The following is a 57671-nucleotide window of genomic DNA, read 5'->3' as shown; positions in this document are numbered from 1 at the left end:
TTGCGGAAGGCCCGCAGGGCCTGCTCGCGCGCGCCCTGGCCGAGGTCGCCGTGGACCGCGCCGGAGGCGAACCCGCGGCGCTGCAGTTGCTCGGCGATGTCGGCCGCTGTCCGCTTCGTACGGCAGAAGATCATCGCGAGTCCGCGGCCGTCGGCCTGCAGGATGCGGGCGGCCATCTCCGGCTTGTCCATGGAGTGTGCGCGGTAGACGAACTGCTTGATGTTCGCGACCGTCGCGCCCTCGTCGTCCGGCGCGGTGGCACGGATGTGGGTGGGCTGCGACATGTAGCGGCGCGCGAGGCCGATGACCGCGCCCGGCATGGTCGCGGAGAACAGCATGGTCTGGCGCTTGGCCGGAAGCAGGTTGATGATCTTCTCGACGTCGGGCAGGAAGCCCAGGTCGAGCATCTCGTCGGCCTCGTCGAGCACCAGGCTCTTGATGTGGCTCAGGTTCAGCTTCTTCTGCCCGGCCAGGTCCAGCAGCCGGCCCGGGGTGCCGACGACCACGTCGACGCCCTTCTTCAGGGCCTCGACCTGCGGCTCGTAGGCCCGGCCGCCGTAGATCGCGAGCACGCGCACGTTACGGACCTTGCCGGCCGTCAGCAGGTCGTTGGTGACCTGGGTGCACAGCTCGCGTGTGGGGACCACGACGAGCGCCTGCGGGGCTTCGGTGAGGGCCTCGGGCCGCGCACGGCCGGCCTCCACGTCGGCGGGGACGGTGACCCGCTCCAGGAGCGGCAGGCCGAAGCCCAGCGTCTTGCCGGTGCCGGTCTTGGCCTGGCCGATGACGTCCGTGCCGGAAAGGGCGACGGGGAGCGTCATCTCCTGGATGGGGAAGGGGTTGAGGATGCCGACGGCCTCCAGGGCCTCGGCGGTCTCGGGAAGGATTCCGAGTTCTCGAAACGTCGTAGTCAGGGTGATGCCTCTTCTGTGTACGCGGTGCGAGGCGAGCGCGGGGGTCATGACTGACCGTGCCGGGGACGTCGGCTGCCGTACGGACGAACCACTCGGGCAAGCCGTATGACACGGGACCACTGCCGACGCTCTAGCGCTCGTACCGCTGAGGGATGTCCCTCCGGTCGTCGTACGTAATGAGCCGTACGGCCGGGGAGGGCTGTCGGGTCGGAGCCGATCGGGCCACCGACCGGGCATCCTCAATACATGCGCCCTGTCGGAGCACGTCGAATACCGTCGACGCACTCAGCAGGCGCATTACCACCATACCCCGGAATCGCGCACATGTGATGGCCGATTTGGTCACGTAGTCGTGGTCACAGTGGTTGACCAGGGCTTCCGGGGCGGGGCAATCGGGCTATTGTGCGCCTCATGACTAGCTCTGACAAGCCTGAGAACGAGTCCGCCGCACCCGCCGAACACACCGGTGTCGCCGCCCAGGACTGGGCGCAGGCCTCCGCCGACCCGCACTATCGTGCCGCGGTCGTGGACCTGCTCGGAGCACTCGCGTACGGGGAACTTGCGGCGTTCGAGCGGCTCGCGGAGGACGCCAAGCTGGCGCCGACGCTCGCCGACAAGGCGGAGCTGGCGAAGATGGCCTCGGCCGAGTTCCACCACTTCGAGAGGCTGCGGGACCGGCTGACCGAGATCGGCGAGGAGCCGACCGCGGCGATGGAGCCCTTCGTGGCGGCCCTGGACGGTTTCCACAAGCAGACGGCGCCCTCGGACTGGCTGGAGGGCTTGGTCAAGGCGTACGTCGGCGACTCGATCGCGAGCGACTTCTACCGGGAGGTCGCGGCCCGCCTCGACTCGGACACGCGCGAACTGGTCCTCGCCGTTCTCGACGACACCGGGCACGCCGGTTTCGCGGTGGAGAAGGTGCGCGCGGCGATCGACGCGGATCCGCGGGTCGGCGGGCGGCTGGCGCTGTGGGCGCGGCGGCTGATGGGTGAGGCGCTGTCGCAGTCGCAGCGGGTGGTGGCCGACCGGGATGCGCTGTCGACGATGCTCGTGGGCGGGGTCGCCGACGGGTTCGACCTTGCAGAGGTCGGGCGGATGTTCTCGCGGATCACCGAGGCTCACACGAAGCGGATGGCTGCGCTGGGCCTCGCGGCCTAGGAGCCGTGGCGCTCCGTGGGGGTGGCTTCGGCGGCTCGCGGCTTCGGGTTCGCCGTGGCTGGTCGGGCAGTTCCCCCCGCCCCTGGCGTGGCGGCTGCGCCTCCGCCTTGGCAGCTAGGCCGTCGCTGATCGTCGGCGGAGGCGGCCTGCCGGGCGGAGCAGGAGGGACAGGGAGGCCGCCGAGACGATCGCTGCGCCGAGGACGCTCAGCAGCGGGCTGCCGGGGCCCAGGGCGGTGTGGGTGACGAAGTCGCCGAACAGGGCTCCGGCGATGCCGGTCGAGAAGACGAGGTGCCGGGCGGGCAGGCGGTGTGCGAACCGGTGTGTCGCCGCCCAGGCGAGAATCAGACCGAGCAAGGCGGATCCGATTGCTTCCAGGATCATGTCGGGGGTCCCTCCCACGGCCGGCCGTGCTTCACGGTCGTAGCCGGTCATACCCGTGACCTGCGGATTGCAATCCTCCTCTGTGGACGACTTGTGCTCCATCTGTGCGCATGCTCCACAGGCAGAAGGGCCCGGCGGCACAGTGCCGCCGGGCCCTTCCGACTCGGTCCTAGAGCGTGCCGAAGCCCACCTTGCGGATGGTCGGCTCGCCGATCTCCACGTACGCCAGGCGGTCCGTCGGGACCAGGACCTTGCGGCCCTTCTCGTCCTCGAGGCTCAGCAGCTGCGTCTTTCCGGCCAGCGCCTCCGACACCACGCGCTCGACCTCCTCGACGCTCAGACCGCTCTCCAGAACGATCTCGCGGGGCGCGTGCTGCACGCCGATCTTGACCTCCACGGCTATGTCCCTCCGACGGTCAGTGATGTGCGCGATCTTCCGCGCCGTACGCAGCACACCCTAGCCCGGTGAGGGGATCTGCACGCTGTCGGCCGGAACGCCAACAGCGAACAGTCCGCGGGAACAAATGTCCGTCAGTGGTGTTCGGTGCCGTGCAGGGGGAAACCGGCGATTCCCCGCCAGGCCAGCGAGGTCAGCAGCTGCACCGCCTGTTCGCGCGGCACACTGCGGTCGCTGTGCAGCCAGGAACGCGCGACCACCTGGGCGAGCCCGCCGAGACCGGAGGCGAGCAGCATCGACTCCGCGCGCGAGAGGCCCGTGTCCTCGGCGATCACCTCGCAGATCGCCTCGGCGCAGTCGTTGGTGACCTTGTCGACGCGCTCGCGCACCGCGGGCTCGTTCGTCAGGTCCGACTCGAAGACCAGGCGGAAGGCGCCGCCGTCGTCCTCGACGTACGCGAAATAGGCGTCCATGGTCGCCCGCACGCGCTGCTTGTTGTCGGTCGTCGAGGCGAGCGCGCCGCGCACGGCCTGGATCAGCGCCTCGCAGTGCTGGTCCAGGAGGGCGAGGTAGAGATCGAGCTTGCCCGGGAAGTGCTGGTAGAGCACCGGCTTGCTGACGCCGGCCCGCTCGGCGATGTCGTCCATCGCTGCCGCGTGGTAGCCCTGTGCGACGAAGACCTCCTGGGCGGCGCCCAGCAGCTGGTTCCGTCGGGCGCGGCGCGGCAGACGGGTGCCACGCGGGCGCGCCGCCTCGGTTTGCTCGATGGCTGTCACGCCGCCTCCCAAAGTCGTCCACATGCGGTGTAGACCGCGCGGCCATCGTACTTTTCGGTAACCGTGGTGTGCGCGGTGCGAGCGCAGAATTTCACGTACCGGACGGCGACGAAAGCCGTGAAGCCTGCCTTACCCGGCGGGCCGGTGCCTTGGAGGTCCTGCGAGGTCAGCGATAGTCGTCCTCGTCGAGGGTGACCACGCGCGCCTGTTCGATGAGATCGGCCTCGTTGCCGCGGGCCGGATCCACTCCCGTCAGGGGGTCGTCCTGGTTCGGCGTGATGTCTGCGTGCTGCTCGACGGCGTCGCCCTCGGGGGCCTCGACGTCGAGCTCCGGGATGTCGTCGGCTGCCAGATCCTCGATCACGTCCGGCTCGATGGGGTCATAGGCCATGGTGGGCTCCCTTCCTACGAACATCCCTGGAAGCAGCAGGGACCACACGCGGGTGCCCTCTGTACGAGCGTAGGAGAGTCCTCATCCGGACGCCATGCCGTGCGCGTCCGTTCGTCCGTGCGGTTCTCCGGCCGGGTACCCGCCACGCCGTGGTCCACCCCCGCGGGGGCGAACACGCGTCCCTCCTGTGACGGCGAACACATGAACCACAGCGTGATCGTCTCGTAACATTGCCGCATGTCTTCGACCGAATCGCCGTCCGTGTCGGCCGCTGCCGTCCTTCCGAAGGTGGCGCCCGTCCGGGTCGGAGAGGGCGAGCAGCTGAGGTCGGTGGGGCTGCCGGGGGTCACCCTGACGGTCCGTTCGCGGCGCCCCGCGCGCCAGGACGACCTTCCGCCCGCGCTGTACGTCCACGGGCTCGGCGGTTCCTCGCAGAACTGGTCCGCGCTGATGAGGGAGCTGGACGGCGTCGTCGCCGGTGAGGCGGTCGATCTGCCCGGCTTCGGCGATTCCCCGCCCCCGGACGACGGGGACTACTCCGTCACCGGGCACGCGCGCGCGGTCATCCGTTATCTCGACGCCGCCGAGCGCGGCCCGGTCCACCTCGTCGGCAACTCCCTCGGCGGAGCGGTCGCCACGCGCGTCTCCGCCGTACGCCCCGACCTCGTCCGCAGCCTCACGCTCGTCTCGCCCGCCCTGCCGGAGCTGCGCGTGCAGCGCACCGCGGTGCCGACGGCACTGCTGGGCATGCCCGGGGTGGCCGCGCTCTTCAGCCGGATCACCAAGGAGTGGACGGCCGAGCAGCGCGTCCGCGGCGTGATGGCCCTGTGCTACGGCGACCCCGGGCGGGTGTCGCCCGAGGCGTTCCAGCAGGCCGTGGAGGAGCTGGAGCGGCGGCTGCAACTGCCGTACTTCTGGGACGCGATGACGCGCTCCGCGCGCGGGGTGGTCAACGCCTACACCCTCGGCGGCCAGCACGGGCTGTGGCGCCAGGCCGAGCGCGTGCTCGCCCCGACGCTCCTGATCTACGGCGGCCGCGACCAACTCGTCGGCTTCCGCATGGCCCGCAAGGCCGCCCGCTCCTTCCGTGACGCCCGCCTGCTGTCCCTGCCGGAGGCGGGACACGTGGCGATGATGGAGTACCCGGAGGTGGTGGCGGGAGCGTTCCGTGAACTCCTCGCGGAAGTGGGCGAGTTGGGCCGTGCGAGCGCATTCGATGGCTTCGGCGGTGCGCGGGCAGGCGTAGGGGCCGGTGGTGCCCGTGGGGCCGCTGGTGCGCGGAGGTCCGGTGGGTCTGGCGGGTCCTGTGAGGCCGGTGGACCCGGGGGTGCGGGTGGGGCGCCGCCGGGTGGCGGTTCCGCCGCGGCCGCCGGGGGCGACATCGCCGCCACGGGCGCGGGGAGCTGAGGGCAGAGGTGGGACGACACAGTCGTCGCGGACCGGCCCCCAAGGGCGACACCGCGGACATAGCTGCACAGCGAGAACGTGGGGGACGGGGCCCGGCTCCGGCCGCTTCGCGCGAGCCCCGCGAGACCCGGCAGCCCAACCTGCCCGGCCAGCGGCAGGCACCCTCGGGCGAAACCCGCGGCTACGGGACACCGCGCACAGCCCAGGGCGCGCCCGGTTTCCCTCCGGCGACGCCGGCGGGGGGCGTACCTCGCTTCCCTGATGGGACGCCCGCTCAGGGCGTTCCCCGCTTTCCGGGTGCGCCAGGTGCGCCGGGAATGCCAGGTGCGCCGGGGATGCCCGGTGGGCAAGGGGCCCGGCGTGCGCCCGAGGGCACTCCCGCGTACGGGAATCCGCGGCTGCCGGACGGTACTCCGGCTCACGGTGTTCCGCGGCTGCCGGACGGTACGCCTGCGCATGGCATGCCGCGCTTTCCTGACGGGACGCCCTCCCATGGGGTGCCCCTGCTCCCCGACGGCACCCCCGCGCGGGGTGTGCCGCGATTCCGGGGCGGTGGTTCTCCGGCGCGGGGCGGGCATCCCGAGCAGCGTGAAGTCGGCGGTGGCTGGGGCGAGTTCGGCGAGGCCCCCGGCGGGGGTGCCGGTGTTGCTCCCGGGGCGCGACAGGGCGGGCCCGGTGTTGCACTTCCGCGGCAGCGGCAGGGCGGGCCGGGGCGTTCCCGTGGCGGGCCTCGCCAGGACTATCTCGACGCCTTCGGGGAGGACGTCGACGTCTTCGTGCCGCGGTCCGGCGACGGTGTGCCCGGCCGTACCGAGTCCGGCGAGGCGCAGGAGTCGTACCGCCCCGGAGTCGGCCCGACGGCCGCCGGGGCCGGTGATGACGGCGACGGCAACGATGGCGAGGGCGCGGCGCCGAGCGGTGTGCCCGCGCAGCGCGGTGGCGGCAAGGGGCGAGCCTTCACGGGGATCGCGGCCGCGGCCGTGACCACCGTCCTCGCTGTCGTCGTCGCCGGTCACGTCGCCGACGGACCCGACGGCAGCGACGTGCAGTCGCGGTCCGCCACCGACCAGGCGCGCGACACCCGGGTCCCCGGGCAGGCCACCCCGTCGGCCTCGCCGAGCGTGGCGACGCTGACGTACGAGCAGAAGATGGGCAAGAGGTACCCGCTCACCGCCACGCTCAAGGGCTCCGGGAAGTTCGACGCCGTCCCGGGCTTCGACAAGGCGCCCGGCAAGGGACAGAAGTACACCTACCGGGTCGACGTCGAGCAGGGGCTCGGCCTGGACGGCGAGCTGTTCGCCCAGGCCGTGCAGAAGACGCTCAACGACAATCGCAGCTGGGCCCACGGCGGCGCCCGTACCTTCGAGCGGATCTCCTCCGGCAAGCCCGACTTCGTGATCACGCTCGCCAGCCCTGGCACCACTGCCGCGTGGTGCGCCAAGTCCGGCCTGGACACCACGGAGGACAACGTCTCCTGTGACTCGGCGTCCACCGAACGCGTGATGATCAACGCCTACCGCTGGGCACAGGGCAGCAAGACATACGGGGACAAAATCTACGCATACCGACAGATGCTCATCAATCACGAGGTCGGTCACCGCCTCGGCCACGGCCATGTGACGTGCGACAAGGACGGCGAACTCGCCCCGGTCATGCAGCAGCAGACGAAGTTCCTCGACCACGACGGCATCCACTGTCTGCCCAACGCCTGGCCCTACCCCAGGAGTTGACAGGCGCTGCTCGTGTCACATTGACATGAGTCGCATGTTCGATCATATTTTTGCCCATGTGGTCTAGTCATGCCGTCTCCGACAGCGCCGCCATCGAGCTGGCGCTGATCGGCGTGACCGCACTCTGCGTGGCCGACATCCACTGTCGCTGACGCCGCCTCCCTGGCGTTCGCGTCGCGACTTCTTTCCTTTTCCGTCCGTGGCCCTGTCACGGATTTTTCGACGACCCGACGCCGGGGCCGACGTCTGCCCGCAGCTGTCTCACTCCTCGTCCCTCTGTCTCACTCTTCGAGAAATCCTCGATCAGCTCCCCGAGAGGTCGTCATTCCGATGCGTCAACCGTCCGTCATAGCGCGCCGCGTGGCAGCGGCATCCGTCAGCCTGGTCGTGGCAGCGGGCGCCGCCGCCTGCGGCCCGAAGGACAACGATGCCAAGGGCTCCGGTGGCGACTCCGCTCCGCACAAGGGCGGCACGCTCACGGTGCTGAACTCCGATCCGCAGCAGGACTTCGACCCCGCCCGCCTGTACACCTCCGGCGGCGGCAACGTCCCGTCCCTGGTCTTCCGTACGCTCACCACGCGCAACCGCGAGAACGGCGCGGCCGGAGCCAAGGTCGTCCCGGATCTCGCCACCGACACCGGGCGTCCCGGCAAGGACGCGACCGTGTGGACGTACACCCTGAAGAAGGACCTGAAGTACGAGGACGGCACCCAGATCACCTCGGCCGACATCAAGTACGGCATCGAGCGTTCGTTCGCGCCCGAACTCTCCGGCGGTGCGCCCTACTTGCGGGACTGGCTGGTCGGTGCCGCCGACTACCAGGGTCCCTACAAGGACAAGAAGGGTCTCTCGGCGATCGAGACGCCGGACGAGCGGACCATCGTCTTCCATCTGAACAAGCCCGAGGGCGAGTTCCCGTTCCTCGCCACGCAGACGCAGTTCACCCCGGTCCCGAAGGCCAAGGACACGGGCACCAAGTACGAGGAGCACCCGGTCTCCTCGGGCCCGTACAAGGTCGTCAAGAACGAGAACGACGGCGAGCACCTCGTCCTGGAACGCAACACGTACTGGTCGACGGCCCTCGACGCCGAACGCAAGGCCTATCCGGACACCATCGACGTACGGTCGGGGCTCGACTCGTCCGTGATCAACCAGCGGCTGTCGGCGTCTCAGGGTACGGACGCGGCCGCCGTCACGACGGACACCAACCTCGGCCCGGCCGAACTCGCCAAGGTGACCGGTGACAAGGAGCTGGCCGCGCGCGTGGGCACCGGCCACTTCGGCTACACCAACTACATCGCCTTCAACCCGAAGGTGAAGCCGTTCGACAACCCCAAGGTGCGACAGGCGATCTCGTACGCCATCGACCGCTCCTCCGTCGTCAACGCGGCCGGCGGTTCGGCGCTCGCCGAGCCCGCCACCACCTTCCTGCCCGACCAGAAGTCCTTCGGCTACACGCCCTACGACCTCTTCCCGGCGGGCAGCACCGGCAACGCCGCCAAGGCCAAGGAGTTGCTGACGCAGGCGGGCTACAAGAACGGGCTCACCGTCACGCTCACCCACTCCAACAGCAAGGACTTCGAGACCAGCCCGGAGATCGCGACCGCCGTCCAGGACGCGCTCAAGAAGGCCGGCATCACGGTCAAGCTGCAGGGCCTGGAGGAGAACGACTACAAGGACAAGATCCACGGCGTCCGGACCGAGCCCGGCTTCTTCCTCGCCCACTGGGGTGCCGACTGGCCCTCCGGCGGCCCCTTCCTCGCCCCGATCTTCGACGGCCGGCAGATCGTCAAGGATGGAGCGAACTTCAACACGGGCCTGTTGAACGACAAGTCGGTCAATGACGAGATTGACGCGATCAACAAGTTGACCGACCTCGACGCCGCCGCCAAGCGGTGGGGTGCACTGGACAAGAAGATCGGCGCGCAGGCCTTGGTCGTGCCGCTGTTCCACCCGGTCTACAAGCGTCTGTACGGCGAGGACGTCAAGAACATCGTCATCAGCGACTGGACCGGCGTACTGGACATCTCCCAGGTCGCGGTGAAGTAGAGCCGTGAGCGAGGCACTTGTCGCCCCCCAGGCCCCCGGGACGGACAGCTCCGTCCCGGGGGTTTCGGGGGCCCGTCAGTTCTGGCTGCGGCTGCGGGCGCAGCGCGCCGCCCTGGTCGCCGCGGCCGTCGTAGCACTGCTCGTCCTGGTGGCGCTCGCCGCACCGCTGCTCACCGCCCTGGAAGGCCAGGACCCGACCACGTACCACCCGTCACTGGTCGACTCCGCGCGCGGAGGCGTGCCCATCGGCCCGTTCGGCGGCATCGGCGCCGACCACTGGCTGGGCGTCGAACCGCAGACCGGCCGCGACCTGTTCGCGCGGCTCGTCTACGGAGCGCGGGTGTCGCTGGGGGTCGCGCTGGCGGCGACCCTGGTGCAGGTCGCGATCGGGGTGATGGTCGGAGTGGCCTCCGCGCTCGGCAGTCGATGGGTTGATCAACTGTTGAGCCGCGCCACGGACATCATCGTCGCCATGCCACTGATGATCATGTCGCTGGCCCTGCTGTCGATCGTGCCGCCGAGCTTTCCGCGGCCCGTGCTCGTCACGCTCGTCATCGGCCTCATCGGCTGGGGCAACATCGCGAAGATCGTGCGCGCCCAGACCCTCACCCTCAAGGGGCTCGACTACGTCGCCGCCGCCCGGCTGAGCGGCTCGGGCGGCTGGCGGATCGCCCGCCGCGAGCTGCTGCCCGGTATCGCCGCGCCCGTCATCACGTACGCGGCGCTGCTCGTCCCCATGAACATCTCGGTCGAGGCCGCCCTCTCCTTCCTCGGTGTGGGCGTGAAGCCGCCCACGCCGTCCTGGGGACAGATGCTCACCAGCGCCGATGTCTGGTACCAGGCGGCACCGCAGTACCTGCTGCTGCCGGCCGGGGCGCTGTTCGTCACCGTCCTGGCCCTGACCGTCCTCGGTGACGGCGTGCGCACCGCACTCGATCCGCGCGCGGCCTCCCGCCTGCGCGTCGGCACAAGGAAGGGCGACGGCACAAGGAAGGGCGTGGGCACCGGAAAGGGTGCCGGCACCGGGAAGCGGCTCGGCACGAGCAAGGAGGAGACCGCATGAGCGGCTTCGGTGGTTTCGTCCTGCGCCGCGCGGTCGGCATGGCGGTCACGCTGCTCGCCATCTCGCTGATCGTCTACGTCGTCTTCTACGCCACCCCCGGCAACGTCGCCCAGATCACCTGCGGTCCGCGCTGCTCGCCGGAACAGGTGCACCAGGTCGCCGCGCAGCTCAGGCTCGACGACCCGATCTACCTGCGCTACTGGCACTTCCTGGAAGGCCTCTTCGTCGGCCAGGACTACTCCACGGGCACCTCGGTGGCGCACTGCTCCGCACCCTGCCTGGGACTGTCGTACCAGAGTGACCGGCAAGTCATGGAGATCATCCTGACCAGGCTGCCGGTCAGCCTGTCGCTCGTCCTCGGCGCGATGGTGCTGTGGCTCCTCCTCGGCGTCGGCACCGGCGTGCTCTCCGCCTGGCGGCGCGGCCGGATCTCCGAGCGCGTCCTGACCGCCCTCACCCTCGCCGGCACCGCCACGCCCGTCTTCGTCATCGGCCTCGTCCTGATGATCGTCGTCTGCGGCGAACTCCAGCTGCTGCCCTTCCCGCAGTACGTGAACTTCGGCGACGACCCCGAGCAGTGGGCGTGGAACCTGCTGCTGCCCTGGCTCTCGCTCGCCCTGATCGAGGCGGCCGCGTTCGCCCGCCTGACCCGCGCCTCGATGCTGGAGACCCTCACCGAGGACCACATCCGCACCTTCCGCGCCTACGGCGTGGGCGAGCGCGCGATCGTCGCACGGCACGCCCTGCGCGGCGCCCTCGCGCCCGTCATCGCGCTGAACGCCAACAACGTCGGCTCGGCGATCGGCGGCGCCGTGCTCACCGAGACCCTGTTCGGCCTGCCCGGCATCGGCCAGGAGCTTGTGCACGCGGTGAAGGTCGTCGACCTGCCGGTCGTCGTCGGCATGGTCCTGGTGATCGGCTTCTTCGTGGTCATCGCCAACGCCGTCGCGGACGTCCTGTACGCGGTGGCCGACCGACGGGTGGTACTCGCATGAGCCTGGTGGAAGTCTCGGACCTGACCGTCGAGTTCGGCTCGCTGCGTGCCGTGGACGGGCTCTCCTTCCGGCTGGAGGAGGGCGCGGCCCTCGCGCTCGTCGGCGAGTCCGGCTCCGGCAAATCCACGGTCGCCGGCGCCCTGCTGGGCCTGCACCGGGGCACCGGCGCCCGGGTCGGCGGCGCCGTCCGCGTCGCCGGCACCGACGTGCAGCAGTCCTCGGACGAGGAACTGCGGCGGCTGCGCGGCGCGAAGGCCGCCATGGTCTTCCAGGACCCGCTGTCCTCGCTCGACCCGTACTACGCGATCGGCGACCAGATCGCCGAGGTCTACCGCGTGCACGCGCGCGTGTCGCGCCGCGCCGCACGCGCGCGTGCCGTCGAGACGCTGGAGAGGGTAGGAATTCCGGACGCACCGCGCCGGTCCCGTTCCCGCCCGCACGAGTTCAGCGGCGGCATGCGCCAGCGCGCCCTCATCGCCATGGCGCTCGCCTGCTCGCCCGAGCTGCTGATCGCCGACGAGCCCACGACGGCCCTCGACGTCACCGTCCAGGCCCAGATCCTCGACCTGCTCCACACGCTGCGCGAGGAGACCGGCATGGGCCTGCTGCTCGTCACCCACGACGTGGGCGTCGCCGCCGAGAGCGTCGACGAGGTCCTGGTCATGCGGCACGGCCGGGCCGTCGAACACGGCCCCGTCGGCACGGTTCTGGGGGCGCCCGCGCAGGCGTACACCCGCGAACTCCTCGACGCCGTCCCGCGCGTGGACGCGCAGCGCGCCGAGTCCGAGGCGTCCGACGAGGTCGTGCTGGAGGCCGGCGGACTCCGGCGCGAGTTCGGGCGCGGCAAGCGGGCGTTCACGGCCGTGGACGACGTCTCGCTGACCGTCCGCCGGGGCGAGACCCTGGGCATCGTGGGGGAGAGCGGCAGCGGCAAGACCACGCTGGGGCGCATGCTGGTCGGGCTGCTGGAGCCGACCGCCGGCGAGATCCGCTATGCGGGGCGCCCGCACACCGGCGTGAACCCTGCCGTCCAGATGGTCTTCCAGGACCCCGTCTCCTCCCTCAACCCCCGTCGCAGCGTGGGCGAGTCCATCGCCGACCCACTCCGCGCGCGCGGGACGGGGGTCTCCCCGCTCGGGGGCGGCCGAGAGCGGGGGAGCGACGAGCAGCGCATCCGGGGGCGCGTGATCGAACTCCTGGAGCGCGTGGGGCTCGAAGCGGCGCACTACGACCGCTACCCGCACGAGTTCAGCGGCGGACAGCGCCAGCGCGTGGGCATCGCGCGGGCGCTCGCCGCCGACCCGCGCGTCATCGTCTGCGACGAGCCCGTCTCCGCGCTCGACGTCACGACGCAGGCCCAGGTGGTCGAACTGCTCGGCCGGCTGCAGCGGGAACTCGGGCTCGCGCTCGTGTTCATCGCGCACGACCTCGCCGTCGTCCGCCAGGTCAGCGACCGGGTCGCGGTGATGCGCCGCGGACAGGTCGTCGAGTCCGGACCCGTCGACGAGGTGTACGACGCCCCGCGCGAGGCGTACACCCAGCAGCTCCTGGCCGCCGTACCCGCCCTCGACCCCGGGCTGGCGGCCGAGCGGCGGGCGGCCCGGCGGAAGCTGGCCATGGCGTAACGTTTCGCATCCGAGTCATCACCGTCTGATCTCTTAGCGTGGCAGAACGCGAGCCGCACGCGAAAGTTACGACCGTTCACCCCTTTTGGTGGCGCGATGGACAACCGTCCGTCGCGCCACCGCCTTGTCCGCTTACGTTCTTCCCGCTGCGAGCCGCCGGGACCAGGGCGGCTCCCACTCACGGGAGATCGGGGGTGCACACGTGCGCATCGGACTGATTACGGAGGGTGGCTATCCGCATGTGAGCGGTGACGCCGGGCTCTGGTGCGACCGGCTCGTGCGCGGGCTCGCACAGCACGAGTTCGACATCTACGCGCTCAGTCGCAGCCGGGAGCAGGAGGACGCGGGCTGGGTCCCGCTGCCCGAGCAGGTCAGCCGGGTGCGTACGGCCCCGCTGTGGACGGCCGACGACGACGGGGGCGCCTACGGACGGCGCGCGCGCCGGCGCTTCACCGAGTGTTACGGGGAACTGGTCGGGGTGCTGTGCGCCGGATCCGACGCCGCGCCCGGCGACGCTGCCCCGCATCACTTGGCGGACCGTTTCGGCAATGCGCTGTACGCGCTCGCCGAACTCGCCCGCGACGAGGGCGGACTGGTCGGCGCACTCCGCTCCGACACCGCCGTGCGCACCCTGGAGCGCGCCTGCCGCGCCCCCGGCGCGCTGCGCACGGCGCGCGAGGCGCGCGTACCCGACCTGCTCACCATCACCGCGCACCTCGAACGCGCCCTGCGCCCCCTCTCCCTCGACTGGTACGGCGACGACGGCCTCGGCGCGGCCGACGTCTGCCACGCCACCGCCGGCGGCCCGGCCGCCCTGCCCGGACTGCTCGCCCGGCACTTCGGCGACGTACCGCTGCTGGTCACGGAGTACGGCGTGCAACTGCGCTCGCACTACCTGGCGCTCGGCCCCGACGCCGCCGCCCCCGCCGTACGCGCCCTGCTCGCCGCCTTCCACGGCCGGCTGGCCGCCGAGGTCTACCGCAGCGCCGCGATTCTCACGCCCGGCAACGCCCACACCCGCCGCTGGCAGGAACGGTGCGGCGCCGAGCGCCCACGGATCCGTACCGTCCACCCGGGCATGGACGCCTCCCGCTTCGCGGAGGTCGGCGAGGCCCCGGACCGCGCCGACGCGGACACGCTCGTCTGGGTCGGGCGCGTGGAACCCGCCAAGGACCTGATCTCGCTGCTGCACGCCTTCGCCGAGGTCCGCAGAGAGGCGCCGAAGGCCCGCCTGCGGATCGTCGGCGCGCCCGCGGGCCCCGAGGGCCCGGTCTACCTGCGCCACTGCCGGGCCCTCGCCGCCCAGCTCTTCCCGGACGAGGCGGAGGGCGTGCACGCGGTCGGCGACAACCCGGTCTCCTTCGAGGAGATCGGCGGCCCCGAGGCCCCGACCCTGCCCGACGCGTACGCCGCCGGCGCCGTCGTCGTCCTCTCCAGTGTCGTCGAGGGCTTTCCGATCAGTCTGGTCGAGGCCATGTTCTGCGGCCGCGCCACGGTGTCCACGGATGTCGGCGCGGTGGTGGAGGTGATCGGCGGCACGGGCCTGGTCGTGCCCCCGCGCAATCCACGGGCGCTCGCCGAGGCGTGCGTGGCGCTGTTGCACGACCCCGAGCGCCGTGCGCGCCTGGGCGCCGCCGCGCGCGCCCGCGCGCTCGAACTGTTCACCGCCGAGCAGAACATCGCGGCCTTTCGCAGCATTTACCTGGAGATCGTCTCGCGCTGCCCGGTGCGCCGCGTCGTCCTCGACGAGGCGGGGGAGCCCCTGCCCTTCGCCGCCCCGGCCGAGGCCCACGTCCCCGTCCACTGGACCGGCCCCACGGCTCGCGTACTGACCCAGGACGTTCCGGGCTGGGCGGCAGGCGGCCCGGTCCGCGCGACACCGCTGGCGGCCCCTGAGGGGGCGCGATGAGCGGCTTCGGCGGGGTGGACGGCCTCCACGACGACAGGGACGCCATGAACGAGCCCGGCGGCTCGGACCGACCCGCGACGCCGAGCGGCGCCGACGCATGGGACGGACGGTCGGGGGAGTGGCTGACCGGGTCTGGATCGCACGACGGGCGGGTGCTCCGGCCCGGGGCAAGCGGGGAAGGGCCGACGCGTATGGGACCCGAGGCCCCGGCCGGTGCGGAGGGGGCTGTGGGTTGGGACGCTCCCGCGGGGTCCGGTGCTGAGAGGTTCGTGCGTTGGGACGCCTCCGCCGGTGTTCGTGCCGAGGAGGCTGCGCGCTGGGACGCTCCCGCCGGGGCCGGTGCGCAGCGCGGTGTGTCCGCGGCGGCCTCCGTCGCACCGGGCGCCAAGGAGCCCTCGCCGGCGAGGGCTTCGGCCCGTGCGGCTCGGCCGTCCGTGCCCTCGGTACCGGTGCGGGCCGGAGCCGGGGCCGAGCCCGGCAGGAGCCGTAGAACCACCTCTCGACGCGGGGTCGCCGATCCCGTGAAAGCCCTATTGCACCGTCACCGGGAGCTGTGCCAGCGGGCCGTGGATCCCCTGGAGATCGCCGCCGGACTGGAGGCGCACGGGGTCACCGACCGGACCGCCGCCCAGTTCCGCCACCGCGACGTCTTCTCGCTCGCCGAGGAGCTGTACGCGCGCGTGCCGCGCGACGGCGCACCACGTCCGCAGCCCGACCCCGTGCGCGCACCCCGCGTCCGTGCCGTCTGGGTGCTGCTGACCCTCCTGCCAGGAGCGCTCGGCGCGGCCGCCGTGACCGGGCTGTGCCTCACCCATGGCCAGGCCCGCCTCCTGGTGGCCCTCGGCGGACTCCTCGCCGTCGCCCTCGCCCTCCGCGCGGCCCTGCGCCGCGGTCCCCTCGCTACCCGGCCAGGCACACCCCCGTGGCACAAGGCTTCCGGAACGCGCGCGTGGACCCTCTGGCTGCTCACGTACGCCCTCCTGGGCGACGGTCTCCTGAGCGCCGTGGTGGCAGGCGGCCCCGACGCGCCGCCCACCGGCGCCCCGGACGGCCCCTGGCCGGTCTCCACCGCGCCCGCCCTGGCGCTCACCCTGGCCTGCGCCCCGGCCGCCTGGTGCGCCCACCTCCTCACCGCCGGTGCCCGCCGCAGACTCGCCGGCAGCCGCGGCCTCGAGGACTTCACGGCCGCCGCCCGGCCGCTGCTGCTCGGCACGTTCGTCCTGTTCCTCGCCGCCCTCACCGCTCTGCTCGCCGTATGCGGCGCCGTCCTGCACGAGAGCGCGGCCTACCCGCAGGCCCTCACGCTGGGCGCCCTCCTCCTGCTCGCGCGCCTCCTGGCCGTGCACCACCACCGGCACGCCCCCGCCCTCACCCTCGGCGCGGCGGTGGCCGTCGAGGTGGCGGTCCCCGCCCTGCTCCTGGCCGGCCGACTGCCCGGCTGCGCCTTCCTGGCGACCTCCGTCGAGACCCTGGTCGACGCCTGGGGCCCGGCCGCCGTCCCGGCGCTCGCCTGCGGCACCGCTGCCCTGACCCTGCTGGTCCACGCCCTGCGCACCCTCACCCGAGCCTCGGCCCACGCGGGGACGGGAGCACCCGAGTGAACCCTCCGAGACCGGCCCGCACCGAACCCGCCACCAGCCGCCCCGAGCGCGTGGCAGCACCCGACCGCGGCCGCAGGCGCCCGGCCCACTGTCGGAGGCAGCCGCACCACCCCTTCGAAGGAGAAGACGAGATGACCACCTCCCGACACGGAGCGCACGGAGCGCCCGGAGCGTCCGGAGCCTTGGGAGCAGCCGGAGTGCACACCCCGGGAGTCGCACGATGAGGGTCCTGCTGATCGGAGCCAACGGATACATCGGCCGCTTCGTCGCCGACCGCCTGCTCGCCGACCCGGCCGTCCAGCTCACCGCGCTCGGCCGCGGCGACGATGCCGACGTCCGCTTCGACCTCGCCACCGGCAGCCCCGGGGCGCTCACCCGCTTCCTGGACGCGGTCCACCCCGGAGTCGTCGTCAACTGCGCCGGCGCCACCCGCGGCGGCGCCCGCGAACTCACCCGGCACAACACCGTCGCCGTTGCCACCGTCTGCGAGGCCCTGCGCCGCAGCGGCTGCGGCGCCCGCCTGGTGCAGATCGGCTGCGGCTCCGAGTACGGACCCAGCCAGACCGGTTCCTCCACGGCCGAGGACGCCGTGCCCCGCCCCGGGGGCCCGTACGGCGTCAGCAAACTCGCCGCCACCGAACTGGTCCTCGGCTCCGGCCTCGACGCCGTCATCCTCCGCGTCTTCTCACCCGCCGGCCCCGGCACCCCGGCCGGCTCCCCGCTCGGCCGGCTCGCCGAAGCCATGCGGCGCGCCATGCAGTCCGGCGACGGGGAACTCAAGCTCGGCGGTCTCGGCGTCCAACGCGACTTCATCGACGTCCGCGACGTCGCCCGCGCCGTGCACGCCGCCTCGCTCTCCGCGGCGCAGGGCGTCATCAACATCGGCTCCGGCCGCGCCGTCCGCCTCCGCGACGCCGCCGCCGTCCTCGCCCGGGTCGCCGGATACGGCGGCGCCCTCCATGAACTCGACGCCCCTCCCGGGCCGCTGCGCAGCGCCATCGGCCACCCCCGCGCCGACTCCGACCATGCGGCCCCGGTCGCGTACCCGTACCCGGACGGCTGCGGCAGTTGGCAGCAGGCCGATGTGCGCACCGCCCGGGACCGGCTCGGCTGGCGGCCCCGGATCAACCTCGAAGAATCCCTGGCCGACATCTGGATGGAGGCGGCATGCCGCATCTGACCAGCACCACAGCGGGCACCACCGGCACCGGCATCCGTACCGCGCTCGGCATCCCCGGCTATGCCCACCCGCTCGTCGCCCCGGCCCAGTGGGCCGAACTCGCTCGCCCCGCAACCCCCCTGGACTGGGTGGTGCTCAACGTCGCCGCCGGGCCCGGCACCCGCCCCGACCCGCACTGCCTGGAAGCCGCGGGCCGGCTGCACAACGCGGGCGTTCGCGTCCTCGGCCACCTGGACCTCACCCATGGCACCCGCCCCTTCGCCGATCTGCTCGGCGACGCGCACCGCCACCTCGACTGGTACCGCGTCGACGGCTTCCTGCTGGACCGCTGCCCCGCCGGGCGCGCCGCGCTCCCCGAGGTCCGCCGCGCGCTCGCCGCGCTCCGGGCGATCAGTGACACCGCCCACATCGTCCTCGGCCACGGCAGCCATCCGCACCCTGGGTACGCGGAGAGCGCCGACCAGTTGGTGACCTTCTCCGGCCCCTGGTCCGAGTACCGCTTCTCGCAGGTCGCCGAGTGGACCGCCGACTATCCGCCGGACCGCTTCTGCCACTTCGTGCACGGCGTGCCCCTGGGGCACCTGGAGGAGGCGCTGCGCATCGCGCGCTGGCAGGGCGCGGCGACGATCTACCTCACCGACCACACCGACCGGGGTGGCCGCGCCGACCCGTGGGAGACCATGCCCGGCTACTGGGACGAAATCGTCTCGCGTGTCGGAACAGGTGTCTCGGAATGAAGAAGGCCGTGGCAGTGTTACGGGGAGAACAACCGTAGTGATTGACCGACCAACGGAGTCCCCGTGTCGCTGCCACCCCTGGTCGAGCCAGCCTCTGAGCTCACCGTAGACGAGGTCCGCAGGTACTCCCGCCACCTGATCATCCCCGATGTCGGGATGGACGGGCAGAAGCGGCTGAAGAACGCCAAGGTGCTCTGTGTGGGCGCCGGCGGCCTGGGCTCGCCCGCGCTGATGTACCTGGCCGCGGCGGGCGTCGGCACGCTCGGCATCGTGGAGTTCGACGAGGTCGACGAGTCGAACCTGCAGCGCCAGATCATCCACAGCCAGGCCGACATCGGCCGCTCCAAGGCCGAGTCCGCGCGCGACTCCGTCCTCGGCATCAACCCGTACGTGAACGTGATCCTTCACGAGGAGCGGCTCGAAGCCGACAACGTGATGGACATCTTCAGCCAGTACGACCTGATCGTCGACGGCACGGACAACTTCGCGACCCGCTACCTGGTCAACGACGCTTGTGTACTGCTGAACAAGCCGTACGTGTGGGGCTCGATCTACCGCTTCGACGGGCAGGCCTCGGTCTTCTGGTCCGAGTACGGCCCCTGCTACCGCTGCCTCTACCCGGAGCCCCCGCCGCCGGGCATGGTCCCCTCCTGCGCCGAGGGCGGCGTGCTGGGCGTGCTGTGCGCGTCCATCGGCTCCATCCAGGTCACCGAGGCGATCAAGGTCCTCACCGGCACCGGTGAGCCCCTGGTCGGCCGCCTGATGATCTACGACGCCCTGGAGATGCAGTACCGCCAGGTCAAGGTCCGCAAGGACCCCGACTGCGCGGTGTGCGGCGAGAATCCGACCGTCACCGAGCTCATCGACTACGAGGCCTTCTGCGGTGTCGTCTCCGAGGAGGCACAGGAGGCGGCCGCCGGCTCGACGATCACTCCGAAGCAGCTCAAGGAGTGGATCGACGACGGCGAGAACATCGAGATCATCGACGTCCGCGAGATCAACGAGTACGAGATCGTCTCGATCCCCGGCGCCAAGCTGATCCCGAAGAACGAGTTCCTCATGGGCACCGCCCTCGAGAGCCTTCCGCAGGACAAGAAGATCGTCCTGCACTGCAAGACGGGTGTCCGCAGTGCGGAGGTCCTCGCCGTCCTGAAGTCCGCGGGCTTCTCGGACGCCGTCCACGTCGGCGGCGGCGTCATCGGCTGGGTCAACCAGATCGAGCCGGACAAGCCGGTCTACTAGGCGTACGCCTTCCACGGTCCCGGAGGGGCTCGGCACCACGCGTGCCGGGCCCCTTTGCGTTGCCTGCTCTACGAGCAGACCTTGCCGTCCTTCGGCACGGTCCCCTGCAGCAGGTAGGCGTTCACCGTCGAGTCGACGCAGGCGCTCCCGTTGCCGTACGCCCCGTGGCCCTCGCCCTTCCAGGTCAGTTCGATGCCGACGCCCTTGCCCAGTTCGTCGGCCATCCTGCGGGCACCCTCGTACGGCGTCGCCGGGTCCCCGGTGTTGCCGACGAGCAGGATCGGTGCCGCACCAGGTGCGCTGACCTCGGGGGTGTCGTACTGGCCCGGCACCGGCCAGTCGTGGCACCAGCCGGCCATGTCCCAGCCCAGAAAGTCGCCGAAGACCGGGGAGATCTGCTCGAAGCCGGGCAGCCGCTTCTTCGTCTGCGCGAGCGTGGGCCGCTGCCTGTCGTCCAGGCACGATATGACCCGTTGGGCGTGGCTCGTCGTGCCGTAGTGCCCCGAGGCGTTGCGCTCGTTGTAGTCGTCCGCGAGCGCCAGCAGCTCCGAACCGTCGTCCTTCTCCGCCGAGTTGAGCGCACTCGTCAGCCGTGGCCATCCGGCCTCGCTGTAGAGCGGCAGCACGATGCCGGTGACCGCCAGTGTCTGGGTCAGCTTCCGCCCGGACGACGTGGGCAGCGGCTTCGCGTCGATCCGCCGGAGCAGGTCCACGATCTTCTGCGAACCCTGCTTCGGTTCCTGGCCGGTGGATTTCAGGTAGTCGTCCAGGGCTCGCTGGAAACCGCGGGCCTGGTTCTCGGCGTGGCCCACCGTGTCCGCGGTCGGGTCGACCACCGCGTCGAGGATCAGCCGGCCGACCCGCTTCGGGAACAGGTGGGCGTACACGCCGCCCAGTTCGGTGCCGTAGGAGATGCCGAAGTAGTGCATCGTCCGGTCGCCGAGCACCTGGCGGATCAGGTCCATGTCGCGTGCGGTGTCGGTCGTGGAGACGTGCGCCAGCAGCCGGCCGGCGGCCTTCTGGCATCCCTTGCCGAAGTCGGTGGCGTCCCGCAGATACGCCTTCTCCTCGGCCGGGGTGTCCGGAGTCGCGTCCACGTCCTCGGCGACCTCGATGTCCCGGTCTCCGCGGCAGCGGACGCCCTCGCTGGCGCCGACCCCGCGCGGGTCCCAGCTCACCAGGTCGTAGCGTTCGCGCAGCTTGGAGACGGTGGCCCCGTAGTACGGCATCATCGACACGCCCGAGCCGCCGGGACCGCCGAAGTTGAACAGCAGCGAGCCGATCCGGCCGCTTCCCGTCGCCCGTGCACGGATGAGGGCGAGGTCGATCGTCGGACCGCCCGGCTTCGACCAGTCCAGCGGCACCTTGAGCGTGGCGCACCGCCAGTCGTCGCTCGGCATCGCGGAGTCCCCGGTGGCCTTGCAGTGCTGCCAGTCGAGCTGCTGCGAGGTGAGCGAGGAGGGGAGGTCCGCCGCGGAGGGTGACGCCGATGCGGGAGCCGGACCGGTCTTCTCGGACGGGCCTGTCCCCTTGCCCTCGTCCTGGCCCCCGCCCGACGAGCCGCCGCCGCATCCGGCCACCAGCAGCGCTGCGGCCACGCCGGCGGTCCACCGCAGGAATCGCACCATGAGCACCCCCCTAGCAGGCCCTCCGCATCGTGCCGCGGAAGGCGTTCAGGTCATGGTAGGCGGAGCGGGCTCAGTCCGTGACAGCCTGTGGATAACGTTCTGACCTGCAATTTTCCAAGGATTCCCGGAGCTCCTGCCAAGGATTCCCGGAGTCTAGGAGCAGACTGTGCCGGCCTTCGGCACCGTCCCGTCGAGCAGGTAGCCGTTCACCGCGCTCTGCACGCACTTGTTCTTGCTGTCGTACGCCCCGTGCCCCTGGCCCTTGTACGTCAGCTCCACGGCGACGCCCTTGCCGAGGGCGTCCACCATCTTCTTCGCGCCCTCGTACGGGGTCGCGGGGTCACCGGTGTTGCCGACGACGAGGATGGGCGCCGATCCGGGCGCGCTGACATCGGGATGGTCGGCGGCACCGGGCACCGCCCAGTCGGTGCAGCTGGCCATGCCCCAGGCCAGGTAGTCCCCGAACACCGGGGAGGCGGCGCGGAAGTCGGGCAGCTTCTGCTGCACGTAGTCCGCGGTGTACCGGGGTTTCTCGTCGGAGCAGTTGATGGCGATGTTGGCCGAGGTGATGTTGCTGTACTCGCCGTTCTCGCTGCGCCCGTTCATCGAGTCGGACAGCAGCATGAGGATCCTGCCGTCCCCTTCGTACGCCTGCTGGAGCCCCTCGGTGAGGTACTCCCAGAAGTCCTTGGAGTACAGGGACTGCGCGATGCCGTTGGTCGCAGCGGTCTGCGTCAGCTGCCGCGGGAGGATGCCGGGGATCGGCTTCTTCTCCAGGTCGCTCAGAAGTTTGGCGATGCGGTCCTTGACGTCCTGCGCGGTGTCGCCGATCGGACAGTCCTCCGTCTTCGAGGTGCAGTCCTCGGCGAAGTTGTCGAGCGCGAGCTGGAAGCCCCTGGCCTGTCCGAGCGCGCTCTGTTCGGGGGTCTGGGTGGGGTCGACGACCGCGTCGAAGACGGCCCGGCCGACGTTCTTGGGGAACAGGTGGGCGTAGACGCCGCCGAGTTCGGTGCCGTAGGAGATGCCGAAGTAGTGCAGCTTGTCGTCGCCGAGGACCTGGCGCATCAGGTCCATGTCGCGGGCCGCGTCCGTGGTGCGCACATGCGGCAGGATCTTCGCGGAGTTTTTCTCGCAGGCATTGTTGAACTGTTTGGTGCGGTCGAGCAGTTGGGTCTCCTCCGTGCTGTTGTCGGGTGTCGCGTCCTGCTGGAAGTAATCGTCGAGCTGGGCGTTGCTCTCGCACTTCACGGGCGCGCTGCGGCCGACCCCGCGCGGGTCGAAGCTCACCAGGTCGTAGCGGGTGTTCAGGGCGGCGTAGTCCGCGCCGAACGCGGGCAGGGTGGTGACCCCGCTGCCGCCGGGGCCGCCGAAGTTGAAGATGAGGGAGCCGATCCGTTTGCCCGGGTCGCCGCTGGCCTTGGCACGGATCAACGCGATGTCGATGGTGTCGCCCTTGGGATCGCTCCAGTCCAGGGGCGCCTTCATGGTGGCGCACTGCCACTTGGAGCCGTTCGGCAGCGGGGACGGGGAGGTGCCGCCGCCCTCCGCCTCGGATGGGGCCGGGCAGTCCGTCCAGTCCAGCTTCTGCGCCGTCAGGTCCCCGCCCTTGGCGCTCTCGCTGCATCCGGCCAGCAGGGCGGCCAGCAGCACGGCGCTGGTGGTCAGGGCGGCGGCACGCAGCCGGGAAGGGTTGGCCATGTTTCCATCCTGGGGGCGTGCGCGCCGGGGCGCGCGGGGCGCGGGCCGTACGAGGTACGCCCCCAGGACCTGCTGTGCAGGCCCGCTCCGGGCGGCGCCCCTACAGAGCGCCCTTGCGTGTGAGCTGGTTGAAGGCGAGCCAGCCCGGCAGCACCGGCAGCCACAGCGTCAGCAGCCGGAACAGCAGGACGGCCGGCGCGGCGACCTCCTTGGGGAGGCCGACGGCGATCAGGCCGAGCGTCAGGCTCGCCTCGACCGCGCCCACGCCGCCCGGGGTGGGCGCCGCGGAGCCGAGCGCGTTTCCGGCGAGGAAGACCACGGCGACACTGGCGATGCTCAGCGAGGTCGAGTTGTCGCCGAACGCGCGGATGGACGCGTCCAGGCACATCACGAAGCAGAAGGTCAGCAGCAGCATGCCACCGATGCCGGTGACGAGCTTCTGCGGCCGCTGGAGCACGTCCAGCATGCGCGGCACGACACCGGCGAACAGCGACCTCACGCGCGTGACGACGAATTTCCGCAGGAACGGCACGGAGGTCACCACGAGCACCAGTACCGCCACGGTCAGCAGACCCGCGATGACCGTCCGGGACGGCGACAGCGACGGTGTCTTCTCGGTGCCGGTCAGATAGCCGAAGGACAGCAGCATCAGGATGTGGCAGCCCAGCCCGAAGAGCTGCGACGCGCCGACGCTCGCCACCGCGAGCCCCGGGCGCACGCCCTGGCGCTGAAGGAAGCGCGTGTTCAGGGCGACACCGCCGACGGCCGCCGGCGCCACGATCTTCACGAAGGACCCGGCGACCTGGGCGCCCACCGTTCTCAGGAACGGCACGCGCTCCGGAACGAACCCCAGCAACGCCATCGCGGCGGCCACGTAACTGAGCGCGGAGAACAGCACCGCGGCGAGCACCCAGCCCCACTGGGCGTTGGCGACCAGCGGACCGAACTCGATGTGGGTGAGCTGGGTCAGCAGGAAGTACGCACCGATGGCACCGGCGATGAAGCTGATGAGCGTGCGCGGCCGCACCCGCTCCAGGCGGGCAGGTTCCACGGGGGCCTGGGGCCGGATCCGCAGCACCTCGTGCCGGATCTGCGTGAGCAGGTCCTCCTCGCGGGCCTCATCGAGGGCTTCGTCCAGGGCCCGCTTCTCGGCCCGCTGCTCGGCACGCACCGTCTTCTTGTCGCGTTTTTCGAGCGCGGTCCCCGCCGTGTCGGAGGTCTCCGCCAGCCGGGCCTGCTTGGCCAGCCGGGACGCCTCCAGCACCGCCTCGCGCTCGCGCTGCGCCCGCTCCCGGGCCAGCCGGCGCAGCGTCGCGCGCGTGGAGCGGGTCAGCGCGATGGGCTGCAGCATCGGCAGGCAGTCGGCGACCGCGTCGGGGCCGAGCACACCGACGGCCGAGGCCACGGCCCGCTCGGCGCCCACCCGCAGGCCGAGCGTGGTGACCAGCTGGGCGACGTCCATGCGCAGCAGCAGCTCGCCGGCCGCGATCTCGCCGCCGCGCAGCTCGGTGAGGATCACTCTGCCGGAACGATCCACCAGAATCGCGTCACCGGCCAGCCTGCGGTGCGCGATGCGCCGGGACTGCAAGGCCTGCACCTGGTGCCAGGTGTGGCGCAGCAGCTCGTCGGTGATCTCGTCGTCCGGCAGTGAGTCCAGCGTGCGCCCGCCGGTGTGCTCGTAGACGAGCATGACCGCGTCCGGGCCGAGTTCGGAGGTGGCGATCAGCTTGGGCGCGTTGGCGCCCGCCGCGATCGCTGCGTAGGCGAGCAGCGCCTCCTGCTCCAGCGCCTGGCGCAGCGACTGGAGGCTGGATCGGGTGGCGAAGCCGCGCAGGGTCAGGTTGCGCCATGCGCGGTAGAAGAAGCCCTGGGCCTGCTGCTCCCGGTCGACGACCGTGACGTCCAGCGGCGGGCCGTCCTCCAGGGTGACGAAGTAGCGCCGTCCGCGGTCGCCGTTCTCCGTCTCCACGGCCTCCTCGCGGGCCGCGCCGACGGGGTGGAAGCCGACGTGCCTGAGGCCGGCCAGCAGGGTCTGCCCGGTGGGACGGACGTTGGGCGAGCCGACCGCGTACAGCGTGCCGTAGGCGACGGTCCAGCCGATCAGCACCGTGAGGATGATCGAGAACGGGGTCGTGTAGCCGGTGACCAGCATCGAGAACGCGTCGAGCAGCAGCACGATCCACAGCACCGCGCGCCAGCGGGGTCTGCGGGACATGCCGACGGCCGTCATATAGGCGATCACGGGCGCGAGATAGCCGTGCACCGGGTCGGTCAGTGCGTGGATGTCGCCAGGTGAGGGCTGGGTGAGCGCCTCCTGGATGGAGTCCGGGGCGGCTCGTGCGACCCACAGGTCGGTGGCGAGGGTCACTCCGTGCGCGAGGACGGCCGCGAGGACGCCGTCGGCGATCCGCAGTCCGTCCCGTTTGATCAGCCGCTCGATCGCGAAGGCGACCGGGACCAGCAGGATCGCGATGCTGGACGCCAGCCCCGCGATCCTGATCAGCAGGTCGGGGGCCTGCCCGGTGCCCTTGTTGATGTCCTGTTCGAGGCCGGAGGTGGTGCCGTGCGCGAACGCGGCGATCGCGAGCAGCACGACGATGGCGAGTACGCCCACCAGCAGCCGCATGAGGTCGGACGGGCGGTGCACGCGCGCGGGGAGCAGTGGTTCGTCGCCCTCGACCTCCTCCGGGTGAGGATCGTCGTCGCACCCGCCCGGGTCCTCGCCGCGGCGGGAGTTCCCGGAGATGTGCGCCCGCTCGGCGGCGTCGGTGTCCTCGCCACGCGCGCGCGTGGCGCCCTCGGGCGCACCGTCGTCCTTACGTGCCGCACCGGTGTCGTCCCCGTCCTTGCGCGCGGAACCGGTGTCGTCTCGGTCCGTCGCACCGGTGTCGTCCTGGCCGGAACGGGCGGTGTCGGGACGCGCGGAAACGTCAGGGGTGCCCTCCGCGCCTTCGGGGTGCACACCCTGCTGCTTCATGGTCTCTTCTTGGTCTCGTATCACCAGTCACCGCCCGCACGATGGTGGCATGCTCCACCGGCACACGCGGGCATCAGGGTGCGGATGGACGGGCGGACAGTCTGCCGGAAGCGCCGCCCGAGGGCGAGGGGACCGTTGCCGGACTTCCGTGCCCCGTTGTCGGTGGGGTGCGGCAGGATGGGTCGAATGAGCGAGCAGAGCCCTGCCGAGGACACCCGAGAGGGGTACGGGGACGCGCTGCCGGAGTACGCCGAGCGGGTCCTCGACGTCGCCGAGCGGATCCCGCCCGGGCGGGTCATGACGTACGGCGACGTCGCCGAGTGGCTCGAGGAGGGCGGACCACGCCAGGTCGGCCGGGTGATGGCCCTCTACGGGGGCGCCGTCGCCTGGTGGCGCGTGGTACGGGCCGACGGTGTGTTGCTGCCCGGCCACGAACTTGGTGCGCTCGACCACTACCGCGCGGAAGGCACGCCGCTGAAGGAGGCGGGCAGGAACGCCGAGGGGCATCTGCCGCGGCTCGACATGAGACGGGCGCGATGGGACGGCGGCACGGTTGCGGACGGTCACACCTGACAGCTTCCGCCATCGGATGCCCTCGAGGGGAACCTGTGGCCCGTACGAGGGACACGGGGGACGTCCGTGGCATGACGTACGTTCGTGAGGTGAGGGACCCACGTGACGCGAGGGCCACGAGAACCGCGAGGGAAGAAGCGGAAGCCCTGCTTCCGTCCGGGGCGGCGGCGTAGCGTCGGCTGGACGTGTGCCTCTCACCCCGCGGCCACCGCCTCGAACGCGTGACCGCCTGCCCACCAGTACAACCACCAGGACCGGCGAACCACGTGAGCTCCTCTTCCTCCACCAGGCGCCTGCCGCACCCCCCGGTGCGGCAGGGGAACCGTGGCGCTTACCGACTGGTCCGTACCCCGCCGGCCGAGGTGGATCCCCCTCGTCTGGACGCGGCACAGCGCGCCGTGGTTGATCACCGTGCCGGTCCACTGCTCGTTCTCGCAGGTCCCGGCACGGGCAAGACCACCACTCTGGTCGAGTCCGTGGCCGCGCGCATCGCCCGGGGCGGGGACCCCGAACGCATCCTGGTGCTGACGTTCAGCCGCAAGGCCGCCGTCGACCTGCGTGACCGCTTGGCCCTGCGCATCGGTGCGGCCCGCGCGCCCCGGGCGACCACCTTCCACTCGTACTGCTACGCCCTGGTCCGCGCCCACCAGGACAGCGGCATGTTCGTGGAGCCACTGCGCCTGCTGTCCGGCCCCGAGCAGGACGTGACCGTCCGCGAGCTGCTCGCCGGGCAGCCCGAGCTGGAGCGGCTCGGCCTCCACCCTGTGCGCTGGCCCGACGAGCTGCGCGCCTGCCTGACCACGCGCGGCTTCGCCGACGAGGTCCGCGCCGTCCTCGCCCGCAGCCGCGAGCTGGGCCTCGGCCCCGGCGCCCTGGACGCCTTCGCACGCCGCATCGGCCGCCCCGACTGGCGCGCGGCCGCCGCCTTCCTCGCCGAGTACCTCGACGTCCTCGACCTTCAGGGCGTCATCGACTACGCCGAACTGGTCCACCGCGCGGTGCTGCTCGCCCACCGCCCCGAGGTCGCAGCACAGCTCGCCGCGCGGTACGACGCCGTGTACGTCGACGAGTACCAGGACACCGACCCCGCCCAGGTACGGCTCCTGCACGCCCTGGCCGGCGGCGGGCGCACCCTGGTCGCCCTCGGCGACCCCGACCAGTCGATCTACACGTTCCGGGGCGCCGATGTGAACGGCATCCTGGACTTCCCGGCAGCCTTCCCGCGCGCGGACGGCCGCCCGGCCCCCGTCGAAGTGCTGCGCACCTCCCGCCGCTCCGGAGCCGCTCTGCTGGCCGCGACCCGCCTGATCACCCAGCGGATGCCGCTGCCCCGGCTGCCCGCCGAGAGGGTGCGTGCCCACCGAGAGCCGACAGCCGTCCGCGACGGCGGTCGCGTCGAGGTCTACACCTACCCGACACCCGGTACGGAACTGGACAACATCGCCGACATCCTGCGTCGCGCGCACCTGGAGGACGGCGTCCCCTGGAGCGACATGGCCGTCCTCGTGCGTGCCGGCTCCCGCACCATCCCGACGCTCCGCCGCGCCCTCACCGCCGCCGGCGTCCCCCTGGACATCGACGGCGACGACCTGCCCCTGCGCCACGAGCCCGCGGTGGCGCCCCTGCTGACGGCACTCAGAGCGGTGGCCACGGCGGAGGCAGGTCGACGTCCGGGCGCGGAAGCCACCGGCGAAGCAGAGGAGCCGTCGGACGCCGAGACGGGCGTCCAGGCGCTTGCCGACGCCGACGATCCGGCTTCTGCTGATGCCGGTACCCAGGGGCTCGTCGAGTCCGGCGCGGAGGGGTCTGCCGACATCGGCACCCAGGCGTCTGCCGACACGGGCGCCCAGGCGTCCGCCGAGTCCGGCAAACAGGCGCCCGCGGCCGACCCTCAGGCGTCCGCGGCCGATCAGGACGCCGATTCGCACTGGCTCGACGCCGAGACCGCCCTCAGCCTGCTCGCCTCGCCCCTGGCCGGCATGGACACCGCCGACCTGCGCCGCCTCGGGCGTGCCCTGCGTGAGGAGGAGCGGACCGCCGGGGACCCGCTGCCGCCGCCGTCCGACGAACTGCTCGCGCGGGCGCTCGCCGAACCCGAGCGCCTGGTGGCGCACGACCCGGCGTACGCGCGCGGCGCGCAGCGCCTCGGCGCACTGCTGCGCAGGGCCCGCGAGCGTCTCGCGGGCGGTGGCACGGCCGAGGAGGCGCTGTGGGACCTCTGGGAGGGCACGCCCTGGCCAACGCGCTTGGAGCGCGCGGCCCGCCGCGGTGGCGCGGCCGGCCGCAACGCGGACCGCGACCTCGACGCCGTCTGCGCCCTGTTCGCCACCGCCGCGCGCGCGGAGGAGCGCACCGGAGGCCGCGGCGCGCTGAACTTCCTGGAGGAGATCGACGCCGAGGACATCGCCGCCGACACTCTCACCCGGCGAGCCGTACGTCCCGAAGCCGTTCGTCTGATGACCGCCCACCGGGCCAAGGGCCTGGAGTGGCGGCTGGTCGTCGTCGCCGGCGTGCAGGAGGGCCTGTGGCCCGATCTGCGCCGCCGCGGCTCCCTCCTGGAGGCCGACCGCATCGGCCGCGACGGACTCGCCGAACCGCTCACCCCGGGCGCGCTGCTCGCCGAGGAACGCCGCCTGTTCTACGTCGCCGCCACGCGCGCGCGTGACCGTCTCGTCGTCACCGCCGTGAAGGCACCGGCGGACGACGGCGACCAGCCCTCGCGTTTCCTGACCGAACTCGGCGTCGAACCCCGGGACGTCACCGGCCGCCCGCGCCGCCCGCTGGCGGTGGCCGCGCTGGTCGCCGAGCTGCGCGCCACCACCGTCGACCCGCGCGCCTCCGCCACCCTGCGGGAGGCCGCCGCCCGCCGCCTGGCCAGGCTCGCCGCGCTCGCCGACGAGGACGGCCGCCCCCTGGTGCCGTCCGCGCACCCCTACCGCTGGTGGGGCATGTTCGAGCCGACCGAGAGCAAGGTGCCGCTGCGCCACCGCGACCAGCCCGTCGTGCTCTCCGGCAGCGCACTCGACCAGCTCGCCAACACATGCGCCCTGCAGTGGTTCCTGGGCCGCGAGGTGAAGGCCGACGCACCCGCCACCACCGCCCAGGGCTTCGGCAACGTCGTCCACGTCCTCGCCGACGAGGTCGCCTCCGGCCGCACCCCCGCAGACCTGGACGCGCTGATGGAACGCCTGGAGTCGGTGTGGAACGCGCTCGCCTTCGACGCGCCCTGGAAGTCGGCGCAGGAGCAGGACAACGCGCGCGCGGCGCTCGAACGCTTCCTGAACTGGCACGTACTGGACCACACCGGCCGCACCCCGGTGGCGAGCGAGCAGGACTTCGACGTCACCCTCGAAGCAGGCGACTACCAGGTCCGCATCCGCGGCCAGATGGATCGCGTAGAGGCGGACGGCGAGGGCCGCGCCTACGTCGTGGACTTCAAGACCGGCAAGCAGGCGCCCAGCGCCGCCGAGGTGGCCCGCCATCCGCAGCTCGCCGTCTACCAGCTCGCTGTCCGCGAAGGTGCCGTCGACACCGCCTTCGACGGTGCACGCCCCGAGCCCGGCGGTGCCGAACTGGTGCACCTCAGGCAGGGCGCGGCCAAGCGGGACGGCGGCGACAGCCTGCCCAAGGTGCAGACGCAGGAGCCGCTGGCGGGGGAGTGGGTCGGTGAACTGCTGGCCACCGCCGCCGGAAAGGTTCTCGACGAGCGGTTCACACCGACCGCCGGCCAGCACTGCACGCACTGCGCGTTCCGCGCCTCCTGCAGCGCCCGGCCCGAAGGGCGGCAGGTGGTCGAGTGACCTGCGGCAGGTGCGGGGGTGACCTGCGGCGGGTGCGGGGGACGTACGGCGAGTGCGAGGGTGACGTACGGCACCATGGGCGCTGACCTGCGCATATTCCTCCCCGGGTGGCCGTTCCGTCCTCGGTTGTCAGTACCCGCCGCTAGCCTCTGACGACATGCCCGCCCGTATCACCGACCCCGAACAGCTCAAAGAGCTTCTCGGTATCCCGTTCACGCCGGAGCAGACGGCCTGCATCGTCGCGCCGCCCGCACCGCAGGTGATCGTGGCCGGAGCCGGGTCGGGCAAGACCACCGTGATGGCGGCCCGCGTGGTCTGGCTGGTCGGCACCGGCCAGGTCGCCCCCGAACAGGTCCTCGGCCTGACCTTCACCAACAAGGCCGCGGGAGAACTCGCCGACCGCGTCCGCAAGGCACTGATCAAGGCCGGCGTCACCGACCCCGATGTCATCGACCCGGACAGTCCGCCCGGCGAGCCGGTCATCTCGACGTACCACGCCTTCGCCGGCCGTCTGCTGACCGACCACGGCCTGCGTATCGGGCTCGAGCCCACCTCCCGGCTGCTCGCCGACGCCACCCGCTACCAGCTCGCCGCGCGTGTACTGCGCGAGGCTCCCGGGCCCTACCCGGCGCTGACCCGCTCCTTCGCCGACCTCGTCAGCGACCTGCTCGTCCTCGACTCCGAACTAGCCGAACACCTCGTGGACCCCGCGGACCTGCGTGCCTGGGACGCGGAACTGCTGCACACCCTGAACAGCGCCAAGCTCACCAACGCCGACCTGCGCAAGGTCCCCGAGACCGCCGCCGCCCGCCGCGAACTCACCGACCTGGTCGTGCGCTACCGGGCCGCCAAACGCGAACGCGACCTCCTCGACTTCGGCGACCAGATCGCCCTGTCCGCCCGTCTCGCCGGCATCCCCGAAGTGGGCCGTCTCCTGCGCGAGGAGTTCCGGGTGGTGCTCCTGGACGAGTACCAGGACACCTCTGTGGCCCAGCGCGTCCTGCTGTCCGGGCTGTTCGGCGGCGGCACGGGCCACCCGGTGACCGCCGTCGGCGACCCCTGCCAGGCCATCTACGGCTGGCGCGGCGCCTCCGTCGCCAACCTGGACGACTTCCCCGAGCACTTCGCGCACGCCGACGGCCGCCCCGCCACCCGCCAGGCGCTCAGCGAGAACCGCCGCAGCGGCGGCCGCCTCCTCGACCTCGCCAACGGCCTCGCCGAGCCGCTGCGCGCCATGCACGCGGGCGTGGAAGCCCTGCGCCCGGCCCCCGGGGCCGAACGCGACGGCACGGTCCACTGCGCCCTGCTGAGCACCCACGCCGACGAGATCGACTGGATCGCCGACTCCCTCGCCCACCTCGTGCGCACCGGCAAGGCGCCCGGCGAGATCGCCGTACTGTGCCGCACGGCGACCGACTTCGCGGAGATCCAGGGCGCCCTCGTCGCCCGCGACATCCCAGTGGAGGTCGTCGGCCTCTCCGGGTTGCTGCACCTGCCCGAGATCGCCGACCTCGTCGCCGTCTGCGAAGTCCTCCAGGACCCCGGAGCCAACGCCTCCCTGGTCCGCCTGCTGACCGGCCCGCGCTGGCGCATCGGCCCCCGCGACCTCGCCCTCCTCGGCCGCCGCGCCCGCCTGCTGGTCGCCCACGCGCGCGTGGGCGACACCGACGACCCCGACCACAGGCTCGCCGCGGCCGTCGAAGGCGTCGACCCGTCCGAGGTGATATCGCTCGCCGACGCCCTGGACACCTTCCTGGAGTCGCCGCTGAACGAGGGCGAGGGGGACGACGACGGGCTGCCGTTCTCCCCGGACGCCCGCGTGCGCTTCGCCCGCCTCGCTGCCGAACTGCGCGACCTGCGCCGCTCCCTGTCCGACCCGCTGATGGACGTCCTGCACCGCGTCCTCGCGGTCACCGGCCTGGAGGTGGAGCTGTCGGCGTCCCCACACGCGCTCGCCGCGCGCCGCCGCGAGACGCTGTCCAACTTCCTGGACGTCGCCGCCTCCTTCGCGGCCGGCGACGGCGAAGCCACCCTGCTGGCCTTCCTCGGCTTCCTGCGCACCGCCGCCCAGTACGAGAAAGGCCTCGACAACGCCCTGCCCGGCGGCGAGAACACCGTGAAGGTGCTCACCGCGCACAAGTCCAAGGGTCTGGAGTGGGACGTCGTCGCCGTACCGGGACTCGTCAACGGAACCTTCCCGAGCGCCCAGGGCCGCGAGAAGTGGACCGCACAGGCCAAGGTGCTGCCGCACGCCCTGCGTGGCGACACCGACACCCTGCCCGACGCCGACTCCTGGGACTCCCGGGGCATGAAGGCCTTCCACGAGGCCATGAAGGAGCACCAGCACACCGAGGAACTCCGCCTCGGCTACGTCACCTTCACCCGCCCCCGCTCCCTCCTCCTCGGCTCCGGCCACTGGTGGGGGCCCAGCCAGAAGAAGCCACGCGGACCCTCCGCCTTCCTCCAGGCCCTGCACGACCACTGCGCCGCCGGGTACGGCGAGATCGAGGCGTGGGCCGACGAACCCGCCGAGGACGAGGAGAACCCGGCCCTGCACACGGCCACCGCCGACCAGGTGTGGCCCCTGCCCCTGGACGACGCGGCCCTGGCCCGCCGCCGCGCGGCCGCCGACACCGTCCTCACCCACCTGGACGCGCTGGCCGCCCCCCTGGACGGCCGCCCGCCGGCCACCCACGACCCCGCCGCCTTCGACGACCCTGACTGGCCCGCACCGCCGGACGACGAGGATGCCGTCCGGCCCGCCCCGACCGATGGAGAGGACCCCGACTGGTCCGCCCCGCCCGACGACGAGGACCCGTACGGCGAAGGCGTCCCGTACGACCAGGACCCCTTCGGCGAGGAGCCTACGTACGAAGAGGCCCGGTACGACCGGACCCCGCATGCCGAAACCCCGTACGACGAGGCTTTCCCCGCCCCGGAGGGTTCCGGCGACTGGGACTCCTGGACCGCCGAGCGGCCGAGCGTCCCCCACCAGGCGCCCGCCCACGCCCGGCATCCCCACGGCAGCGAACCCGTCCAGCCCGCCGAGCCGGGGCACCCCGAGCCCCTCACGCCCGAGGAGACGCGCACCATCGCCTCCTGGGACCGCGACCTCGACGCGCTCACCGGCGAGCTGCTGCGCGCCCGGCAGAGCGTCACAGACGTCCCCCTGCCGGCCACCCTGACCGCAACCCAGCTGCTGCGTCTCGCCGAGGACCCCGACGGGCTCGCACAGGAACTCGCACGCCCCATGCCGCGCCCCCCGCAACCCGCCGCGCGCCGGGGCACCCGATTCCACGCCTGGGTGGAGGCACGCTTCGAGGATCTGACGCTGCCCATGCTCGAGCCGGACGAGCTGCCCGGCAGCGAGGCCGAGATCGCCGACGAACGCGATCTGGACGACCTCAAGGAGGCCTTCGAACGCACCGAGTACGCCCACCGCACTCCGTACCGGACCGAGGCCCCCTTCCAGCTCACCCTCGCCGGCCGGGTCGTCCGCGGCCGCATCGACGCCGTCTACCGGAACGGCGACGGCGACACCGCGACCTACGAGATCGTCGACTGGAAGACCAGCCGCACCCGCACCGCCGACCCGCTCCAGCTCGCCGTCTACCGGCTGGCCTGGGCCGAGCAGCAGGGCGTACCACCCGACTCGGTCACGGTCGCCTTCCTGTACGTGCGCAGCGGCGAGGTCGTACGCCCTCAGGGACTGCCGGACCGGGCCGCCCTGGAACGGCTGCTCACGGATGATCTCCCGGGCGCCACGGGAGGCGTCGTCGAGGGATCCCAAGTGTGACGAACCGCCCGCCGAGGATGTCCGTGCGGGCCGATAGGCTCGTGAGCATGAGCCAGACCCCGGACAGCGCCGTCCGCACGTACATCGAGCAGCACCGCGCCGCCTTCCTCGACGACCTCGCCGCATGGCTGCGCATCCCGTCCGTGTCGGCCCAGCCCGACCACGCGCCGGACGTACGGGACAGCGCCGACTGGCTCGCGGCCAAGCTCAAGGAGACCGGCTTCCCGACCGCCGAGGTCTGGCCGACCCCGGGCGCCCCTGCCGTCTTCGCCGAATGGCCCTCCGGCGACCCCGAGGCGCCCACCGTCCTCGTCTACGGCCACCACGACGTCCAGCCCGCCGCCCGCGAGGACGGCTGGGACAGCGAGCCCTTCGAGCCCGTCGTCCGGAACAACCGGCTCTACGCGCGCGGGGCGGCCGACGACAAGGGCCAGGTGTTCTTCCACACACTCGGCGTCCGCGCCCACCTCGCCGCCACCGGCCGCACCGCCCCCGCGGTCAACCTGAAGCTGCTGATCGAGGGCGAGGAGGAGTCCGGCTCCCCGCACTTCCGGGCCCTTGTCGAGGAGCACACCGACCGGCTCGCCGCCGACGCCGTGATCGTCTCCGACACCGGCATGTGGTCCGAGGACACCCCGACCGTCTGCACCGGCATGCGCGGCCTCGCCGAGTGCGAGATCCGGCTGCACGGCCCCGACCAGGACATCCACTCCGGTTCCTTCGGCGGCGCCGTCCCCAACCCGGCCAGTGCCGCCGCCCGCCTCGTGGCCGCCCTGCACGACGAACACGCGCGCGTGGCCGTCCCCGGCTTCTACGACGGCATCGTCCAGCTGACCGACCGCGAACGCGCGCTGTTCGCCGAGCTGCCCTTCGACGAAGAGCAGTGGCTGCGCACCGCCAAGTCGTACGCCACCCACGGCGAAGCCGGACACACCACCCTGGAGCGCATCTGGGCCCGCCCCACCGCCGAGGTCAACGGCATCGGCGGCGGCTACCAGGGCCCCGGCAGCAAGACGATCATCCCCTCCTCGGCCATGGTGAAGCTGTCCTTCCGGCTGGTCGCCGGCCAGGACCCCGACCACATCGAGAAGGCCGTACGGGCCTGGGCCGCCGACCAGGTACCCGCCGGCATCAGGCACGAGATCAGCTTCGGCGCCGCCACCCGCCCGTGCCTGACCCCGCTCGACCACCCCGCGCTGCAGTCCGTCGCCCGCGCCATGGGCCGCGCCTTCCAGAGCCCGGTCCGCTTCACCCGCGAGGGCGGCTCCGGCCCCGCCGCCGACCTCCAGGAAGTGCTCGGCGCCCCCGTCCTCTTCCTGGGCATCTCCGTCCCCTCCGACGGCTGGCACGCCCCGAACGAGAAGGTCGAACTCGACCTCCTCCTCAAGGGCGTCGAAACCAGCGCCTACCTGTGGGGCGACCTCGCCGAGAACTGGCGGCACGCCCCCTGACCCCAAGGCGCCGTACAGGACGCCACCGCGCGCGGGGCACACTGGAAGAACCGCCCCGCCCGCGCCCTGGTGCCCTCCCGCCCTACCGCCGCAGAACCGCCCGACGAAACGAACCGTTCCACTGGGGGAGTTGGAAGCACCCGTGACCACCTGGACCGACCACACCGCCGACCGACCCATCTCCCTGACCGCCTCGAGCGGCATCGACCGCGCCGCCCACCACCGGCTCGACGAAGCCTGGCTCGCGGCGGCTTGGAGCCACCCCACCACCCGCTGCTTCGTGGTCTCCGGCGGCCAGGTCCTCGTCGACGAGACGCCCGACGGCCGTACCGAACTGGTCATGACGCCTTCCTTCGAGGCACCGCTCACCGAGGCCCACCGTTACTTCCTCGGCATCGACGACGAAGGCGTCAGCTACTTCGCCCTCCAGAAGGACGCCCTGCCCGGCCGCATCGACCAGTCCGCCCGCCCGGCCGGCCTGCGCGAGGCCGGACTGCTCCTGTCCCCACGCGACGCGGGCCTCATGGTGCACGCGGTCGGCCTGGAGAACTGGCAGCGCACCCACCGCTTCTGCTCCCGCTGCGGCGAGCGCACGGTCATCGCCGCAGCCGGCCACATCCGCCGCTGCCCGGCCTGCGGCGCCGAGCACTACCCGCGCACCGACCCTGCCGTCATCATGGCCGTCACCGACGAGGACGACCGGATCCTGCTCGGCCGCCAGGTCCACTGGCCCGAGGGCCGCTTCTCCACGCTCGCCGGCTTCGTCGAGCCCGGCGAGTCCATCGAGCAGTCGGTGCGCCGCGAGGTCTTCGAGGAGGCCGGCGTCACCGTCGGCCCGGTCGAGTACGTCGCCAGCCAGCCCTGGCCCTTCCCGTCCAGCCTCATGCTGGGCTTCATGGCCCGCGCCACCTCCACCGAGATCAACGTCGACGGCGACGAGATCCACGAGGCCCGCTGGTTCTCCCGCGAGGACCTGCACGCGGCCTTCGAGTCCGGCGAGGTGCTGCCCCCGTACGGCATCTCCATCGCCGCCCGCCTGATCGAGATGTGGTACGGCAAGCCGCTGCCGACGAGGAGCTTCGTCTGAGACGCGACCGGTGACCACCGAGCCGTACTGGAACCACAACGTCCACTACCACCGGACCGTGCTCGCAGCCGTACCCGACGGCTGCCGCACGGCCCTGGACGTCGGCTGCGGCGACGGCCTGCTGGCCCACAAGCTCGCCGGCAGGGCCGAGACGGTCACGGGCGTGGACCGCTCCCCGGAGATGATCCGGCTGGCCCGCGAGCGGCAGCCCCGGAACGTCACCTTCCTGGAGGCGGACTACCTCGAGGAGACCTCACTCGCCGACGGCGCCCACGACTTCGTCAGCGCCGTCGCCGTCGTCCACCACACCCACTTCGAGGACGCGCTCGACCGTCTCACCCGACTGGTCGCACCGGGCGGCCGCCTCATGATCGTCGGCCTGGCCTACAACCACACGCTCGCGGACCGGGTGATCAGCGGCTGCGGGCTGCCCGCGAGCCGGCTGTACGCGCGGCTGCGCGGCGGCAAGCGCAGCCCGGCCGGCATGCCCATGGAAGACCCGCCCCGGCACTGGGCCGAAGTCCGCGCGGCCGCCCGCAGACACCTCCCCGGATGCCACTACCGGCGCCGCCTGCTGTGGCGCTACACGCTCGTGTGGGACAAGACACAAGAAAGCGGCTCCTGAGACACCTACAGCCTCGGGAGCCGCCCTTCCCGCAAGCCCGACCGATCCGCTATGCGGCCAGCTTCTGCTTCACCTGGGCGAGCGACGGGTTCGTCAGCGTCGAACCGTCGGCGAAGAGCACGGTCGGGACCGTCTGGTTTCCGCCATTCGCCTTCTCGACGAAAGCAGCGGACTCCGGGTCCTGCTCGATGTTGATCTCGGTGTACGCAATGCCCTCGCGGTCCATCTGACTCTTCAGCCGACGGCAGTAGCCGCACCAAGTCGTGCTGTACATCGTCACAGTGCCCTGCATGTCTCTCGCGCTCCTCAGGCAACTCGGGGAATGTCGTTCAGGGCCACAACATAAGGGACCGGCCAGGCATTCCCGCCCGGGGTATCGGGCCCAGGCCTGACGCCTGCGGCATCAGCCACCCGCTGTGACGCCCGCCGCACCGGCCCCGGCTGTGACGCCTGCCGCATTAGTACGACTGCAAGCCCCCGCCTGTGGACAACCGGCACAGCAGTCTCGGACGACCTGGCAGCATTGCCGTGTGACAGCAGCAACGCACTCCCCCCTCTTCCCGCAGGCACCGGACTCGGCCGACGCGGTGCTCGAAGGGCTCGACCCCGAGCAGCGCGAGGTGGCCACCGCCCTGCACGGTCCGGTGTGCGTCCTGGCCGGAGCGGGCACGGGCAAGACACGGGCGATCACCCACCGCATCGCCTACGGAGTGCGCGCAGGGATCCTCCAGCCGTCCAGCGTGCTCGCCGTCACCTTCACCAACCGCGCCGCAGGCGAGATGCGCGGCCGCCTCCGCCAGCTCGGCACCCAGGGCGTACAGGCCCGCACCTTCCACTCCGCCGCACTGCGCCAGCTCCAGTACTTCTGGCCGAAAGCAATCGGCGGCGCCATGCCCCGGCTCGTCGACCGCAAGATCCAGCTCGTCGCCGACGCCGCCGCCGCCTGCAACCTCCGCCTCGACCGCGGCGAGCTGCGGGACACCACCGCCGAGATCGAATGGTCCAAGGTCACCCAGACCGTCCCCGCCGACTACCCGTACGCAGCCGCGAAGGCCGGCCGCGAAACCCCGCGCGACCCCGCCGAGATCGCCCACCTCTACGCGGCCTACGAAAACATCAAGCGCGACCGCGCCGTCATCGACTTCGAGGACGTCCTGCTGCTCACCGTCGCCGTCCTCCAGGACCGGCAGGACGTCGCCGACCAGGTCCGCGCCCAATACCAGCACTTCGTCGTGGACGAGTACCAGGACGTCAGCCCCCTCCAGCAGCGACTGCTGGAACTGTGGCTCGGCAACCGCGACAGCCTGTGCGTCGTCGGCGACGCCAGCCAGACCATCTACTCGTTCACAGGAGCAACCCCCGACCACCTCCTCGACTTCCGCGTCCGCCACCCCGGCGCCACCGTCGTCAAACTCGTCCGCGACTACCGCTCCACCCCCCAGGTCGTCCACCTCGCCAACGGCCTGCTCGCCCAGGCCAGCGGCCGCGCCGCCGACCACCGACTGGAACTGGTCTCCCAACGCCCCCCGGGCCCCGACCCCGTCCACACCGAGTACACCGACGAGCCCGCCGAGGCCGAAGGCGCAGCCCGCCGCATCCGCGAACTGATCGACGCCGGCACCCCGGCCGCCGAGATCGCCGTCCTGTTCCGCACCAACTCCCAGTCCGAGACCTACGAGCAGGCCCTCGCCGACGCCGGAGTCCCCTACCAGCTGCGCGGCGCCGAACGCTTCTTCGACCGCCCCGAGGTGCGCAAGGCCGGCATCGCCCTGCGCGGAGCGGCCCGCTTCGGCGGCAACGACTCCCTCCTCGACGACGCCGTCGACCTCCCCTCACAAGTCCGTGCCGTGCTCTCCGGGGAAGGCTGGACCAGCAAACCCCCCGCCGGCTCCGGCGCAGTCAGGGAACGCTGGGAATCACTCGCCGCCCTCGTCAACCTCGCCCACGACTTCGCCGCCGCCCACCCCACCGCCACCCTCGGCGCGTTCGTGGCAGAACTCGACGAGCGGGCGGGCGCCCAGCACGCCCCGACCGTCCAAAGCGTCACCCTGGCCTCCCTGCACGCGGCCAAAGGCTTGGAATGGGACGTCGTCTTCCTGGTCGGCATCGCCGAGGGCATGGTGCCGATCACCTACGCCAAGACGGACGAACAGATCGAGGAAGAACGCCGCCTCCTCTACGTCGGCGTGACCCGCGCCAGAGAACGGCTCCACCTCTCCTGGTCCCTGTCCCGCTCACCCGGCGGCCGCCCCAACCGCAGGCCCAGCCACTTCCTCGACGGCCTCCGCCCCGGCTCGACCGCCACCGTCGGCCGCACCGGCGCGGCAGCCGCCGGAGGCATCGAACGCGGCACCCTCACCGGCACCCCGGCCGTCCCCCGACGCACCCAGCGCACCCCGGCCCGCTGCCGCGTCTGCGGCCGCACGCTCACCGACGCCGGCGACATGAAGCTGATGCGCTGCGAGGACTGCCCCTCCGACATGGACGAAGGCCTCTACGAGCGGCTGCGCGAATGGCGCGCGGTCCAGGCCGAGCGCAGCGGTCAACCGGACTTCTGCGTCTTCACGGACCGGACCCTGATGGCCATCGCCGAGACGCGCCCCGACAACCCGGCCGAGTTGTCCCGCATCCCCGGCGTCCTCAGCCGCAAGCTGCAGCGCTACGGAGCCGACGTTCTGGCCATCTGTGCAGGCCAGGACGGTGTGGAAGGCGACGAGAGCGACTGATACGAACTCGTCGCAAAAATAGTTTGCGCATGCCCCAGCAATCCCCATAGGTTCTAGGCACGGAAGCGGCGGCCTTCTCGAAGGCCCGGTTCCGTGTTGTACTTGCATATCCGAACGGACTGGCTCACCCCAGTCCCCAAGACGCCGAGAGGAGGCGAGTCCAGTGATCAGCATCAACACCAGCACCATCAGCACGGCCAAACTGACCGATCGCTCGACCGTCTCCACGTGCATGCTCGGCGCCTCGAACCAGGGCACCGGTCTGTCCGGCATCCGTGCCGACCGTCCGGCGTCCTCCCTGTCTCTCGCGGGTCTTCCCATCCGTGAGCGCAATGAGCGACCGACCAAGGCACTGGAAGCGGTAGTGGCACAGGCCCATGCCTATGCCTTTGCGGCAGCCGGTGCCGGATTCCGGAAGCAGACGACGCAGCACCACCTGATGTGGGCCTTCCGTGGGCCAGAACCCTGGAGTGATCCAGCCTGACAGTCGATCAGGCCGGCGCCTTCAGGGCCGCGGAACCCCATCCGGGATCCGCGGCCCTTCTGTTTGCCCCGAACAGGGACAACGAAGCGAAGGGGCCTCGGGACAGGAAAGAACCCGGTACCAAGCCGACACCCGGTCAACCGGCCGGACCGACCAGACGAGGAAGACCAACCGTGCAACTCGAAGCGCACGCCCCGTCCGTACCGCCTTCACAAACGATCCCCCCGCCCGGTCTCACGGAGGACTCCACCTTGACCCCCCTCACTGCGCTCACCGCGCTCGACGACGCCATCGAGAACCTCGGCGTACCCGTCCCCTGCCGCTCCTACGACCCGGAGGTCTTCTTCGCCGAGTCGCCGGCCGACGTCGAGTACGCCAAGTCCCTCTGCCGCACCTGCCCGCTGATCGAGGCCTGCCTCGCCGGTGCCAAGGAGCGGCGTGAGCCCTGGGGCGTCTGGGGTGGCGAGCTGTTCGTCCAGGGTGTCGTCGTCGCCAGGAAGCGGCCCCGCGGCCGCCCGCGCAAGAACCCGGTCACGGCATGAACACCGCAGGAACGATCGATCGCCCCCTCACGCACGACCCCAAGAAGCAGGCCCCGATGAAGCCGTCCACCAGCGAGCCCGCAGGCTCCGCGACTCCAGACTTCACCCCCACCGGCGCGACTCGCTCGCGTCAGAACAGGACCCGAGAGATGCAACTCATCCCAGAAGCCCTGGCCCGTGCGCATATGCACGAGCGCCTGCAGTACGCCGAGCAGGAGCGCCGGGCCATGCGCCTCGCGACCGCCCGGCGGATGCAGCGCCGGGCGGAGCGCGCCTCGCTGCGCGCCCGCCGTGCGCTCGCCATGGCCGTCATGCAGTAATCGAGCACACCCGAAGCGGTGACCTCCCGATCCAGGGAGGCGAAACCTTTCCCGCGGGGGCCGGTCCGACCGAACGGACCGGCCCCCGCGGTGCGTTGCGCACGGCGATCCGCAGGCCGGGGAGTTATCGTCGGCTGGTGACGAGTCTTCCCGGAGGAAGTGATCAGGGCGGCTCCACCACGGAGCCCCTCGCTCTCGTGTGCGCCCGCTGCGGCGCCCCCGCCGGCGGCTCCCAGCCGACCACCTGGACCTGCTCCGTGGAGAACGGGATCCGCCAGTACTTCTGCGACATCTGTTCCCGGGAGAACCTGCGGGCGATCGAGGGGCGATTGGACTCGGCCTGGTGGTGAGAACGCTTCCCGGGGCCCTCCCGCTCCCCCCCGCCCCTCCCCACCCCCGCCCCTCCCCAACGTCGCGGCAGCCCGGCAACGCAGCCGCGGCCAGGCGCCCCGGTCAGGCAGCCCAGGTCAGGCCTCTGCTGCCGGTTCCTCCTCGGTCAGTTCGTCTTCGAGTACGAACCCGGGGAGCCACTCCTCCAGTTCCTCCCGCAGCCGGACCGTGGCTCCGAGCTGGCACAGCACGCCGATCGTGCTCAGTGTCACCCGGTGTATCAGCAGGTAGGCCGGCGGCAGGTTGAGCTGCTTGCCCAGCTGGTACGCGGGGGAGCGGGGGTCGGCGATGCGGGCGGCTTGGCTCCGCATCCATGAGCGGGTGAAGGTGAACGCCGCGACGCGGGCCGGTTCGATGATCGGCAGCAGATAGTCGAGGACCGCGTCGGGGTCCAGCTCTATGGACTCCTTGACGAACCCTTCCTCGCACAGAAGCTCGTAGACCGTTTCCGCCTCGTCGTCCAGGGTCATCCGCAGAGATGTGCCGATCGGTGCCGGCAGGCCCCCCGGGAGCCGGTCGACGGTACCGAAGTCGAGGACGCCCAGGCGCCAGTCTTCGTCGTCGTCCGGGCCACCGGGCAGCAGACGGAAGTTGCCCGGATGCGGATCGGCGTGCAGGAGGCCGGTGCGGGCCGGGCCCGAGAAGAGGAAGCGGGCCAGGAGCTGGCCGGCGCGGTCGCGCTGTTCCTGGGTGCCGTCCGTGATGATCTCGGACAGCGGGATTCCGTCGATCCATTCGGTGACGAGGACCTGGTCGCACTGGTGCACCACCGCAGGGACCACCACGTCCGGGTCGTCCGCGAACTCCTGCGCGTGCGCGTCCTGGGCCTGGGCCTCCAGTGCGTAGTCCAGCTCTTCGGAGACGCGGTCCCGCATCTCCGCGATGAGGGGCTTGATGTCCATGCCGGGGATGAGTGGCCCCAGCAGGCGTGCGAACCGGCTCAGTTGACTCAGGTCGGACAGGAGGGCTTCGCCCGCGCCCGGGTACTGCACCTTGACCGCCACCTCGCGGCCGTCGTGCCACACCGCCCGGTGCACCTGCCCGATGGAGGCGGCGGCGGCCGGTTTGTCCTCGAACTCCATGAACAGGTCCCGCCAGTCCGATCCGAGCCTCTCCTCGAGCACCGCGTGCATCGTGCGGGTCGGCATCGGCGGTGCCGCGTCCTGGAGTCTGGTCAGGGCCGCACGGTAGGGGCCGGCGACCTCCTCCGGTAGGGCGGACTCGAAGACGGACAGGGCCTGACCGAACTTCATGGCCCCGCCTTTCAGCTCCCCGAGGACCTTGAACAGCTGCTCCGCTGTGCGCTGTTGCAGCTCGCGGCCGACGATCTCCGCGGATTCGCCCACGATCCGCTTGCCGAGCCCCCAGGTCGCCCGGCCGGCAAAGCCGAGCGGGAGCGCGGCCAGCTTGGCGGTACGGGTGACCGCCTTGCGGGGAAGATCAGACATGCGCCCTCCAAGTCCCAGTCGGCCGCGCCGCGCCTGCCTCGCGTCGTCGCTGCGGTGACGGCCGTTGCACCGCCATTGTCTCGCGCGGCTCCCCGTCGGTTGAGGAGTGCTCCCCTTTTCCTCTCTCCGCCGCTCCGCACGCGCATTCCGGGTGCGGCCACACCGGTCGGGAGCGCCAGTTCAGGCCAGGGAGGGAGGCTTCCCAGCGTGTGTCCGCGCTGGACGGCGACTGTCCGTCGAGGAAGGCGAGGGCGTGCGCGGCGGCCAGCCCCGCCACGGCTGTGGCGAGGGCCAGATCGCAGGCGCCCACTTGGCGGGCCTTGCCGGATCGCCACTGGGCGACCAGGCGGGGCCAGGCCGGGTCCCGGTCCGTGCGGTTGTGGTGCAGACAGCCGGCGCAGCTGGTTTCGCCGGGCAGGACGAGGGGGCCGACGATGCCGGTTCCTTCCACGACGCCTGCGTACAGGTGTGGTGTTCCGGAGGCGATGAGGGGTTCGGCGGTGATGGGGTCGGGGGTGTGCACGGCGACGTCGTCCCGGGGGGTGAGGATCACCAGGGAGAGTCCCGGGTTCTCCGTGACCGGGTGGGAGGAGGGGGTGCTGCGCGGCGGACGGGCGGGGGCCGCGCGGCGGACGGCTGCGCGTGCCGCGGCGTCCCGGCGTTCGCGGAGGGACTCGGCGGGCAGTCCGCCCGGGGCCACGTCCCATGGCTCCACGCGTCCCACGTCGCGTACGTCGACGTCGCCGACGCCCGCGCCGGACAGTACGGAGGCCAGGACTGCTCCGACGCGGCCCGCGCCTCGTACCTGTACGTGCAGCGAGCGGCGGGCGGCAAGTCTGCCGAGGGCGCCGCCGGGTTCGGGCGTGGTCAGGGACAGCGAGGCGAGGTCGGGGCGCAGTCGGTCCAGGGCGTCCGTCTTCTCGCGTAGCGCGTCCGCGGCCGGTCCGCCGCCACGCGTGTCGTCGAGCAGCCCCGCGTCGGTCAGCCGGTCCATCAGGGCGTCGACATGGCCGTCGGGCAGGTCCATGCGTCGGCCCTCCTCGCGCAACAGGGGTAGTCCGCGTGTGCCGTTGAGCAGGTCCAGGAAGCTGCCTGTGGCCGTGTCCATCGGTCCCAGTGTCATCGCGTGTGCCGGAGTCATCCCGAACTGCACGGTGTTGAGATCGCGCCAGCCGCGCCGCAGCGCGGGCTTCACCATCGGATGCATGACAGGCCCCCGTTTGCCTTGAAATAGCGAGGAACGTCCCTTAGATCGGCGGACATTCCATTTGTTGGCGAAGCCGGTCGTGCTCCGCGACGTCTGTCAGCATGCCGGGCCGTGCTGCGGGGTGGCGGGAGTTGTCCACAGGCGGGGGATGATTGTCGTACGAATTGGTCGGGACAGTCGGGCATATCGGTCGTACAAATCAAACGCATGGTGGGGCATCGGCATCGAACCGTCCCGGAGCCGGGACTTCGGCCCTGTGCATTGGGTAACGTCGGGGCGTGCCCGCCGACCCACTGCACCGCGCCGGACAGTCACAGCGCAGCACGACGAGCCAGCCGCCGAGCGGCTCGGGGGCGAGCGCGATCGAGGTCCGCAGGAGTACCCGGCGCCGCCGAACGGTCTCCGCGTACCGCGAGGGCGATCGCACCGTCGTGCTGATCCCCGCCCGGATGTCCGAGGCGGAGGAACAGCGCTGGGTGACCGTCATGCTCGACAAGCTCGCCGCCCAGGAGAGCAAACGGGTGCTGGGCGACGCCGAGCTGACCGAGCGCGCCGAGCGGCTGTCGGCCCAGTACTTCGGCGGCCGGGCGCGCCCCGCCTCCGTGCGCTGGGTCACCAACCAGAACACCCGCTGGGGTTCGTGCACGCCGGCCGAGGGCAGCATCCGTCTCTCGCACCGGCTGCAGGGAATGCCGGAGTACGTCATCGACTACGTCCTCTGCCACGAGCTGGCGCATCTGCTGGTGCCCGGTCACGGACCCGACTTCTGGCGGCTGCTGGAGTCCTATCCGCGCACCGAGCGGGCCCGTGGCTACCTCGAAGGGGTGGTGGCCGCGGAACGGCTGCCGCATGTGCCCGGGGCGCGCGGGGAGTGAGCCGGGCGCCGTGCGTCTGCCTCCGGGCGCGGTTGTGTACCGGGTCTGTACCGGCTGCGTCCGATGTCAGAGTTTGCCGTTAGCCTGGCGCGACGCACTCACATTCGGGATGGGGGACGGTCGTAACGCATGGCCAGGGAATTCCAACGCGGCCACAAGGCCAGGATCAGTGACCTCACGGCGGGCACGGATCTGTACGTAGGCGTGCAGATCTCCGCCCCCGGACTGACCTTCGACATCAGCTGCTTCGGTCTGGACGCCGACGAGCGTCTCTCGGACGACCGGTACTTCGTCTTCTTCAACCAGCCGAAGTCCCCGGAGGAGTCCATCCAGCTGCTGGGCACCCAGGCGGGCGACACGGAGTCGTTCCGGGTGACCCTGGACCGCATCCCCCCTCAGATCCGCAAGCTCTCCTTCACCGCGACCCTTGACGGCGCCGGGCAGATGTCGCAGGTCAGTCCCGGATACCTGCGCATCGTGGCCGGTGGCGAGGAGGTCGCGCGCTACTCCTTCGACGGCTCGGAGTTCTCCACCGAGCGGGCCGTGATGCTCGGTGACTTCTATTTCAAGGACGTGTGGCGGTTCGCCGCGGTCGGGCAGGGCTTCGACGGCGGTCTGGACGCGCTGTTGAAGAACTTCGGCGGTGAGGTGCTGGAGGAGGAGGCGCCCGCCGCTCCGCAGCAGCCGCAGTCCGGTGCTGCCCCCGGCTTCGCACCGCCCGCCCAGGCAGGCCCGCCGCCCGCGTTCGGTGCCCCGGCCGCCCCCGCGCCTGCTCCCGCCCCGGCTCCGGCACCCGCGCCCGCTCCGCAGGGCTTCGCCCAGCCCGGCACCACTCCGGCCCCGGCGCCCGTGCCGAACGTGCACGGGGCGCCGACCGTCATCGCTCCCCTGGCCCCGCCCCCCGGCGGTACGGTCCATCCGCCGGCCCCGGCGCCCGCGCCCTACGGCCAGCCGCAGCAGCCCTCCTACGGCGGCCAGCCCGGCGCGCCGATGCCTCCGGGGTACGGCCAGCAGCCCTCCTACGGCGGTCAGCCGGGCGCGCCGATGCCTCCGGGCTACGGCCAGCAGCCCCCGTACGGGCAGGTGCCCGGCCAGCAGTCCGCCGCCTACGGAGTGCCGCAGGGCGCTCCCCAGGGCGGTGCCGGTGTGACGGCCGCGCTCCAGGCGTTCAAGGAGACGCCCACCGGGCAGCGCTGGACGCAGCAGAACAAGAAGCTCATCCGTGTCGACCTCGGCATCGGCGGGCAGCCCGTGCTGGCGCGGCAGGGCAGCATGGTGCTCTACCAGGGCAAGGTCGACTTCAGCTACAAGGGCGCCGGGTTCGCCGGGCGGCTCGTGGGCAACGCGACCGGCCAGGAGATGCAGCTGATGCGCTGCACCGGCCAGGGCCAGGTGTTCCTCGCCGAGAACTCCACCCACCTGCACCCTGTCGAGCTGCAGGGCGACGCGATCTGCGTCTCCGCGGAGAACGTCCTCGCCTTCGACGAGAGCCTCCAGTACGAGGTCCGCCGTGTCGAGGGCCACGGCATCCCCGGGGGCGCGCTGTTCACGATGCAGTTCCAGGGCACGGGCACGATCGTCGTCAAGACGCACGGCACGCCCGTGGTCCTGCCGGTCACGCCGACCACCTTCGCCGACTGCAATGCGGTCGTGGCCTGGTCGGCCGCTTCCCAGGTGATCGTCTCCAGCCAGGTCCGGATGCGTCGCAACGCCTACCCGGGCGACACGGGGGAGAGCGTCAACCTCCAGTTCCGGGGCGCGCCCGGCAACTTCATCGTCGTCCAGCCGTACGAGGTCTGAGGGAGCCCGTCATGAACCAGCCGCTCGCGGGCTATGCCCCCGCCCCCGTCACCGCCCGCATGGAGAACCACGGCAATCACATGCTGAAGGTCGCCATGCAGACCGGAAACGACCTCCTCGCGCGCGTGGGGTCGATGGTCGCCTACGAGGGCTTCATCCAGTACGAGCCCAACCCGCCGGCCGTCCGGCAGATCGCCCGTGACTGGATCACCGGCGAGGGTGCCCCGCTGATGAAGTGCTCCGGCGACGGACTGCTCTACCTCGCCGACTACGGCGCCGACGTCGTCGTGATCAACCTCAACGGCGACGGCATCTCCGTCAACGCCACCAATCTGCTCGCGTTCGACGCCCACCTCAGCTGGGGGGTGGAGCGGGTCAAGGGGCTCGCGAAGTTCGCCGGGCAAGGCCTGTGGAACACGAAGATCTCCGGGCAGGGCTGGGTCGCGCTGACCTCCCGGGGCAAGCCGATCGTCGTCGACTGCGGCGGCGGCGAGGACGAGACCTACGTCGACCCCGACGCGCTCGTCGCCTGGTCGCCGAACCTGAAGGTGAAGGGCAAGCGCAGCTTCAAGGCGCAGTCACTGATCGGCCGGGGCAGCGGCGAGGCCTACCAGATGGCTTTCTCCGGCCAGGGCATCGTCGTCGTCCAGCCCAGCGAGGACAGCACCGACCGCCTCCGGTTCCGGGGCTGAGGGGGAGCAGGAAACACCATGCAGAGCCCGCTTTTCGCGCACAACGACCTCCAGACGCAGGAGCGTTGGAGCCTGCAGAACAAGCAGATGCTCCGCGTCACCCTGGAGGGCCACGACGACATCCTCGCCCGCAAGGGCACCATGGTCGCCTACCAGGGACTCGTCGAGTTCGACGCCGAGTACCGCAGCAACAACCAGGCACGCGCGCGTGCGCACACCGGTGAGGGCCTGGACCTGATGCGCTGCCACGGGCAGGGCACCGTCTACCTCGCCAACCTCGCCCAGCACGTGCACGTCATGGACGTCGAGCAGGACGGGCTGACGGTCGACAGCAGCTACGTCCTCGCCATGGATTCCTCGCTGCACCACGAGGTCATCGCCGTCGACAGCCTCTACGGCATCTCCGGGTCCGGGAAGTACCAGCTCAACATCACCGGACGCGGCAAGGTGGCCCTGATGACCTCGGGCGCGCCGCTGCTGATGCAGGTCACGCCCGACAAGTACGTCAACTGTGACGCCGACGCGATCGTCGCCTGGTCGACCGGGCTGCGCGTGCAGATGCAGGCCCAGACGCACTCCTCTGGAGTGTGGCGGCGGCGCGGGAGCACCGGTGAGGGCTGGGAGCTGAGCTTCATGGGCTCCGGGTTCGCACTCGTGCAGCCCAGCGAGCTGCTGCCGCCGCAGAACGCGCAGATCGGCCAGGGCCTCGCCGCACAGTTCGGGATGGGGCAGCAGGGGGCGCGCGGGCAGAACCAGGGCAACGTCTGGAGCTGACCGTCCGGAAGACAAACGTAAGGGGCAGCTGCCCAGGCAGCCGCCCCTTACACGTTCAGAGCCTGGCGCGGGTCGCGTCCAGCAGGCGTACGACCGACTCGTCCGCCACGTCCGGCACCTCGTCGTAGGCGAACCAGCGCACGTCCAGCGACTCGTCGCTGATCGCGTGCTCGGCGTCGCGCGGGGCCAGCGCCGCGTACTGCACGTCGAAGTGCCAGTGGCACGGCGCCGGGATCGGATGCCGGTCCAGGCGCACCGGGCCGCCCGACAGCAGCGTCAGCCCCGGGACGCCGGACTCCTCGGTCGCCTCGCGCAGGGCCGCCGCGGCCACCGAGACGTCGCCCGGCTCGCAGTGGCCGCCCATCTGGAGCCACATCCGCAGCTTCTTGTGCAGCGTGAGCAGCACCCGGCCGCGCTCGGGGTCGATGACCAGGGCACTCGCCGTGATGTGGCCGGCCCGGCAGGCCTTCCACATGCCGTCCGGATGGGCCGCCAGATGGTCCGCGTAGGCCTGGCGCAGATCCTCCTGGCCCTCGTACCCCTTCAGTACGAGGACCGCGTCGTCGTAAAGGCTCACTCGGCGTCGTCGTCCTTGGTCTCGCCGTCGTCCTTCTTGTGCAGGTCCGGCTTGCCGGCCGCCTCGCCGAGCATCTTGTCCAGCTCGGAGAAGTCCAGCTGCTCGCGGTGCACGAAGCCGTCCGGGTCGTCCAGGTCCGTGGCCGTGGGCAGCATGTCCGGGTGGGCCCACAGGGCGTCCCGGCCGTCGACCCCGCGCGCGTCCGTGAGCGAGGCCCACAGACGGGAGGCGTCACGCAGCCGGCGCGGGCGCAGCTCCAGGCCGATCAGCGTCGCGAACGTCTGCTCCGCCGGACCGCCGGTGGCCCGGCGACGGCGCAGGGTCTCGCGCAGGGCGTCCGCGGACGACAGACGCGGCTTCGCGGCCGCGTGGACCACCGCGTCCACCCAGCCTTCGACGAGCGCCAGAGCGGTCTCCAGACGGGCCAGGGCCGCCTTCTGCTCCGGTGTGTCCTCCGGCTGGAACATGCCCTGCTGGAGGGCGTCCTGCAGCTGCTCGGGGTTCTGCGGGTCGAACTGGCCGACCACGTCCTCCAGCTTGGCGGTGTCGACCTTGATCCCGCGCGCGTAGCCGTCGACCGCGCCGAAGAGGTGCGAGCGCAGCCACGGCACGTGCGCGAAGAGACGCTGGTGGGCGGCCTCGCGCAGGGCCAGGTAGAGCCGGACCTCCTCCTGGGGCACGCCGAGGTCCTTGCCGAAGGCCTCCACGTTGGCCGGGAGCAGCGCGGCCTTGCCGGACGGACCGAGCGGCAGGCCGATGTCGGTCGAGCCGACGACCTCGCCCGCCAGCACGCCGACGGCCTGCCCGATCTGCGTGCCGAACATGGCGCCGCCCATCGAGCGCATCATGCCGATCAGCGGGCCCGCCATGGCCTGCATCTCCTCCGGCAGGACATCGCCCATGGCCGCGCCGACCCGCTCGGCGACCGGGTCGACCAGTTCCTGCCACGCGGGCAGGGTCGCCTCGACCCACTCCGCGCGGGACCAGGCCACCGCCGAGCCGGAACCCGACGGCAGGGACGTCGCGTCGTCCAGCCACAGGTCGGCCAGGCGGACGGCCTCCTCGACCGCGGAGCGCTCGGAGGAGCCGACGCTCGCGTCCTTGACGCCGTCCGGGGTGCCCTGGGAGACCGTCTGGCGGGCGATCTGCTTGGCCATGTCCCAGTTCACCGGGCCGCCCTCGTAGGAGAGCATCTGGCCGAGCTGCTGGAACGCGGCGCCCAGGTCGGTGGGGTTCAGGGAACCGAACATCGCTGCGAGCGGATTGTCGGCGCCGGGGCCGCCAAAGCCACCGGCTCCGGGCAGACCGCCGAAACCGAACGGATTGGCCGGTCCCTGCCCACCGCCGCTCTGCTGGTCCTTCTTCTTGCCCTCGTCGCCGTCGTCCGGCTCCTCCGGCGGAAGGCCGAATCCGAATGGGGTGTCACTCACGGGGTTCCTCGGCTGGTAAGGCCACCGGCTTGTCTCCGGCGGCGCGGCTGCCCGACACCACCCAGCGTAGACACCCGGACCCGATCGGGGCTCGGTGCTTCGTCCACTGACGGCCTGCGGCAGGATGGATGCACCTGGTACGTACGCGTCACTCGCGCTCGTATTGAAGACAACCGCTGGAGACGCCCGGTGAGTTCCCCAGATCCGCAGGTTCGCGCAGCGCGAAACCCGTCAACCCCTCCTGCCCTGCGCGGACCCGTAGTCGCGGTCACCGGCGCCGCCGGCGGGGTGGGTGCCCTGCTCACCGAGCGGCTCGCCGCCTGCGAGGAGGTCAAGCAGGTCATCGCCATCGACGAGCGGCGCGGGGAGTGCGAGGCCGCGCAGTGGCACATCCTCGACGTGCGCGACCCGGCGATCGCGGACAAGCTGCGGGGCGCGGACGTGGTGGTGCATCTGGCGCTCGACCTGGACCTGGGCAGCGATACGGCGGCACGCACCGCTTACAACGTACGGGGGACACAGACCGTGCTGACCGCCGCTGCGGCGGCCGGGGTGCACCGGGTGGTGCTGTGCACGTCCGCGATGGTGTACGGGGCGCTGCCGGACAACGAGCTGCCGCTGTCCGAGGACGCGGAGCTGCGGGCCACGGCCGAGGCCACCGGAGTCGGGGATCTGCTGGAGATCGAGCGGCTGGCGCGGCGCGCCCCACGGGCGCATCCGGGGCTGAACGTCACCGTGGTGCGGCCGGCGGTACTGGTGGGCGGTACGGACACCGCGCTCACCCGCTACTTCGAGTCGCCCCGGCTGCTCGTGGTGGCCGGGTCGCGTCCGGCATGGCAGTTCTGCCATGTCGAGGACCTGTGCAGTGCTCTGGAGTACGCCGTTCTGGAGAAGGTCGACGGGGAGCTGGCCGTCGGCTGTGACGGATGGCTGGAGCAGGAGGAGGTCGAGGAGCTGAGCGGGATCCGGCGGATGGAGCTGCCGTCGGCGGTCGCGCTGGGCGCGGCGGCTCGGCTGCACCGGATCGGTCTCACTCCGTCCCCGGCCGGGGATCTGGCCTACACGATGTATCCGTGGGTGGTCAGCGGGAGCAGGCTGCATGACGCCGGATGGCGGCCGGGGTGGACCAACGAGGAGGTGCTCGCGGAGCTGCTGGAGGAGGTTTCCGGGCGGCACACGGTCGCCGGCCGCCGGCTCGGGCGCAAGGACGCGACGGCCGCCGGGGCTGCGGGGGCGACGGTGGCTCTGCTGGGCGCCGCAGCTGTGGTTCGCCGGGCTCGGAAGGCCCGGCGCCGCTGAGCCGAGGGGCTGGGCCCCTTGACCCCGTGGTGCTGTAGAAGCATCCAAAGATGCCCGCGCGCGTGCCTGGTGAAAGTCGTATTCCTCGGTGTCGGAGGGATACGGCACCATGGAGTCATGGCAGCTACGAACGAGCACCCCGGTGAGCAGGCGGCTCAGGATCCCATCAAGTTGATCGGCGTCCGCGAGACCGCGCTCTCTGTCGACGAGGTGTTCCGGGCCGTCGGGGACGAGGCCGCCGGCGGTATCGCGCTGTTCGTGGGGACCGTGCGGAACCACGACGGGGGAGCCGACGTCGACGCGCTCGGGTACTCCTGCCATCCCAGCGCCGAGGCCGAGATGCGGCGGATCGCCGAGAAGGTCGCAGCCGACTACCCCGTGCGCGCGCTGGCTGCCGTCCACCGGGTGGGAGACCTCGGGGTCGGGGACCTCGCCGTCGTCGTGGCGGTGTCGTGCCCCCACCGGGGCGAGGCCTTCGAGGCCTGCCGCAAGCTGATCGACGACCTCAAGCACGAGGTGCCCATCTGGAAGCACCAGAAGTTCTCCGACGGGACCGAGGAGTGGGTCGGCGCCTGCTGACCCCGGCGCCGTCTTCGGTCACGTTCGGCCCATCACCCCTCCGGTTGCGTAACCGCCCCCCTGGCGTGAGCGTTGTCAGTGCGGAAGGCTAATCTGCTGATCAGTCAGTTGCGGACGCTCATGGGGTTGGGAGGTCGGCATGGCAGCGCTTGCCTGGTTGCTGATTCCGCTGGTGGCTGCGGTCGGTGCCGGTCTGTGGGGCAGCTGGGCCAACCGGACACGGAAGGCGCGCAGTGACGGGCCCGAACTGGACGGGTACGCACGCTTCCGCGAGGCCATGGAGAAGCCCGGATCGGGTGCGCGAGGCGCGTGACGGGGGTGCCCTGACGGTGCGCTGACAGAGGCGTCCCGTACTGTCGTGCCATGCCACGCCGCACCGCGACGATGCTCGCCTCCACCCTGATGCTGATCGCGCTCCTGTGCGCGGGAGTGCTCATCCCCGTGCCTTACTCGGAGATGTCCCCGGGGCCGACCGTGAACACGCTCGGGGACCACGGCGGCGAGCCGGTGCTGCAGATCGAGGGGCACAAGACCTACCCGACGGACGGGCATCTGAACATGACCACCGTCCGGGTCACCAGCGCCGACTTCCGGATGACCCTGGTGGAGGCCGTCTACGGCTGGCTGGCGCACGACAGCAAGATCGTGCCGCACGACACCCTGTATCCGGACGGCAAGACGGAGGAGCAGTCCACCCAGGAGAACGCCGAGGAATTCAGCCAGTCCCAGGAGAGCGCCAAGGTCGCCGCCCTGAAGGAGCTGGACATCCCGGTGAAGTCCTGGGTGATCGTCTCCACCGTCGTCAAGAACTCCCCCGCCGAGGGCCGGCTGCACGCCGGTGACGTGATCAAGGCCGTCGACGGCACGGCGGTCAAGCAGCCGTCCGACGTCGCCAAGCTCGTCACCAAGCACAAGCCCGGTCAGGACGTCGTCTTCACCGTCGTCCCGGCCAAGGAGCAGGCCGCCGCCGAGAAGGAGAACAAGACGGCGACCAGGACACAGGACGTGAAGATCACCACGGCGGCCTCCGACGACAGCGGCGCCAAGCGGGCCATCGTCGGGATCTCCGCCGGCACCGACCACACGTTCCCGTTCAGCATCGACATCAAGCTCGCCGACGTCGGCGGCCCCAGCGCCGGGCTGATGTTCGCGCTCGGCATCTACGACAAGCTCACGCCCGGCAGCCTCACCGGCGGCAAGTTCGTCGCCGGCACCGGCACCATCGACGACAGCGGCACGATCGGGCCGATCGGCGGCATCGAGATGAAGACCGTCGGCGCGCGAAGCAAGGGCGCCCAGTACTTCCTGACGCCCGCCGACAACTGCGCGGCCGCCGCCAAGGACACCCCGAGCGGGCTCACCCTGGTCAAGGTCAAGACCATCGGTGACGCGCTCGACGCCCTCAAGGACATCGGCAGCGGCGACACCGCCGATCTGCCGAGCTGCACCGCCAAGGGCTGACGAGCAGACCGCGGTACGCGGCCGGGGGCGCCCCTCCGAGGCAGGGGCGCCCCATCGCCGTACCGCGGAAGTCCAGCCCGCGAACGTCGTCAGTCCGCGAATGTCGTGGACAAGGCCTCCGCCAGGCCCGGCACCAGGTCCGGGCCCGTCAGGACCTCCGTCGCGGAGTCCTTCTCGCGCAGGCGCAGCGCCGAGTCACGGCTGCCGTCGCGCAGCACCGCGACCGTCATACGGACCTCCTGGCGCTCGGGGTGGTCCGCCACCCACTTCGCCAGCTTGGCCTCGCTCAGGCCCTGCGGGACCTGCGCCTCGGCCGACGGAGGCAGCATCAGGCGCTCCACGGTGAGCGCGCAGCCCACCACCGCGTCCGGCCAGGCGATGGTGCCGAGGAACTCGTCGAGCGGCCTGTCCGCTGGAATCTCGTCCTGCTCGATCGGAGTGAGACCGGTGGTCTCGGGCTCGTCCTCCAGGCCGAGCTGGGCGGCGAGCGAGGGTTCCTGAGCCCGCAGCCGTGCGGTGTCTACGAGGGCGAAGAGGCGAGCGGGCTGGTCCCAGCCGAGGCCGGAGGCGTACTCGTCGATCTCGAGTACGGCCCGGGTGAGCGGGCTCGCTGCCATAGGAGTGTTGGACATGGTCACAATCCTGCCTCGTTCATGGCCGGAATCGGGAACCGAGTAAACCGTGAGTAAGTTGCATAGGTGTGGGCCCGCGATCACGGGGGGCCACGGCGGGCCCGCGAACACGAGGGCCTGACGGATCGACAGCGAACTTCGAGGTGCGCACCTTGGCTTTCCAGATGCCGGACCGCGGCGGAGGCCCGACGGGGCCGCGGATCAGAGCGGGCCGCCCATCCCGGCGCGTCCGGACCCTGCTCATGACACTGGGCGTCCTCGCCGTTCTCGGCATGGCGTTCACCATGTTCGCGGGCTTCTGGACGGACTGGCTGTGGTACCGGTCGGTGCACTACTCGTCCGTGTTCACCACCACGCTGTGGACCAAGATCGGGCTGTTCTTCGTCTTCGGCCTGCTGATGGCTCTCGCCGTGGGCTTCAACATCTGGCTCGCGCACCGGATGCGGCCCCCGCTGAGCGCCATGTCCATGGAGCAGCAGAGCCTGGACCGCTACCGGATGGGCATCGCGCCGTACAAGACGTGGCTGCTGCTCGCGGTGACCTCGCTCGTCGGCCTGATCGCGGGTGCCTCGGCGTCCAGCCAGTGGCGCACCTGGCTGATGTGGGTCAACGGCGTGCCCTTCCACCAGAAGGACCCGCAGTTCCACCTCGACGTCTCCTTCTACGCCTTCGATCTGCCCTGGTACCGGTTCCTGCTCGGCTTCGGCTTCGCCGCCGCGATCCTCTGCCTGATCGCCGCCGCGCTCACCCACTACCTGTACGGCGGGCTGCGCGTGACCAGCCCCGGCGCGCGCGCCACCGCCGCCGCGACCGGGCATCTGTCCGTGCTCCTCGGCATCTTCGTGGCGCTGAAGGCGGTCGCCTACTGGCTCGACCGGTACGGCCTCGCCGTCAAGTCCAGCGACTTCAAGGCGACCGACAACTGGACCGGCCTGCGCTACGTCGACGCCAACGCCTATCTGCCGGCCAAGACGATCCTGTTCTGCATCGCGGTCATCTGCGCGCTGCTGTTCTTCGCCACCCTGTGGCGGCGCACCTGGCAGCTGCCCGTCATCGGCTTCGGCCTGATGGTCCTCTCCGCGATCCTGATCGGCGGCCTGTACCCGGCCATCGTGCAGAAGTTCCAGGTCCAGCCCAACGAGCAGGCCAAGGAAGCCCCGTACGTCCAGAAGAACCTCAAAGCGACGCGCGAGGCGTACGGCATCGACGACACCAAGGTCACCGAGTACGCGGGCAAGTCCACCACCTCGGACAAGACCAAGCTGCGCGACCAGGTCGACGACACGGCCAGCATCCGCATCATGGACCCGAACGTCGTCTCGCCGACGTTCCAGCAGCTGCAGCAGATCCGGAACTACTACGGCTTCCCGAACAACCTCGACGTCGACCGGTACGAGAAGGACGGCAAGGACCAGGACACCGTCATCGGTCTGCGCGAACTGAACCTGGACGGCATCCCGAAGAACAACTGGATCAACGACCACTTCCGCTACACGCACGGCTACGGCGTGGTCGCCGCCAAGGGCACAGAGGCCGACACCGAGGGCCGGCCGGTCTTCACCGAGAAGAACCTGCCGTCCAAGGGCGACCTGGGCACGTACGAACAGCGGATCTACTACGGCGAGAAGACCGACACGTACTCGATCGTCGGTGGTCCCCAGAAGGAGATCGACTACTCCGACGACGAGGGCGAGAAGACCACCAGCTACACCGGCAAGAGCGGGGTCAACCTCGACAACCCGATCAACCGGGCCGCGTACGCGGTGGCGTTCAACGAGCCGCAGATCCTGTACTCCGGCGCGATCGGCAAGGGCTCGCGGATCCTGTACAACCGCACGCCCAAGGACCGTGTCGAGGCGGTCGCCCCCTGGCTGACCATCGACGGCGACGCCTACCCGGCCGTGGTGAACCACCGAATCCAGTGGATCGTGGACGCATACACGACCACGAACGGATACCCGTACGCCTCCCGTACGACCCTCGGTGACACCACCGCGGACTCGCTGACCGCCACCAACAACTCCCGCGCGGTGGTGGCCCAGCAGAACCAGGTCAACTACATCCGCAACTCGGTGAAGGCGACCGTCGACGCGTACACCGGTGACGTCAAGCTCTACCAGTGGGACACCCAGGACCCGGTGCTGAAGACGTGGATGAAGGCCTTCCCCGGCACGGTGAAGCCCCGCGCGGACATCTCCCCGGACCTGATGGCCCATCTGCGCTACCCGCAGGACCTGTTCAAGGTCCAGCGTGAGCTGCTCACCCGGTACCACGTGACGGACGCGCAGACCTTCCTCAGCGGCAGCGAGGTGTGGGAGGTTCCGGACGACCCGACCAACGACTCCGGCAGCGCGGTGCCGCCGTACTACCTGAGCATGAAGATGCCGGACCAGAGCGCCCAGGCGTTCTCGCTGACGACGACGCTCACGCCGAACGGGCGGGACAACCTGAGTGCCTTCGTGGCGGTCGACTCCGATCCGCGCACGAGCGACTACGGCAAGATCAGAATCCTGAAACTGCCGACGAGCACCACCGTCGACGGACCCAAACAGGTGCAGAGCCAGTTCAACTCCCAGGCCGACATCGCCGAGGCCATCAGCCTGCTGAGCAGAGGCCACTCCAAGGTCGAGTACGGCAACCTGCTCACCGTGCCACTGGACGGGGGCCTGCTGTATGCGGAGCCCGTCTACGTACGCGGCGGTGAACTCAAGTACCCCTTGCTGCGCAAGGTGTTGGTCACCTACGAGGGCAAGACCGCGTTCGAGGACACCCTGGACGCGGCGCTCGACAAGGTGTTCGGCGTGAAGGGTTCGACCACCACGCCACCGGACACCGGCACCACCAAGCCGCCGCCCAACTCCGGGAACCCGACGGTCCAACAGGCGTTGCAGGACGCCCAGAAGGCCTTCGACGCCGGGCAGCAGGCGCTGAAGGCGGGGCCGGACTGGGACGCGTACGCCAAGGCGCAGAAGGATCTGGAGGACGCGCTGAAGCGGGCCGAGGAGGCACAGTCCAAGGCCGACAGGACCAGCGACAAGAACAGCGACAGGGCAACCGACAAGACAACCGACAAGAACAGCGACGAGAACAAGAGTTGATCAAGGCCCCTCCGCGCCGTGGTACGGTTACCGGGCAACGGCGCGGGGTGGAGCAGCTCGGTAGCTCGCTGGGCTCATAACCCAGAGGTCGCAGGTTCAAATCCTGTCCCCGCTACTCAGGTCGAAGGCCCGGATCCTTACAGG

At 71.3% G+C, this 57671-nt stretch carries 47 protein-coding genes and 1 tRNA gene (1 of these 48 running past the window's edge); 34 read left to right on the top strand and 14 right to left on the bottom strand.

Annotated elements, in window-relative coordinates:
- Positions 1 to 821, bottom strand: partial view of a DEAD/DEAH box helicase gene (locus ABZ471_RS26380; RefSeq protein ID WP_359069552.1) — the start only. 1636 nt of this gene lie to the left of the window's left edge; the window shows 821 of its 2457 coding nt (coding positions 1-821); its start codon is at positions 819 to 821; its stop codon lies off the left edge, out of view.
- Positions 822 to 1325: 504 nt separating this feature from the next.
- Here ABZ471_RS26380 and ABZ471_RS26375 point away from each other — a divergent pair.
- Entirely contained in the window at positions 1326 to 2072 is a 747-nt protein-coding gene (locus ABZ471_RS26375; protein ID WP_359069516.1) for a ferritin-like fold-containing protein, read from the top strand.
- Between the two features lie 114 nt (positions 2073 to 2186).
- Here the strand turns inward: ABZ471_RS26375 and ABZ471_RS26370 are convergent, their stop codons facing one another.
- The 4 genes from ABZ471_RS26370 to ABZ471_RS26355 form a co-directional block, all read right to left on the bottom strand.
- On the bottom strand, positions 2187 to 2456 hold the full coding sequence (locus ABZ471_RS26370) for a hypothetical protein (protein ID WP_359069515.1): 270 nt from the start codon (positions 2454 to 2456) through the stop codon (positions 2187 to 2189).
- A 169-nt stretch (positions 2457 to 2625) separates the two neighbouring features.
- On the bottom strand, positions 2626 to 2853 hold the full coding sequence (locus tag ABZ471_RS26365; RefSeq protein ID WP_359069513.1) for a DUF3107 domain-containing protein: 228 nt from the start codon (positions 2851 to 2853) through the stop codon (positions 2626 to 2628).
- A gap of 134 nt (positions 2854 to 2987) precedes the next feature.
- Positions 2988 to 3629 carry a TetR/AcrR family transcriptional regulator gene (locus ABZ471_RS26360; RefSeq protein WP_359069512.1) on the bottom strand — a complete coding sequence of 214 codons (642 nt, stop codon included), beginning with the start codon at positions 3627 to 3629 and terminating at the stop codon, positions 2988 to 2990.
- A 166-nt stretch (positions 3630 to 3795) separates the two neighbouring features.
- Positions 3796 to 4020 (bottom strand): hypothetical protein, encoded by a 225-nt coding sequence (locus ABZ471_RS26355; RefSeq protein ID WP_359069510.1) that lies wholly within the window; start codon positions 4018 to 4020, stop codon positions 3796 to 3798.
- A gap of 237 nt (positions 4021 to 4257) precedes the next feature.
- On the opposite strand from ABZ471_RS26355, the gene ABZ471_RS26350 reads away from it, so the two are divergent.
- The 12 genes from ABZ471_RS26350 (at position 4258) to moeZ (ending at position 19558) form a co-directional block, all read left to right on the top strand.
- Entirely contained in the window at positions 4258 to 5427 is a 1170-nt protein-coding gene (locus ABZ471_RS26350; protein ID WP_359069508.1) for an alpha/beta hydrolase, read from the top strand.
- An 8-nt stretch (positions 5428 to 5435) separates the two neighbouring features.
- Positions 5436 to 7157 (top strand): DUF3152 domain-containing protein, encoded by a 1722-nt coding sequence (locus ABZ471_RS26345; RefSeq protein WP_359069506.1) that lies wholly within the window; start codon positions 5436 to 5438, stop codon positions 7155 to 7157.
- A gap of 56 nt (positions 7158 to 7213) precedes the next feature.
- Complete coding sequence (locus ABZ471_RS26340; protein WP_317933593.1) at positions 7214 to 7309, top strand: Ms4533A family Cys-rich leader peptide; 96 nt, start codon at positions 7214 to 7216, stop codon at positions 7307 to 7309.
- A gap of 178 nt (positions 7310 to 7487) precedes the next feature.
- Positions 7488 to 9206, top strand: a complete 1719-nt coding sequence (locus ABZ471_RS26335; RefSeq protein ID WP_359069504.1) for an ABC transporter substrate-binding protein — start codon at positions 7488 to 7490, stop codon at positions 9204 to 9206.
- A gap of 4 nt (positions 9207 to 9210) precedes the next feature.
- Entirely contained in the window at positions 9211 to 10269 is a 1059-nt protein-coding gene (locus tag ABZ471_RS26330) for an ABC transporter permease (protein WP_359069503.1), read from the top strand.
- A complete protein-coding gene (locus ABZ471_RS26325; protein WP_359069502.1) occupies positions 10266 to 11264 on the top strand; it encodes an ABC transporter permease in 999 nt (332 codons plus the stop codon). Before ABZ471_RS26330 ends, ABZ471_RS26325 begins: the two co-directional genes overlap by 4 nt.
- Positions 11261 to 12889 carry an ABC transporter ATP-binding protein gene (locus ABZ471_RS26320; protein ID WP_359069500.1) on the top strand — a complete coding sequence of 543 codons (1629 nt, stop codon included), beginning with the start codon at positions 11261 to 11263 and terminating at the stop codon, positions 12887 to 12889. The genes ABZ471_RS26325 and ABZ471_RS26320 overlap by 4 nt, the downstream gene beginning before the upstream one ends.
- A gap of 202 nt (positions 12890 to 13091) precedes the next feature.
- Positions 13092 to 14798 (top strand): DUF3492 domain-containing protein, encoded by a 1707-nt coding sequence (locus ABZ471_RS26315; RefSeq protein ID WP_359069498.1) that lies wholly within the window; start codon positions 13092 to 13094, stop codon positions 14796 to 14798.
- Positions 14799 to 15247: 449 nt separating this feature from the next.
- Positions 15248 to 16399 (top strand): hypothetical protein, encoded by a 1152-nt coding sequence (locus tag ABZ471_RS26310; protein WP_359069551.1) that lies wholly within the window; start codon positions 15248 to 15250, stop codon positions 16397 to 16399.
- A gap of 220 nt (positions 16400 to 16619) precedes the next feature.
- Positions 16620 to 17579 (top strand): NAD-dependent epimerase/dehydratase, encoded by a 960-nt coding sequence (locus ABZ471_RS26305; protein WP_359069496.1) that lies wholly within the window; start codon positions 16620 to 16622, stop codon positions 17577 to 17579.
- The gene (locus tag ABZ471_RS26300) at positions 17567 to 18316 is read left to right on the top strand and encodes a spherulation-specific family 4 protein (protein ID WP_359069494.1); all 750 of its coding nucleotides are present in this window, start codon (positions 17567 to 17569) and stop codon (positions 18314 to 18316) included. Before ABZ471_RS26305 ends, ABZ471_RS26300 begins: the two co-directional genes overlap by 13 nt.
- A 63-nt stretch (positions 18317 to 18379) precedes the next feature.
- Positions 18380 to 19558, top strand: a complete 1179-nt coding sequence (moeZ, locus tag ABZ471_RS26295; protein ID WP_359069492.1) for an adenylyltransferase/sulfurtransferase MoeZ — start codon at positions 18380 to 18382, stop codon at positions 19556 to 19558.
- Positions 19559 to 19626: 68 nt separating this feature from the next.
- Here moeZ and ABZ471_RS26290 read toward each other — a convergent pair whose 3' ends face one another.
- The 3 genes from ABZ471_RS26290 to ABZ471_RS26280 form a co-directional block, all read right to left on the bottom strand.
- On the bottom strand, positions 19627 to 21186 hold the full coding sequence (locus ABZ471_RS26290) for an alpha/beta hydrolase (RefSeq protein ID WP_359069490.1): 1560 nt from the start codon (positions 21184 to 21186) through the stop codon (positions 19627 to 19629).
- Between the two features lie 153 nt (positions 21187 to 21339).
- Positions 21340 to 22884 (bottom strand): alpha/beta hydrolase, encoded by a 1545-nt coding sequence (locus ABZ471_RS26285; protein ID WP_359069488.1) that lies wholly within the window; start codon positions 22882 to 22884, stop codon positions 21340 to 21342.
- Positions 22885 to 22984: 100 nt separating this feature from the next.
- Entirely contained in the window at positions 22985 to 25861 is a 2877-nt protein-coding gene (locus ABZ471_RS26280; protein WP_359069486.1) for a lysylphosphatidylglycerol synthase domain-containing protein, read from the bottom strand.
- Between the two features lie 186 nt (positions 25862 to 26047).
- Here ABZ471_RS26280 and ABZ471_RS26275 point away from each other — a divergent pair, with 186 nt between their 5' ends.
- The 6 genes from ABZ471_RS26275 (at position 26048) to ABZ471_RS26250 (ending at position 37193) form a co-directional block, all read left to right on the top strand.
- On the top strand, positions 26048 to 26434 hold the full coding sequence (locus ABZ471_RS26275; RefSeq protein WP_359069485.1) for an MGMT family protein: 387 nt from the start codon (positions 26048 to 26050) through the stop codon (positions 26432 to 26434).
- Between the two features lie 266 nt (positions 26435 to 26700).
- Positions 26701 to 30234 (top strand): ATP-dependent DNA helicase, encoded by a 3534-nt coding sequence (locus tag ABZ471_RS26270; protein ID WP_359069483.1) that lies wholly within the window; start codon positions 26701 to 26703, stop codon positions 30232 to 30234.
- A gap of 157 nt (positions 30235 to 30391) precedes the next feature.
- The gene (locus tag ABZ471_RS26265) at positions 30392 to 34030 is read left to right on the top strand and encodes a UvrD-helicase domain-containing protein (RefSeq protein WP_359069481.1); all 3639 of its coding nucleotides are present in this window, start codon (positions 30392 to 30394) and stop codon (positions 34028 to 34030) included.
- A 47-nt stretch (positions 34031 to 34077) separates the two neighbouring features.
- Positions 34078 to 35481 carry a dipeptidase gene (locus tag ABZ471_RS26260; RefSeq protein ID WP_359069479.1) on the top strand — a complete coding sequence of 468 codons (1404 nt, stop codon included), beginning with the start codon at positions 34078 to 34080 and terminating at the stop codon, positions 35479 to 35481.
- A 142-nt stretch (positions 35482 to 35623) separates the two neighbouring features.
- Positions 35624 to 36568 (top strand): NAD(+) diphosphatase, encoded by a 945-nt coding sequence (gene nudC / locus ABZ471_RS26255; RefSeq protein ID WP_359069477.1) that lies wholly within the window; start codon positions 35624 to 35626, stop codon positions 36566 to 36568.
- A gap of 10 nt (positions 36569 to 36578) precedes the next feature.
- Positions 36579 to 37193, top strand: coding sequence for a class I SAM-dependent methyltransferase (locus ABZ471_RS26250; RefSeq protein WP_359069475.1), 615 nt, complete (start codon positions 36579 to 36581; stop codon positions 37191 to 37193).
- Positions 37194 to 37242: 49 nt separating this feature from the next.
- On the opposite strand, the gene ABZ471_RS26245 is transcribed toward ABZ471_RS26250, so the two are convergent.
- Positions 37243 to 37485: a mycoredoxin gene (locus tag ABZ471_RS26245; RefSeq protein WP_030338954.1), complete on the bottom strand. Its 243-nt coding sequence runs from the start codon at positions 37483 to 37485 to the stop codon at positions 37243 to 37245.
- Positions 37486 to 37723: 238 nt separating this feature from the next.
- Between ABZ471_RS26245 and ABZ471_RS26240 the strand changes: the two genes are divergently transcribed.
- The 5 genes from ABZ471_RS26240 to ABZ471_RS26220 all read left to right on the top strand — a co-directional run bounded on the left by ABZ471_RS26240 (position 37724) and on the right by ABZ471_RS26220 (position 41615).
- On the top strand, positions 37724 to 39919 hold the full coding sequence (locus ABZ471_RS26240) for an ATP-dependent DNA helicase UvrD2 (protein ID WP_359069473.1): 2196 nt from the start codon (positions 37724 to 37726) through the stop codon (positions 39917 to 39919).
- Between the two features lie 163 nt (positions 39920 to 40082).
- Positions 40083 to 40403 (top strand): hypothetical protein, encoded by a 321-nt coding sequence (locus tag ABZ471_RS26235; protein ID WP_359069471.1) that lies wholly within the window; start codon positions 40083 to 40085, stop codon positions 40401 to 40403.
- 173 nt (positions 40404 to 40576) lie between these two features.
- A complete protein-coding gene (locus ABZ471_RS26230; protein WP_023546912.1) occupies positions 40577 to 40945 on the top strand; it encodes a WhiB family transcriptional regulator in 369 nt (122 codons plus the stop codon).
- Positions 40942 to 41265 carry a hypothetical protein gene (locus ABZ471_RS26225; RefSeq protein ID WP_359069468.1) on the top strand — a complete coding sequence of 108 codons (324 nt, stop codon included), beginning with the start codon at positions 40942 to 40944 and terminating at the stop codon, positions 41263 to 41265. Before ABZ471_RS26230 ends, ABZ471_RS26225 begins: the two co-directional genes overlap by 4 nt.
- A 137-nt stretch (positions 41266 to 41402) precedes the next feature.
- Entirely contained in the window at positions 41403 to 41615 is a 213-nt protein-coding gene (locus tag ABZ471_RS26220) for a hypothetical protein (protein WP_359069466.1), read from the top strand.
- A 117-nt stretch (positions 41616 to 41732) separates the two neighbouring features.
- On the opposite strand, the gene ABZ471_RS26215 is transcribed toward ABZ471_RS26220, so the two are convergent.
- A complete protein-coding gene (locus ABZ471_RS26215) occupies positions 41733 to 43103 on the bottom strand; it encodes an AarF/ABC1/UbiB kinase family protein (protein WP_359069464.1) in 1371 nt (456 codons plus the stop codon).
- The gene (locus ABZ471_RS26210; protein ID WP_359069463.1) at positions 43096 to 44310 is read right to left on the bottom strand and encodes a TOMM precursor leader peptide-binding protein; all 1215 of its coding nucleotides are present in this window, start codon (positions 44308 to 44310) and stop codon (positions 43096 to 43098) included. The genes ABZ471_RS26215 and ABZ471_RS26210 overlap by 8 nt, the downstream gene beginning before the upstream one ends.
- 278 nt (positions 44311 to 44588) lie before the next feature.
- On the opposite strand from ABZ471_RS26210, the gene ABZ471_RS26205 reads away from it, so the two are divergent.
- From ABZ471_RS26205 to ABZ471_RS26190, 4 genes are all read left to right on the top strand, one after another.
- Positions 44589 to 45185: a M48 family metallopeptidase gene (locus ABZ471_RS26205; RefSeq protein WP_359069461.1), complete on the top strand. Its 597-nt coding sequence runs from the start codon at positions 44589 to 44591 to the stop codon at positions 45183 to 45185.
- A gap of 129 nt (positions 45186 to 45314) precedes the next feature.
- The gene (locus tag ABZ471_RS26200; protein WP_359069459.1) at positions 45315 to 46985 is read left to right on the top strand and encodes a TerD family protein; all 1671 of its coding nucleotides are present in this window, start codon (positions 45315 to 45317) and stop codon (positions 46983 to 46985) included.
- Between the two features lie 11 nt (positions 46986 to 46996).
- Complete coding sequence (locus ABZ471_RS26195; RefSeq protein ID WP_359069457.1) at positions 46997 to 47677, top strand: AIM24 family protein; 681 nt, start codon at positions 46997 to 46999, stop codon at positions 47675 to 47677.
- A gap of 18 nt (positions 47678 to 47695) precedes the next feature.
- A complete protein-coding gene (locus ABZ471_RS26190) occupies positions 47696 to 48451 on the top strand; it encodes an AIM24 family protein (protein ID WP_359069455.1) in 756 nt (251 codons plus the stop codon).
- 55 nt (positions 48452 to 48506) lie between these two features.
- Here the strand turns inward: ABZ471_RS26190 and ABZ471_RS26185 are convergent, their stop codons facing one another.
- Together ABZ471_RS26185 and ABZ471_RS26180 are read right to left on the bottom strand one after the other, a co-directional pair.
- Positions 48507 to 49028: an NUDIX hydrolase gene (locus ABZ471_RS26185; RefSeq protein ID WP_359069453.1), complete on the bottom strand. Its 522-nt coding sequence runs from the start codon at positions 49026 to 49028 to the stop codon at positions 48507 to 48509.
- Positions 49025 to 50458: a zinc-dependent metalloprotease gene (locus tag ABZ471_RS26180; protein ID WP_359069452.1), complete on the bottom strand. Its 1434-nt coding sequence runs from the start codon at positions 50456 to 50458 to the stop codon at positions 49025 to 49027. The genes ABZ471_RS26185 and ABZ471_RS26180 overlap by 4 nt, the downstream gene beginning before the upstream one ends.
- A gap of 189 nt (positions 50459 to 50647) precedes the next feature.
- Between ABZ471_RS26180 and ABZ471_RS26175 the strand changes: the two genes are divergently transcribed.
- From ABZ471_RS26175 to ABZ471_RS26160, 4 genes are all read left to right on the top strand, one after another.
- On the top strand, positions 50648 to 51757 hold the full coding sequence (locus ABZ471_RS26175) for an SDR family oxidoreductase (protein WP_359069450.1): 1110 nt from the start codon (positions 50648 to 50650) through the stop codon (positions 51755 to 51757).
- Positions 51758 to 51874: 117 nt separating this feature from the next.
- A complete protein-coding gene (locus tag ABZ471_RS26170) occupies positions 51875 to 52336 on the top strand; it encodes a molybdenum cofactor biosynthesis protein MoaE (protein ID WP_359069449.1) in 462 nt (153 codons plus the stop codon).
- Positions 52337 to 52475: 139 nt separating this feature from the next.
- Complete coding sequence (locus ABZ471_RS26165) at positions 52476 to 52649, top strand: hypothetical protein (RefSeq protein WP_359069447.1); 174 nt, start codon at positions 52476 to 52478, stop codon at positions 52647 to 52649.
- A gap of 50 nt (positions 52650 to 52699) precedes the next feature.
- On the top strand, positions 52700 to 53797 hold the full coding sequence (locus ABZ471_RS26160) for a PDZ domain-containing protein (protein ID WP_359069445.1): 1098 nt from the start codon (positions 52700 to 52702) through the stop codon (positions 53795 to 53797).
- 89 nt (positions 53798 to 53886) lie between these two features.
- Here the strand turns inward: ABZ471_RS26160 and ABZ471_RS26155 are convergent, their stop codons facing one another.
- Positions 53887 to 54429, bottom strand: coding sequence for a PPA1309 family protein (locus tag ABZ471_RS26155; RefSeq protein ID WP_359069444.1), 543 nt, complete (start codon positions 54427 to 54429; stop codon positions 53887 to 53889).
- A gap of 164 nt (positions 54430 to 54593) precedes the next feature.
- Here ABZ471_RS26155 and ABZ471_RS26150 point away from each other — a divergent pair, with 164 nt between their 5' ends.
- Both ABZ471_RS26150 and ABZ471_RS26145 read left to right on the top strand, forming a co-directional pair.
- Complete coding sequence (locus tag ABZ471_RS26150; protein ID WP_359069549.1) at positions 54594 to 57527, top strand: UPF0182 family protein; 2934 nt, start codon at positions 54594 to 54596, stop codon at positions 57525 to 57527.
- Positions 57528 to 57568: 41 nt separating this feature from the next.
- Positions 57569 to 57642: transfer RNA gene (locus ABZ471_RS26145), tRNA-Met, on the top strand.
- Positions 57643 to 57671 lie beyond the last annotated feature (29 nt).

The organism is Streptomyces sp. NPDC005728, assembly GCF_040630895.1.
Taxonomy (GTDB): domain Bacteria; phylum Actinomycetota; class Actinomycetes; order Streptomycetales; family Streptomycetaceae; genus Streptomyces.
The sequence above is the reverse complement of the archived record's forward strand: the minus strand, read 5'-3'. Positions and strand labels throughout refer to the sequence as shown.

Bases quoted from the DNA above. Each gene is read 5' to 3' on its own strand.
- ABZ471_RS26375 (WP_359069516.1), top strand. From the start codon at position 1,326: ATGACTAGCTCTGACAAGCCTGAGAACGAGTCCGCCGCACCCGCCGAA.
- ABZ471_RS26370 (WP_359069515.1), bottom strand. From the start codon at position 2,456: ATGATCCTGGAAGCAATCGGATCCGCCTTGCTCGGTCTGATTCTCGCC.
- ABZ471_RS26355 (WP_359069510.1), bottom strand. From the start codon at position 4,020: ATGGCCTATGACCCCATCGAGCCGGACGTGATCGAGGATCTGGCAGCC.
- ABZ471_RS26350 (WP_359069508.1), top strand. From the start codon at position 4,258: ATGTCTTCGACCGAATCGCCGTCCGTGTCGGCCGCTGCCGTCCTTCCG.
- ABZ471_RS26340 (WP_317933593.1), top strand. From the start codon at position 7,214: ATGTGGTCTAGTCATGCCGTCTCCGACAGCGCCGCCATCGAGCTGGCG.
- ABZ471_RS26335 (WP_359069504.1), top strand. From the start codon at position 7,488: ATGCGTCAACCGTCCGTCATAGCGCGCCGCGTGGCAGCGGCATCCGTC.
- ABZ471_RS26325 (WP_359069502.1), top strand. From the start codon at position 10,266: ATGAGCGGCTTCGGTGGTTTCGTCCTGCGCCGCGCGGTCGGCATGGCG.
- ABZ471_RS26320 (WP_359069500.1), top strand. From the start codon at position 11,261: ATGAGCCTGGTGGAAGTCTCGGACCTGACCGTCGAGTTCGGCTCGCTG.
- ABZ471_RS26305 (WP_359069496.1), top strand. From the start codon at position 16,620: ATGAGGGTCCTGCTGATCGGAGCCAACGGATACATCGGCCGCTTCGTC.
- ABZ471_RS26300 (WP_359069494.1), top strand. From the start codon at position 17,567: ATGCCGCATCTGACCAGCACCACAGCGGGCACCACCGGCACCGGCATC.
- ABZ471_RS26290 (WP_359069490.1), bottom strand. From the start codon at position 21,186: ATGGTGCGATTCCTGCGGTGGACCGCCGGCGTGGCCGCAGCGCTGCTG.
- ABZ471_RS26285 (WP_359069488.1), bottom strand. From the start codon at position 22,884: ATGGCCAACCCTTCCCGGCTGCGTGCCGCCGCCCTGACCACCAGCGCC.
- ABZ471_RS26280 (WP_359069486.1), bottom strand. From the start codon at position 25,861: ATGAAGCAGCAGGGTGTGCACCCCGAAGGCGCGGAGGGCACCCCTGAC.
- ABZ471_RS26275 (WP_359069485.1), top strand. From the start codon at position 26,048: ATGAGCGAGCAGAGCCCTGCCGAGGACACCCGAGAGGGGTACGGGGAC.
- ABZ471_RS26265 (WP_359069481.1), top strand. From the start codon at position 30,392: ATGCCCGCCCGTATCACCGACCCCGAACAGCTCAAAGAGCTTCTCGGT.
- ABZ471_RS26260 (WP_359069479.1), top strand. From the start codon at position 34,078: ATGAGCCAGACCCCGGACAGCGCCGTCCGCACGTACATCGAGCAGCAC.
- ABZ471_RS26245 (WP_030338954.1), bottom strand. From the start codon at position 37,485: ATGCAGGGCACTGTGACGATGTACAGCACGACTTGGTGCGGCTACTGC.
- ABZ471_RS26225 (WP_359069468.1), top strand. From the start codon at position 40,942: ATGAACACCGCAGGAACGATCGATCGCCCCCTCACGCACGACCCCAAG.
- ABZ471_RS26215 (WP_359069464.1), bottom strand. From the start codon at position 43,103: ATGTCTGATCTTCCCCGCAAGGCGGTCACCCGTACCGCCAAGCTGGCC.
- ABZ471_RS26210 (WP_359069463.1), bottom strand. From the start codon at position 44,310: ATGCATCCGATGGTGAAGCCCGCGCTGCGGCGCGGCTGGCGCGATCTC.
- ABZ471_RS26200 (WP_359069459.1), top strand. From the start codon at position 45,315: ATGGCCAGGGAATTCCAACGCGGCCACAAGGCCAGGATCAGTGACCTC.
- ABZ471_RS26195 (WP_359069457.1), top strand. From the start codon at position 46,997: ATGAACCAGCCGCTCGCGGGCTATGCCCCCGCCCCCGTCACCGCCCGC.
- ABZ471_RS26190 (WP_359069455.1), top strand. From the start codon at position 47,696: ATGCAGAGCCCGCTTTTCGCGCACAACGACCTCCAGACGCAGGAGCGT.
- ABZ471_RS26170 (WP_359069449.1), top strand. From the start codon at position 51,875: ATGGCAGCTACGAACGAGCACCCCGGTGAGCAGGCGGCTCAGGATCCC.
- ABZ471_RS26165 (WP_359069447.1), top strand. From the start codon at position 52,476: ATGGCAGCGCTTGCCTGGTTGCTGATTCCGCTGGTGGCTGCGGTCGGT.
- ABZ471_RS26160 (WP_359069445.1), top strand. From the start codon at position 52,700: ATGCCACGCCGCACCGCGACGATGCTCGCCTCCACCCTGATGCTGATC.
- ABZ471_RS26155 (WP_359069444.1), bottom strand. From the start codon at position 54,429: ATGTCCAACACTCCTATGGCAGCGAGCCCGCTCACCCGGGCCGTACTC.
- ABZ471_RS26150 (WP_359069549.1), top strand. From the start codon at position 54,594: ATGCCGGACCGCGGCGGAGGCCCGACGGGGCCGCGGATCAGAGCGGGC.